We start from the raw sequence: 56585 nt of genomic DNA, 5'->3' as shown, positions 1-56585 counted from the left end.
GATCGACCGGACCTGGCGCTGCGACTGGCCCGCAACGTACCGGTGGGACTGCGGCCGACGTCGGACAACCGAAACCGGCATCTGCTGGACGTCGCGCACGCACATATCGAGCTGCGCCGCTACGACGCGGCGTTCGAAACCCTGTTCCGCTTGTCTCGCGAAGCCCGGCCGTGGTTGATCGAGCAGCGGATGGCCCGGGATCTGGTCGGCAGGATCATCACCCGGCGACGCACTCTCACCGATGAAATGCGCGAGCTGGCTGATCTCGTCTGCCTGGAATGCTAAGCGCACCAATCTCTTTCGGCTGACCGCTACTTTCTGGGCGCATGATTTCGTTGTGGCACTTCCGTGATGTCCCTCGGCAAAGTGCCATTGAATGCCGTAGGTCCCCGGTGTGACGCTCGAGATAGCACGCGCCGCCGAGTCGATGGCCTTCGGCACCTCGGCGGCGGGTGCCCACCAAGTCGAACGAGGGGGGTATATGCGATGCGAGATGAGCCGACCGCGTTGGGATGGGTCGACCTCGATATCAGTTCGGCGCCGGATTGGGATGCGGCGCAGGTGCGTCGGCTCGCGCAGCGGTTGGGGTACGCATTGATCTGGGCGCCGGAGTTTTCGCCGGTTCCGCTGGTTGATCAGGTGCGTTGCGCTGATGTGGATGCGGTGATCGCGCCGTCGCTCGAACACCTGAATGTGCTTGCGGTGAACGCGATTATGAGTGTGGCCGATGTGGAGTTCGTGCTGCCGCGGCTGTCATTTCATCGTTGGGCGGCGGTCGCGCCTGCCGGGCGGATGCGGTGAGCGGGACGGTTGTGTTCGAGTTGGCTGTGGCGGTTGGGTTGCCGCTGGTGGTGCTTATCGGCACGGTGTGCTGGCCGACCCGTGACCGCGATCGCGAGGACGACGAGTAGCCCCGGTTCACGCACGGCCAACGACGGGCCGCTCGGAGCCCGGGTCGTTAACGAGGGCATCGGTCAGGGGAGATACCCTGATGCGGCTCGGGGGCGGTGGGATCTGCGGTCATCCTCGAGGATGATTGAACTCGGCACCATTTGATGACGCGGGTGGCCGCGGAATGAGGAAAGCTGGTCGACATGATCGAGCTGAAAGGCCTGACCAAGCATTACGGGCAGACCGTCGCGGTGCAAGATCTCTCCTTCACCGTTCGACCGGGACAGGTAACGGGGTTTCTCGGGCCGAACGGCGCCGGTAAATCCACCACTATGCGGATGATTCTCGGCCTGGACAGGCCCACTGCGGGCACCGCGCTGATCCAGGGCAAGCCCTACCACGAGTTGGACCATCCGCTGCGCGCCGTCGGTGCGCTGCTGGATGCCAAGTGGGTGCACCCGAACCGTTCGGCTCGCGCGCATCTGCAGTGGATGGCCGCCTCCAACGACATCGCCATGTCCCGCGTGGACGAGGTGCTGCGGCTGGTCGGCCTGTCCGAGGTGGCGGGTAAGAACGCCGGTGGCTTCTCCCTCGGTATGTCGCAGCGGCTGGGGCTGGCCGGGGCACTGCTCGGCGATCCGCCGGTACTGCTGTTCGACGAGCCGGTGAACGGCCTGGATCCGGAGGGCATCCTCTGGATCCGTCGCTTCATGCAGCGCCTCGCGGCCGAGGGGCGGACCGTGCTGGTCTCCAGCCATCTGCTTTCCGAAATGGCGCAGACCGCGGAACATTTGGTCGTCATCGGACGCGGTCAGCTGATTTCCGATTCGACTACACACGAATTCATCGAGCGCGCCTCGGAACAGTCCGTGCGCGTACGTAGTCCGCAGCTCGAGCAGTTGCGCAGCCTGCTCACCGCCAATGGCATGACCGTCCGCGAGGATGGTGCGGGCCAGGACGGCGCCGCATTGATCGTGGCCGGGGTGAGTAGTGACGCGGTCGGCAAGCTGGCCGGTGTGAACGACATCACCCTGTTCGAATTGGCGCCGCAACGGGCCTCGCTGGAGGAGGCTTTTATGCGGATGACCGGCGGTGCGGTGCAGTACCACGGCGAAGGCTTCGACCCGGCGGGAACCACGCAGGGCCCCGCGAACGCCGCGTCCTACACAGCGATGGGAGGTGCGCTCTGATGGGCGTGCTGGCAGCGGAACGTATCAAACTCACCTCGACCAGGTCGCCGTGGTGGTGCTCGGCGATCGTGGTGGTGCTCGCCCTCGGCTTGGCCGCGCTCTTCGCGGTGGTGGCCCGCTCGTCATCGGGCAAGGAGAACGCGCTGGACCTGACCGTCGCCACGGCAGTCGGCGGGATCAGCGGATTCGGCGTAATGGTCCTGATGATCATGGCCACCTTGACCGTGACCAGCGAATATCGCTTCGGCATCATCCGGACCACATTCCAGGCGACGCCGCATCGCGCCAAGGTGATCGCCACCAAGGCGGGCCTGGTCGGCGTGTACGGCGCGGTGCTCACCATTGTGCTGGCCTTCGCCGCCGTCGCGATCGCCAAGGCGGTCGGCGGTGATGCGGGCAAAGACCTGACGCTCTCCGGCGGCAATGCCTGGCGCGAGATCTATGGCATTCCGATCTATGCCCTGCTCAGCGTGATCCTCGCGGTCGGCATCGGGGTGCTGGTCCGGCAGTCGGCCGCGGCGATTTCGCTGATCGTGCTGTGGCCTCTTTTGATCGAGCCGCTGCTCGGCGCGTTCGGCAGCTTTGGACGCAATGTGCAGCCGTTGCTGCCCTTCGCGAATGCGAGCCACTTCTACAGCGCCACGGAATCGCCGGCGAACTGGCACTGGGGCCCGTGGGGGAGCCTGCTCTACTTCGCGGCTTTTGTCGCGATTGTCTTCGGCGCCGCACTGGTAATGGTCAACCAACGCGACGCATGATGGATACTGCCCGAGTTGCCTTCCCTCGCCGCTCGGGTAACGGGTGCCGACCTTGCAGGGAGGTCCGAGCGCCCCGCGCACCGTCTGCCACTGCCCGGCGGACGATGCGACATCGGCCCGGTGTGCGAATCCCCTTCCACACCGGGTCGGTGCATGTGTTCGGGACAATCCGGGCGGCATGTGAACATCCCGGAAACTATGAACGGCTCCGCTTCCATCCCGGATCGACGCTCGCTACGCTCGGTGTCGGCAACCAGTGAGTTACCCATTGGCGGACCCGGTGTAGTGCCCGCTCTATCTGATCGAGGGGGCGCAGGTGGCGACAGTAAGTAACCCGCCGACGGTTGGTCGGCTGAGATACGCCCGGGGCGTGACCGAAACATCTTCCCGTGATGCTGAGCCGGGGACGGAGAACAACGGCGGCTTTGCGCCCGCGGCGGCCAGACCGCTGGCGCCCGCCGACGAGGACGGATCCACTCATCGCGGCTCGGGAATTCGGCGCGGGCAGCTGTGCGCACTGATGAATGCCGCGAATCAGCGGCCCGACATCGTCGGTGCGCTGCGCAAGGCGCGTGAACAGCTGCCCGGTGACCCGTCTTTCGGTGACCCGCTTTCGGTTTCGGGTCCCGGCGGTGCCCGCGCGGTGGCGCGCGCGGCGGATAAGTTGGTCGGCGATACGCCGAGCGCGGCCCGGGAAATCGGGTTCGGCGCACTGCAGCTCTGGCAGGCCGTGTTGGAGCGGGTCGGCCGCGGACGAGGTAGCGAAGAAGTAACTGTGATGTTCACCGATCTGGTGGCGTTCTCCAGTTGGTCGCTCTCAGCGGGCGATGAGGCGACCCTCGAATTGCTGCGCGGGGTAGCCAAGGCCATCGAGCCGCCGATCGCCGATCGTGGCGGCCAGGTGGTCAAGCGGATGGGTGACGGTGTGATGGCCGTGTTCACCTCGGCCGATCGCGCGGTGCGCGCCGCTGTGCAGGCCAAACAGAATCTGGCCGATGTCGATATGCGCGGTTATCGCCCGCAGATGCGGATCGGTCTGCACACCGGCACGCCGCGCGAGATCGGCGGCGACTGGCTCGGTGTGGATGTGACGATCGCCGCGCGGGTGATGGAGGCCGGTGGTAAGGGCAACACCATGCTTTCGCACGCGACCTTGCGGTCCGTCGCGCCGCAGACGCTCGCGGAACTCGGGTTCTCGGTCACGCCGTATCGGCGCAGTTTCTTCGCCGCACCGCTGAGTGGCGTGCCGGAGGATCTGCGGATCTTCCACCTGTCGGAGAGCTCTGTCTGATCTGCCGCGCCTGCGTCGCGGCGTGAGATGCCTACATCAGCCAGGCGACGGCACCCGCGGCGGCGAGTACGGCGAGCACTGCCAGGACGATGGCGAGTGGGCGGGTGGTCTTCCAGGTGGAGAAGGCCCCGCCCAGTAGGAACCCGGCCAGCGCGAACAGGATGACGGACGACATCCAGTCATTCTGCCTCGCGCCCGCCGCCCAATTAACAATCACGCGTGCTTGCTTTATTTGTGGTCCGGTGTGATGCTGGATTCCGGAACGCGGACTCCACCGGCAGCGCAGGGCGGCGGGCCGGGACGGTTCGCCGCACAGGAGGCCGTCCAGCGATGAGTATGCTGGCCGTCGATCCGGAGCTGATCCGAATCGGCAACTGTTCGGGGTTCTACGGTGATCGCCTCAGTGCCATGCGGGAGATGCTCGAGGGCGGGCAGCTCGATGTGCTCACCGGGGACTATCTCGCCGAGCTGACCATGCTGATCCTCGGCCGCGACCGGATGAAGGATCCCGGCCTCGGATACGCCAAGACCTTCGTCCGGCAGATCGAGGACTGCCTCGGGCTGGCGCTGGAACGCAATGTTCGGATCGTCACCAATGCGGGCGGACTCAACCCGGCCGGGCTCGCGGAGAAGCTGCGCACGGTCGCCACGGATCTCGGGCTCGAGGCCGAGGTCGCCCACGTCGAGGGTGACGACTTGCTGAGCCGGGCGGCCGAACTCGGCCTCGGGTCGCCGCTGACCGCCAATGCCTATCTCGGTGCCTGGGGCATCGTGGAATGTTTGCATGCGGGCGCGGATATCGTGGTCACCGGTCGGGTCACCGACGCTTCGGTGATCGTCGGCCCGGCCGCCGCCCATTTCGGTTGGGGGCGAACCGATTACGATGAGCTGGCCGGTGCGGTCGTGGCCGGGCATGTGATCGAGTGCGGTACCCAGGCCACCGGCGGCAACTTCGCGTTCTTCACCGAGCTGGCCGATCTGGGACGGCCCGGGTTCCCCATCGCCGAAGTGCGCAGGGATGGCAGCAGTGTCATTACCAAGCATCAGGGCACCGGTGGTGCGGTCACGGTGGATACCGTTGCGGCACAGCTGATGTACGAGATCCAGGGGGCGCGTTACGCGGGGCCGGATGTCACCACGCGGCTGGACAGCATCGAGCTGAGTCAGCAAGGGCCCGATCGGGTGCTGATCGGCGGCGTGACCGGCGAAGCACCGCCGCCGCGGCTCAAGGTGTCGCTCAATACGCTCGGCGGTTTCCGCAATGAGATGGAGTTCGTGCTCACCGGACTCGATATCGAAGCGAAAGCCGCACTGGCGCAACGACAACTGGAGTCCTGGCTGCCGGTTCTTCCCGCGGAGTTGAGCTGGACCTTGGTACGACTCGACCGGCCGGATGCCGAAACCGAGGAGCAGGCAAGCGCTTTGCTGCGCTGCGTGGTGCGCGATCCGGATCCGAACAAGGTCGGCCGCTCCTTCTCCAATGTCGCGGTCGAGCTGGCCTTGGCGAGCTATCCGGGTACCAATTTCACCAGTCTGCCCGGCAACGGTTCGCCGTACGGTGTGTACACACCGGGATTCGTCGATGCCGCCGAGGTGCCGCACGCGGCGGTGCTGGCGCGGGGCACACGCGTCGATATCGCACCCGCGTCGGACACGCTGGAATTGGCGGAGGTCGCCGAACCGCAACTGCCGGAGCCATTGCCCGCCAAGCAAACTCGCCGAGTGCCGCTGGGCACGATCGCGCTGGCCCGCAGCGGCGACAAGGGCGGCAATGCGAATATCGGCGTGTGGGTCCGCACGGATGAGCAGTGGCGCTGGCTGGCGCACACGCTGACGGTGGATCGGATCAAAGAATTGCTGCCCGAGGCCGCGCCGCTGACCGTCACCCGCCACGTCCTGCCGAATCTGCGTGCCGTGAACTTCATTATCGAGGGTCTGCTCGGACAGGGGGTGGCCTATCAGGCCCGCTTCGATCCGCAGGCCAAGGGGCTCGGCGAATGGCTGCGCTCGCGTCATGTCGATATCCCATCGGAGTTGCTATGAGTCCGTGGAATACGCCGGAACGGCGCGAATTGCGCGCCACTGTAAGAGGTTTCGCGGAACGAGAGGTGCTGCCGTACCTCGATGCCTGGGAGCGTGACGGCGAGATCCCGCGCGAACTGCACAAGAAGGCCGGGGCGCTCGGCCTGCTCGGCATCCAATTCCCGGAATCCGCAGGGGGTTGCGGCGGTAACGGTATCGACGCCATGATCGTCTGTGAGGAGATGCATCGGGCCGGCTGTTCCGGCGGTCTCTTCGCTTCGCTGTTCACCTGCGGTATCGCGGTGCCACACATTATCGCCTCGGGCAATGACGATCTGATCGAGCGCTTCGCACGCCCGACACTGGCCGGAGAGAAGATCGGCTCGCTCGCGATCACCGAGCCAGACGGTGGCTCCGATGTCGGCCACCTCACCACCACCGCGCGCCGCGATGGTGACCATTACATCGTCGATGGCGCCAAAACCTACATCACCTCGGGTGTGCGCGCCGATTTCGTGGTGACCGCCGTGCGCACGGGCGGCCCCGGTTCCGGCGGGATTTCGCTGCTGGTCGTGGAGAAAGGCACGCCGGGCTTCACGGTCAGCCGCAAGCTCGACAAGATGGGCTGGTGGGCCTCCGATACTGCCGAACTGTCCTATGTGGATGCGCGGGTGCCGGTGGAGAATCTGGTGGGCCCGGAGAATTCCGGTTTCTATCAGATCGCCGGTGCGTTCGTCAGCGAACGGATCGGGCTTGCGGTGCAGGCCTATTCGCAGGCCCAGCGCTGCCTTGACCTGTCGCTGGACTGGGTGCGCAACCGAGAGACCTTCGGCCGCCCCCTGATCAGCAGGCAGGCCGTGCAGAATACGGTGACCGAAATGGCCCGCCGCATCGATGTGGCCCGCGTCTACACCCGAAATGCGGTGCAGCACTGGGAGACGGTGGCCGACGCGGTCGGCGGGGTGAGTGGATACCGCGCCGAAGGCGAGACCGATTTGATCGCCGAAGTATGTTTCGCGAAGAACACCGCCGTGGCGGCGAGCGAATGGGTGGTCAATCAAGCCGTGCAGCTATTCGGCGGCCTCGGCTATATGCGCGAATCCGAGGTCGAGCGGCAATACCGCGATATCCGCATTCTCGGCATCGGCGGTGGCACAACGGAAATCCTGACCGGACTGGCGGCGAAACGATTGGGGTACCAGTGATGACAGCATCGCGTAGCGATTCGATGGGGGGTGGCGGTCGGGCGACGGGTGGGCCGACACTACGCACCGCTCTCGATACCGCATCGCCGGAGTACACGGCCGCGGCCGAGGCCATGACCAGCAAACTCGCCGAGGTGGAGGCGGAATTCGTCAAGGCCATCGCGGGCGGTGGCCCGGATAAGCTGGCCCGGCATCGCAAGCGCGGCAAACTGACCGCGCGCGAGCGCATCGAACTACTCATCGACGAGGATTCGCCATTCCTGGAACTGTGCCCACTTGCCGCATGGGGCAGCGAATTCCACGTCGGTGCGAGTGTGGTGTGCGGTATCGGCATTGTCGAAGGCGTCGAATGCATGATCGTCGCACCGGATCCCACCGTGCGCGGCGGCACCTCGAATCCGTGGACGTTGCGCAAGAACCTGCGCATGAACGACATCGTCATGCAGAACCGCCTGCCGGTGATCGGACTCGTCGAATCCGGTGGCGCGGATCTGCCGACGCAGAAGGAAGTCTTCGTACCCGGCGGACGGATGTTCCGCGATCTGACGAGGGCCTCGGCGGCCGGAATTCCGACCATCGCTGTGGTTTTCGGCAATTCCACCGCAGGTGGCGCTTACATCCCGGGTATGTCCGATTACACGGTGATGATCAAGGAACGCTCCAAGGTATTCCTCGGCGGACCGCCGCTGGTCAAGATGGCCACCGGTGAGGAATCCGATGACGAATCGCTCGGCGGTGCGGATATGCACGCGCGGGTCTCGGGTCTGGCCGATTATCTGGCGATCGACGAGCAGGACGCGATCCGCATCGGCCGCTCCATCATCAAGCGACTGAACTGGAAGAAACAGGGGCCGGCGCCGCGCGCCGAGGTGATCGAACCGCTGCACGACCAGCAAGACCTGCTCGGCATCGTCCCAGCAGATCTGAAGATCCCGTTCGATCCGCGTGAGGTGATCGCCCGCATCGTCGACGGTTCCGATTTCGACGAATTCAAACCGCTGTACGGCAGCAGTCTGGTCACCGGGTGGGCGGAACTGCACGGTTATCCGGTCGGCATTCTCGCCAATGCGCGTGGCGTGCTGTTCTCGGCGGAATCGCAGAAGGCGACCCAGTTCATCCAGCTGGCCAACCAGTCGAATACGTCGCTGCTGTTCCTGCACAACACCACCGGCTACATGGTCGGTAAGGAGTTCGAACAGCAGGGCATCATCAAGCACGGCGCGATGATGATCAACGCGGTATCCAATTCGAAGGTGCCGCATATCTCGCTGCTGATGGGCGCGTCCTACGGCGCGGGTCACTACGGCATGTGCGGCAGGGCCTACGACCCGCGCTTCGTCTTCGCCTGGCCGAGTGCGAAATCCGCTGTCATGGGCGGCGCGCAGCTGGCCGGTGTGATCTCGATCGTGGGCCGGGCGGCCGCGCAGGCCAAGGGCGTGCCGTTCGACGAGGAAGCCGATGCCGGAATGCGCGCCATGGTGGAGGCGCAGATCGAGGCCGAATCGCTGCCGATGTTCATGTCGGGGCGGCTGTACGACGACGGCGTGATCGATCCCCGTGATACTCGCACGGTATTGGGAATGGCGTTGTCGGCCATTCACAATGCCCCAGTCAAGGGCACCGATGGTTTCGGCGTCTTCCGGATGTGAGGGCCGAGATGACAGCATCACGTAGCGATTCCGTGCGGGGCGGCGCTCGGGTGACGGGTGGGCCCATCACCAATGTTCTGGTTGCCAATCGCGGTGAGATCGCCCGTCGGGTATTCGCCACTTGTCGTCGCATGGGTATCGGCACGGTCGCGGTCTATTCCGATGCGGATGCCGCGGCACCACACGTCGCGGAAGCCGATGCGGCGGTACGTCTTCCCGGGAATACCCCGGCCGAGACATATCTGCGTGGCGAGCTGATTATCGAGGCGGCCTCGGCCACCGGCGCCGACGCGATTCATCCCGGATACGGATTCCTTTCCGAGAATGCGGAATTCGCACGGGCGGTGCTGGCGGCCGGACTGGTGTGGATCGGCCCGCCCGTCGAGGCCATCGAACAGATGGGTTCGAAGGTCGCGGCCAAGAAGATGATGGATGCGGTCGGAGTCCCGGTGCTCGCCGAACTCGATCCCGGCGAGGTCACCGCGGCGCAGCTACCGGTGCTGATCAAAGCCTCCGCGGGTGGCGGCGGGCGGGGCATGCGCGTGGTTCGCGAACTCGCCGACCTGGAACCCCAGATCGCCGCCGCGCGCCGGGAAGCCGAATCGGCATTCGGCGATCCGACGGTGTTCTGCGAGCGCTACCTGGAGACCGGCAGACATATCGAGGTCCAGGTCATGGCCGATATCCACGGCACCATCTGGGCCGTCGGCGAGCGGGAATGCTCCATTCAGCGCCGCCACCAGAAGGTAGTCGAAGAGGCGCCGTCACCGCTGGTCGAGCGGATCGACGCCACGCGCGGGTCAGGCCCGCGGGCTGGCGGTGGGGGCCGTCGAAGCGGTACTGCGCGAGGTTTACCCGCGCACGCAGGGCCCGCGCGCACGGCCGATCGGCAGAGCATGCGCGCGCGGCTGTTCGAGGCGGCCGCGCTGGCGGCCGGTGCGATCGGCTACACAGGTGCCGGGACGGTGGAATTCCTTGCCGACGAGACGGGCGAGTTCTTCTTCCTGGAGATGAATACCCGGCTGCAGGTGGAACATCCGGTGACCGAATGCACCACCGGATTGGATCTGGTGCGGACTCAACTGGAGGTCGCTGCCGGCGCCGAGTTGGCCGCCGCGCCGCCCCCGCTGCGCGGGCATTCGATCGAGGTGCGGCTGTACGCCGAGGATCCCGCGCACGACTGGCAGCCGCAGAGCGGTGCGGTGCATCGGCTCGATATCCCTGCGGTGGTCAACGAATTCGACGTTCTCGACCGTCCCGGCGTACGCCTGGATTCCGGTGTGGTGGACGGTTCGATCGTCGGCGTGCACTACGACCCGATGCTCGCGAAGGTCATCTCCTACGCGCAGACTCGTGCCGACGCGGCACGGCTGTTGGCAACGGCCTTGCAGCGTGCCAAGATTCACGGTCTGGTGACCAACCGCGATCTGCTCGTGCGTGTGCTGCGCCATCCGGCATTCCTGGCCGGGGACACCAATACCACATTCTTCGATACGCACGGATTGGATTCGCTCTGCGCACCGTTGGTGTCGCAAGCCGATGAGGCACTGTCCATCGCCGCCGCCGCGCTCGCGGATGCCGCGGCGAATCGGAAGGCGGCCAGGGTCGGCGGCGGGCTGCCCGCGGGCTGGCGGAATCTGCCATCGCAGTCGCAGCACAAGACGTACGAAAGTCGCACCAGCGGAATACATGATATTGGTTACCGCCATAACCGCGCCGGTGTCGCGGTGGACGGTCACGATGGCCTGGAATTGGTGGCAGCGAGTCCCGAGCGTGTGGTCCTCGCGGTTCCCGGTGAACACGGTCTGGTGCGTCGGCAATTCGAGATCGCCCGCTACGGCGACCTGGTCTGCGTGGACTCCCCGCTCGGACCGGTGTCGGTGCGCAAGCTCGCGCGTTTCAGCGATCCCGCCGATCAGCTCGCGCAAGGTTCACTGCTCGCCCCCATGCCGGGCAGCGTGATTCGGATCGGCGCCGAGGTCGGCAGTGCCGTCGCACCGGGCCAGCCGATTCTGTGGCTGGAGGCGATGAAGATGGAGCACACCATCGCCGCGCCCGCCGCGGGCACGCTCAGTGCCCTCAATGTCACCGTCGGCCAGCAGGTCGATGTCGGCGCCGTGCTCGCCGTCGTCGATCCCACCGAATCCCAGGAGAGCTCATGAGACAGCGAGGCGAACGAATCAGGCGCCAATGCGCACAGCGGATACCGCGGTCGAGCGTCAGCGAGGCACAGATATGAGCTTTATCGAAACCGAAGAGCAGAAGGCGCTGCGGGCCGCGGTCGCAGCGCTCGCCGCGAAGTACAGCTTCCGCGATTACGTGCTGCCGAAGGCGCGCAAGAACGAACCGCTCACCGAATTATGGGATGCGGCAGGCAAACTCGGCTTCCTCGGCGTGAATCTGCCGCAGGAGTACGGGGGCGGTGGCGCGGGCATGTACGAACTCGCGCTCGTGCTGGAGGAACTGTCCGCCCAGGGCGCGGGCCTGCTGCTGATGGTGGTCTCACCGGCCATCTGCGGCACCATCATCACCAAATACGGCTCCGACGAGCAGAAACAGCAGTGGCTACCCAAACTCTGCGACGGCAGCGCCAAGATGGTATTCGGTATTACCGAACCCGACGCCGGTTCGAACTCGCACCAGATCACCACCACCGCGCGTCGCGACGGTGACGACTGGATCCTCAACGGCCGCAAGATCTTCATCTCCGGCGTGGACCAGGCCGAGGCCGTGCTCATCGTCGCGCGCACCGAAGACCACAAGACCGGCAAACTCGCGCCCGCGCTGTTCATCGTGCCGACCGATGCTCCCGGCTTCGTCAAGACACCGCAGGAAATGGACATCATCGAGCCGGACCACCAGTTCACGCTCTTCCTCGATGACGTGCGCCTGCCGTCGCAGGCTCTGGTGGGTAAGGAAGATGCCGCGCTCATGCAGCTGTTCGCGGGCCTGAACCCGGAGCGCATCATGGGCGCGGCCATGGCCGTGGGCATGGGGCGCTACGCCATCGACCGTGCCGTCGAATACGCCAAGCAACGCACGGTATGGCAGACACCGATCGGTGCGCACCAAGGCATTTCGCATCCGCTCGCCGCGGTGAAGGTCGAAGTGGAGCTCGCCAAGCTGATGATGCAGAAGGCCGCGACCCTCTACGACGCGGGCGATGAGATGGGTGCCGCCGAGGCCGCGAATATGGCCAAATACGCCGCGGCGGAAGCCAGCATCAAGGCACTCGATCAGGCCATCCAGACCCACGGCGGCGCGGGACTCACCAAGGAGTACGGCCTGGCCGCCATGCTCGCCGCGGCCCGCATCGGCCGCATCGCGCCGGTCAGCCGGGAGATGGTGCTCAACTTTGTCGCCCAGTACTCCCTCGGCCTGCCCAAGTCGTACTGATCCCGAGGAGGCTGGAATGAATTCAGCGTCGCATCGCGACACGATGAGCGGTGGTGGCCGGATCACGGGCGGGCACGAAACGTCTACCGCTGCGTATGTGCGGTACGACGTGCGCGACGGGTTCGCCACGCTGACCTTGGATTCGCCACACAACCGCAACGCGCTGTCGTCGCGGTTGGTCGCCGAACTGCTCGAGGGGCTCGACGCGGCCGCGGCGGATCCCGCCGTCCGCGGCATCGTGCTCGCGCACACCGGCGGTACCTTCTGCGCGGGCGCGGACCTCACCGAGGCCAGCAATGCCGACCCGGCGGTGGCCGCCGACGAGCGCACCCGCGTGATGATCGGCGTACTGCGCCGACTCATCGAAATACCCAAGCCGATCATCGCCCGGATCGCCGGCAATGTGCGCGCGGGCGGTATGGGCATCGTCGCGGCGTGTGACATCGTGGTGGCGGGTCCCGGCAGCAGTTTCGCACTGACCGAGGTGCGAATCGGGTTGGCGCCGTTCATGATTTCGCTGACCCTGCTGCCGCGGCTCAGTCCCCGCGCGGCCAGCCGCTACTACCTCACCGGCGAGAAGTTCGGTGCGGATATCGCCGAGCAGATCGGGCTGGTCACGATCACCGCCGACGATCCGGCGGCCGAGGTGGCCCGGCTGTGCGCCGAGGTGCGCAAGGGCTCCCCGCAGGGCCTGGCCGAGGCCAAGCGACTCGTCAATGCGGACATCCTGGCGCAGTTCGACACCTCGGCAGCGGAGCTCGCGAAACGCTCCGCGAGCTTTTTCGGCACTCCGGAGGTACAGGAGGGCATGCTGGCCTTCTTGCAGCGCCGTCCACCGAGCTGGGAAGCATAACGCCGTGACAACGCCGAGGGCCACAACCACCACAGCCGCCAGCCGGTTCGGAGCGAGCTGATGGTGACACCCCACGGACCCAAGCAGGACCGCAGCCGGGCCACTCGGCAGCGCCTGCTCGAGGCGACTATCGACTGCCTGGCCGAAATGGGTTGGGCGGCGGCCACGGTCTCGGTCGTCGCGGAACGGGCCGGGGTATCGCGGGGTGCGGCCCAGCATCACTTCCCGACCAGGGAAGACCTGATCACCGCCGCACTCGAGTACATGTTCGACAGCCGCACCCAGCAGTCCGAGGACGAGGCGTTGGCGGTGGCCGCACCGGCCGGTGGGGTCGAGCGCACCGAGGCGGTGGTAGCCGGTCTGGTCGACTCCTACACCAGCCCGCTGTTCAAGGCGGCGCTGCAGGTGTGGACTCATGCGGCGGCCGATCCGGCGCTGCGGGAGCGAATTGTGCCGCTGGAGGCCAAATTCGGGCGCGTATCGCATCACCGGGCCGTAGCGGCATTGGGCGTGGACGACGCCGACCCGGTCGCCCACCACCTCGTGCAGGCCACACTCGATATGGCGCGCGGTCTCGGGCTGGCCGACGTCCTGACCGACGATTCGGCGCGGCGCAAGCAGATCGTCTCGCAATGGGCGGCCACACTGCACACCGCATTGCACGCCCCACGATCCTGACCCCGGCGAGTCGGCCGCTAGATCCTTGGCCGGTGACACATGCTGCCACGGTGCCGGGCAATGGCTTTCGCGACTAGCACAGGCCCTGCTGCTGGAGGTGACCCTCGTCGACCGCGTAGGAGGTGGAACCGACGAGGACGCCGAGCAGTCCACCGATGACCAATCCCGGGATCGCGCCGACGAAGAAAATGGGCAGGCCCGCGATGCCGCCGATGGCCGCGCCGAGCAGACCGCCGGCCAGCGTCCTGACCTCGATGGTGTCGCCGGGCGCCAGGCACTGCCCGATGAGCGTAGCCTGCGGGGCCGGTTCGGCTGCCGCGGCGATCGGCTCGGTCGCGACCGGGGCGGTCGGCTCCGCAGATTCGCCCGGTGCGGCCGATGCGGTCGAGGCGAAGCCGACGGTGAGCGCGACAGCGACGAGCGCGCCGATGATGGTTAGGACGAATCTCGACATGCTTCTCACGGTTTTCCTGATGGTTCGACGGTTGGCACTTGACCTGATGGCCGACCCCGACCGGAGTCGTCCCGCGCTGGACCATCATTCTCGGAGTTCGCGGCGCGCGAAAGGGTTTCGCATGAATGCCGCATCAAGAGGATTTCGAGCAAGCCGGTAAAGGAAGCTCGAGGTGCGGTCCGAAATGGCATGTCACACTCGTGCGCCCCTGGTGGGGCCGAGGTGCGCGGAGTGGGTCGAAGCCACATGCGCCTGATCCGCGACGCGATTCGCCCGGTGCGTGTGCACCGGGCGAATCGCGTTGTGATCAGTGGGCGGCGGTCAGATCGTAGAGGGTGATGCCGTCTACTTCGGTAGCCGTGAAGTGCTCCTGCACCCACGTGCTGATCTCGCTGCTGGTGCCGGAGCGGCCGAAACCGCCACCGCCATCCTCGCCGCCACGGTTGCCGCTGCCGATGAAGTAGTGGATCTTTCCATCGGCGACATACTGCTTGAACTGATCCAGCGTCGGCGACGGATCACTGCCGTTGAAGCCGCCGATCGGCATGACCGGCAGTTCGGTGGCCAGCTGGAATCCGGCGGCACTATTGGAGCCGGTGGCCGCGGCGACCCAGGTGTAATCGGAGCCATTGCTTTCCAACATCGCGATGACCTGCGCGCTCGGCCTGCTCGCGCCGAGCAGACCACCGGCGGGGCCGCCCATCATCGGATTGCCCGCGGCCTCGCTGGCGCCTTGCATAGTGGTTTGGCCGGGTTGTCTACCCCGCGCGCCATTGAAGCCGGCGCCATTACGACCGTCGGCATTTCGCGCACCGGGCATACCGCCGCGGGGACCGCCGAAGCCGCCCTCGCCGCCGGGGAAAGGTCCGAACATTCCGAATCGCCCGACATTCGGTCCGGCCGACACGATCCCGCCCTCATGACCGGTCGAAATGGTTTGCGCCGAATACGCGACGGGTCCAGCCAATCCGGTGAAGGCGGCCGCGAATGCCGCGACCAGTGCCACCTTGCGCGGCGCGGGCAGCAGCACCACGATGGTCGCGAGCCCGCCGACGACCAGCACCGCCCAGCGCAACCAGGGCACGAAGCTCGCGCTGCGCGACAACAACATCCACCCGGTCGCGGTGGTCAGGCCGAGCGCCAGCCCCGCGAACAGCCGAACCCACAGCCGATGCCGATCCTGCCACAGCGCAATCGCACCGATACCGACCAAAGCGGCGACTGCCGGAGCCAAGGCCACCGTGTAGTACTGGTGGAAGATGCCCGCCATGAAGCTGAAGGTCAGCCCGGTCACCAGCAGCCAGCCACCCCACAGGATCAGCGCGGCGCGCCGCGCGTCAGCGCGAGCGGCCTTGCCGCGCAATACAATTCCGGCCACCAAGGCCACCAATGCGGCCGGGATCAGCCAGGCGATCTGACCGCCCTGTGCCGGTTCGAACATCCGGGTGATTCCGGTGCTGCCCCACATGCCGCCGGCGCCACCGCCGCGCGGCATATCGCCGCCACCGCCGGGGGTGACGCTGCCGCGTTCGTTGCCGTTCAGTCGACCGAGCCCGTTGTAGCCGAAAGTGAGTTCGATGATCGAATTATGTTGCGAACCACCGATCCACGGCCGCGACGATGCGGGCCACAGCTCAACCGTGAGCAGCCACCAACCAGCCGCGACGATCATCGACAAACCGGCCGCGAGCAGTTGCAGGATCCGCTTGCCGAGTTCGGGCGGACCGGCGAACAGATAGGTCAGTGCCAGCGCGGGCACTACCAGCAGCACCTGCAATTGCTTGGTGAGGAAGCCGAATCCGATGATGACACCGGTGAGTACCAGCCATCGGGTGCGTCCGTCCTCGACCGCCCTGGTCATCGCCCAGGTCGCCGCGATCATCAGGAATACCAGCAGCGCATCCGGGTTGTTGTACCGGAACATCAGCGCGGCGACCGGAGTCACCGCCAGTGCCAGTCCGGCGATGAGTCCGGCCGCCGGGCCGAAAGGCCTGCGTACCGTCGCCCATACCAGTGCCACGGACGCGACGCCGAGCAGCACCTCCGGAACCAGGATGCTCCAGGAATTCAGTCCGAACGCCCGCACCGACAGTTCCATCAGCCACAGCGAGGCCGGTGGTTTGTCGACGGTGATCGAATTCGCCGCATCCGAGGAGCCGAAGAAGAAGGCCTTCCACGATTTCGAACCGGCCTGTACCGCGGCGGCATAGAAGGAATTCGCCCACCCGCTGGCGCTGAGGTTGCACAAGTAGGCGATCCCGGTGCCGAGCAGCAGTACGGCCAATGCCGGGTATTCCCAGCCGATCTGGCGCGCGGGGCGCGCCGGTGGCCGCACTGCTGTCGGCGGTAGCGTGAGCGTGACTGTCACTGCCGCCCGCCCTCGGTGACCACCGCGGTGCGGGTGGCCGTCGGATTGCGGAAGACCCAGCGCAGGCCGACGAATCGGATCAGCGTGGCAATGAGATTGGCAACCACGAGTACGAACAATTCCAGATGAACGGCGGCGTCGGGGGCCCATCGGTGCAAGGCGAACAACGAGCCGCTGGTGACCACTAAGCCGAAGCCGAATATCAGCAGACCTTGGAATTGGTGCGACACAACGCCATTCGACCCACGCACCCCGAAGGTGAAGGCACGGTTGGCGGCGGTATTACCGATCGCGGTGATCAGCAGCGCGGCGAAATTCGCGACCTGCGCACCGGTCACGGGCTGCAGCAGCAGGTACAGCAGCATATACGCGAGTGTGGAGAAGGCGCCGACTATCGCGAACCGCACCACCTGCCCGACCATCCCCAATGGCACACCGGGTACCAGTGGTTCCCGCCCGACCGAACGGCGCAGCTCGTCCAAGGGCAGCGCACCGGTCGTCAGTCCGCGCAGCAGCCGCCACACGCCGAGCAGGTCCTTGCGCGCGGTATCGATGATGTCGACGCGGCTGTCCGGATCGTCGATCCAGTCGACCGGCACCTCGTGGATGCGCAACCCGGCCCGCTCGGCGAGCACCAGGAGTTCGGTGTCGAAGAACCATTCGCCGTCCTGCACCAGTGGCAGCAGTCGCCGCGCCACATCGGTGCGCATTGCCTTGAAACCGCACTGCGCATCCGAAAAACGGGCCTGCAGTGAGGCTTTCAGGATCAAGTTGTAGCAGCGCGAGATGATTTCGCGCTTCGGTCCACGCACCACCCGCGATGCCGCGTCGAGTCGGGTGCCGATGGCCAGATCGGAGTGGCCGGAGATCAGCGGCGCGACCAACGGCAGCAGTGCGTTCAGGTCGGTGGACAGATCCACATCCATGTAGGCGACGACCTGGGCGTCGGAGTGCTCCCATACCGCGCGCAGTGCGCGGCCGCGGCCCTTGGCGTCGAGGTGTACCACCCGCACGTCGTCGAGTTCGTCCGCGAGCAGCCGTGCGACCTGCATGGTGTCATCGGTGCTCGCATTGTCGGCGACGGTGATGCGGGCCGGGAACGGGAACCCGTCGCGCAGGTACGCGTGCAGCCGCCGCACGCAGACGCCCAGGTCGGCCTCTTCGTTGTAGACGGGGATCACGACGTCCAGCACGGGCGTGATCACCTTTTCGGTCATTTCCGCCCGGTGCGCGGCGGTCGTCGATTCGGTCATGGTGACTACCCTCGCGAACCGCGCTGGACTCTGGCTGGGCCCTACCTGTGAGGTTCCTGGGGACCGTGCCTACCGCACCCGGCGAATCCGCAAAACGGTATCGGTACGCAGCCCCACCTGTCCCTGCGGCCACGTGACTTCCCGCTCGACCGACTCCTTGGTCTCGACGTCCCAGTCCACCCCGAGTGCCAGGTCGTCGAGTACCTCATCCATGGTCGGAAAGTGCACATCGTGGCGATGTTCGACACCTGATGGCCACCCCGCATGCCCCGCGATCAACAGAACTCCGCCGACCCGCACCGCCTCCGCGGCCCGCCGCAGCACCTTCGTCCGCTCGTGCTCCTGCGCCACCGGCGAATGAAAGAACTGCGCCGAGACCAAGTCGAAGGACCCTTCCGGAAATGATTGCGCCAGATCGTGTTCCGCGAATGTGATGCGCTCCCCGACACCCGCCTCGTCGGCATGCGCCGCGGCCCGCCGCAGCGCGGTCACGGACACATCGACCGCGGTGACCCGCCAGCCCCGCTGAGCGAGCCAAACAGCATCCGCACCCTCACCGCACCCGAGGTCCAATGCGCTCCCCGATTCGAGCTGCGCGGCCTCACGCACCAGCAGTGGATTGGGATTCCCGGTCCAGATCTGATCTCGATCCTGATAGAACTCTTCCCAGAACTCCTGGGTATTGCCGGTTGCGGTGCCCTCGGTCATGCGTCGCTCTCCCATCGAAATCGGGTGTCTCGGTCCATCGAACCTGTTCGCATGATGTACGCGGGGTCCGCGACAACGCCAACTTTCTTGCCGGTTCGGCAACAACCCGCATGTCGATCGAGAAGTCCGTCGCCTACCTGGGCGAGATCATCCCCGCAGTGGCCGATGCCACTGCTCGGTTGAACGGATGCGGACCTACCATTGCACCCCGCGTTCTCCGGCGATTGATCGCCTTACCTTGTCCCACCGGTGGTGCCGACCACGGGCGCGCCATGAGCGGTCGGCTGGCCGCAGCCACTTCGAACCACATTGTTCTCGTCAACCGCATCGTCGAGGCCGACGGTGTCTGCGATGCCTCGAGTATGTACCCGCCCACCGACAAGTTTCGGCGCCCGGACCGTCCCGCCGAGCCCGACCGCTGAGCAGGGCCGAGTCGCTCGCCGGGCCGATCGAGTCGCTCGCCGAGTCGGGCCGAATCGCCTGCCGAGCCCGGTAGCCGCAACTGCCGCCGCTCGGGCTTCGGATCCTCGACCGGCGCGCTCCCAACGCTGCGGCGATCAGGTATGCGAGAGCCGCCAGAGCGGTGAAACAGGCCCGTGACCTGCGCCGAGGTCATACGAAGCGGTCAGACAGCGATACGTCCAATCCTTGGCGAACTCGACCGCATCGGGCACCGAGTAACCATTGGCGAGCGCGCACGCGATGGCTGCGGCCAAGGTGTCACCCCCGCCGTGGTCATTGCCGGTGCTGATCCGCGGCGCGGTGAACTCGAGGAAGCGATCGCCGTCGAAAAGCAGATCGGTGCTGACCTCGCAGGAGCGCAGGTGCCCGCCCTTGACGATCGCCCACCGCGCCCCCAGCTTGTGCAGCGCCTGCGCCGCCTGCCGCGCCGAGGCATCATCGATGACCTCGATACCGGTGATCAGCCGCACCTCGTCGAGATTCGGTGTCACCACCGTGGCCAGCGGAATCAGCGTGTGCCGCACCGCATCCAGCGCCTCCTCGTGCAGTAGCGGATCACCGTGCATGGATGCCGCTACCGGATCGACCACCAGCGGCGTCCGATCCCCACCGATCCCCACCTCCTGACACACCGCCGCGACCGACTCGATGATCGCGGTCGAGGCCAACATCCCGGTCTTGGCCGCCCCGACCCCGATATCCCCGACCACCGCGCGCACCTGATCGGCCACGACCTGCGGCGGAATCTCATGGAACCCGCTCACCCCGACCGTGTTCTGCACCGTCACCGCGGTTACCGCCACACACGCATGCACCCCGCACAGCGCCATGGTCCGCGAGTCGGCCTGAATTCCGGCACCGCCGCCGGAGTCGGTCCCGGCGATAGTGAGGACACGAACCGGGGTCTGCCCGTCGGGCACAAGCGGCAGGAATTTCACAACCCAGACCATACTCAGCGTCGACGTGTCCGAGCGGGTCCGGACAGCAATGGCTGGGCCGTCCAGCAGATTTCGACACGTTCCCTGACGCCGGGATCTCGTGACCGAGGCATCAGGCGCGCGTGTTGCCGGTGGGTATCCAGGGTGGGCCGCGCCGTGCGAGGGGCTGGATCGCGCGGCCGTCGACCCATGCCGTCCAGCCGTTGTTGCAGGCGATATGCGCCCAGTCCCCGGCGCGGCCGAGGATCTGGAGTTCTACGCCGGGATCGATGCTGGTGATGGGGCCGAGGTTCGGATCGGGCGCGGCCCATGCGTCCAATCCGCCCTCGGGAGCCAGATGGGTCGGGTACCAGAGGGCGGCGAGGGGTTCGATGGCGCGGCCGTCGACCCATGCGGTCCAGCCGTTGTTGCAGACGATATGCGCCCAGTCGCCGCAGCGCTCGAGGATCTGGAGTTCGACGCGTGCGTCGATGCGGGCGACGGGCGGCCAGGTCGAATCGGGCGTGGCCCAGGCGGGCATCCCGTTCGCGGGCACCTGGTGGGTCGGCTGAAATGTCGGTGCGCCGCCGCGCTCGACCCGCGGCACGACTTGCGTGGGTGCGGCCGCTTCGTCCAATGCCGGTATGTCACCGGTGAACGGCTCGACCACAGCCGGATCCAGCACATCGCGCACCAGACGGAGCGCGACTTCGGTTGTGGTCTCGAATAATTCGGTACGTGGGTTGCGTGCCGCCAGCTCGCGCCAGCATGCGAACCGGGTCGAGAATGTCGAACGGAACACCGTGAAATAGGCGAGTGCGTCCTGTTTCGTTGCCGCACCGGCCATTACGGCAATGCTCCCGGTCGTCAGCAGCTGACCGAACGACCGCGCCACCGCGGTCCCGGCATCGGTGAATCGGTAGCTACCGAGCGCCTCCAGTCGCACAAGGCCCAGCGACGCCAGCCGCGCCAGTCCCTCCGTCATCCGGCCGGCCGCCGCCGCGAGTGATACCGGGGTGGCGCCCTGGGCGGCGGACAAAGCCCAACGGGTGTCGCCGGCGGCCAGCCCCTTGGCGAGTTGCTCCTCCAGCTCGAGCGCACGCAGCTCGAGCGGTCCGGGCGCGAGGTTTCGATGCAGGACCCCGGCCAGGCGGGCCTCTTGTGCCGCGTCCGCGGCGGCGAGCAGTGCGGCGAATGCGATGAGATCGAGGTCGATCGGGAGCGATGCGAATCCGGGGCCGTAGGAGGTGAGATCGAGCAGATGGTCGACCAGCATGGCGGCCTGGGTCAGGGTTGGCACAACGGTGAAATCGAAACCGTCGTCGCCGGTCCCGGCCTGCATGACGAAGGTGTCGTCTTCGTCCCCGCGCAGCACCAGCGCCGCGGTCCACTTGTCCTGCCCGGCGTGGTTGGCGGTGATGGCGGTGGTGTGGGCTGGATCGGCGGCGATCCGCAGTGCTCCCGTCGCCGGTCTGGTGAGTCGGTCGTCGGCTTCGAGCAGTCCGGTGTCCCGCAGCGCGGCCGCTGGGTCGGGCGGCGGGGTGATCAACGGCAGCGTGGACCGCGGTCCGGGCTCCAGCCCAGCGATGGACAAGGCCGCGGCGAGCTGGTCCGGGTCCAGTCGGAAGCACATCAACATCGTCGACTCCTTCCCGCGCTCGGGCCGCTGCTCGAAAGCGGCTCGGTGGGCATCCATACCGCGCCGTCCTGGATGCGCAGGATGCGGCGGCGGGGCAAGCCCAGGTGCGGGCAGTCGCGCACATTCGTCGGTAGCCGCAACGCCCGGTCGCGCCGGAGCAGCGGTGGCGCGACCATGAACAGGGCGAGCAGGGCACAAAATCCAGCAGGACCCGGACCGCGAACCATTGCGCGAGTGGTATCGACCGCCGGGCCCGGTGTCCGCGGTGCGCGGTGTGCTTCGGGGTGTCCAGTCATCGGAGTTCTCGGGTCGACCGAATCACATGTATGGTTTCACATGCGGCGATTGCTCAGCAACAGGTCGACCCGGGGGTCTCGACCCGCGAAGTTCGGACCGCGCTCGCAGCTTTGATCCGGTCTGCCGCGTAACCCGATCCGGCGCGCACGAGGTGTCCGGGCTGGGCCGCGATTCTCGACCGGGCAGGTCGAAGCCGAACTAGCGCCGCCCCAGGAACAGCGTTTGGGTGCTGCGGCCGAGCGGGCCCTTTTCATCGAAGAGCGCGTACCCGCAACCGCAAGGCCGATGCCATGCGGTTGCGGGTAAGTGGCAGCGTCCAGGCAAACCCATTGGTCGGCCGGCTGTCCACGAGTCAGTTCGGTCGAGACGAACCGATTCGGATTCGCCGGATCTGGAATGTAGAAGGCGCCGGTCACGGCGTTGTCCCGACCCGCTGGGGTGTTCGTCCAGTTAACGATTCTGCTACGACGCTACTTCGCGGCGATCGGCTGCCAGCGCTATACCCGTCCGAACGCGAGGGCGACATTGTGGCCGCCGAAACCGAAGGAATTATTGAGAGCGAAATCGATGTGCTGCTCGCGGGGTGCACCGGCCACGACATCGAGGTCGATCTCCAGGTCGCGATTGTCGAGATTCAAAGTGGGCGGGACGATTTGGTCGCGCAGCGTCAGCATGGTGAGGATGGATTCGAGCGCGCCGACCGCGCCGATCGAATGGCCCAGTGCGGATTTGGGGGCGTAGACCGATGCCTCCGGAGTAACCGCGGTGATGGCATTGGCCTCCGACGCATCTCCGATCGATGTCGAAGTGGCGTGCGCATTGACGTGCTGAATATCCGAAACCTGCAGTCCGGAAGTAGATATCGCCTTGCGCATGGCGCGTGCGGCACCGATGCCCTCCGGCTCCGAGGCGACGATGTGATAGGCGTCGGAGGTGATTCCCGCGCCGAGCACGCGACCGTGAATCCGAGCGCCGCGCGCCCGCGCGTGCCGTTCGGACTCCAGCACCAGCAGTGCTCCCGCCTCGCCGAAGACGAACCCGTCGCGGTCGCGATCGAACGGCCGCGATGCCCGCTCCGGTTCGTCATTGCGAGTACTCATCGCCCGCATCATGGCGAAACTCGCGATCGGTACCGCATCGATATGCCCCTCGACGCCACCGGCCACCACGACATCCGCCTCGCCGGTGGAGATCAGCCGCCAGGCGTGCGCGATCGCCTCCGAACCAGAGGAACAGGCCGAGACCGGCGCGAAAACCCCTGCCTTGGCGCCGATTTCGAGTCCAACCGTCGCGGCCGGACCGTTCGGCATGACCATCGGCACCGACATCGGCGAAACCTTCCGGTAGCCGCCGTCGCGCATCGAATCGACCGCAGTGATGAGGGCGTCGCCGCCGCCGAGTCCGGTGCCGATGACGACCGCGAGCCGCTCACCCTCGACCTCGGGTGCGCCCGCATTGCGCCAGACCTGGTGACCGAGCACCAGGGCCATTTGCTCGACATAGGAGTGACGGCGCTGTTCGACGCGGGTGAGCTGGTCGCCCGGCCGGGACTTCAACTTGCCGCCGATGCGGACCGGCAGGTCGTATTCGGCCACAAAATCGTCGGCGAGCAGGCCGATACCACTGCGCCCGGCAAGCAGTCCGGACCAGGTCGCGTCGATGTCATCGGCGATCGATGTGGTCGCGGCGACCGCGGTGACCACGACGGCCGGGCGTGTTTCTGAAGCGATTGTTACAGTCACGGTGTTATAGATACCTGTACCAATCGCTACAGTCAATCCATGGCTCGCCCACTCGACCACGCGAAACGCGCCGACCTGCTGGCCGGTGTCGTCGAATACATCGCCGCCCACGGTCTCGGCGATTTGTCGCTGCGCCCGCTCGCCGCGGAACTCGGTACCAGTTCGCGCATGCTGATCCACTACTTCAACACCAAGGAAGAACTGCTGGTACAGGCGCTGACCACGCAGCGTCCGGATATTGCCGCGGTATTCGCCGGGGTCTCCGATGCGGCGTCGCTGCGGGCCCGGCTCGGCGAATTCTGTGCGGTGAATATCGCGGGGGAGGCCACGACGAGTGTGCGGGTGCTGCTACAGGTGCTGGGGGCCGCGTGCGTGCCGGGCAGTCCCTACGGCGAATACGCGAATACCGCGATCGCGATCTTCATCGGGACGCTGACCGATGCGCTGCGTCGAATCGAATCCATTGATGACCCGGAAGCTGTTGCCACGCTGTTGGTTTCGGGGCTGCGCGGCATTATTCAGGATCGGCTGATCACCGGTGATGTGGAGCGCACCGATCGGGCTGCGCGTAAGTTGATCGACCAAACCATCCGTTAGGCGCGATATTTCGAGGTAGCCGCTGTTGTGGTAGACCCGTGTCGATGAACCCCCAGGCGCAACGAACGACCCTGTGTCGGCCGCACATGTGGAGTGCGCCGACACAGAGTCCTCGATGAGGTGCGTCAGGCAAGCGCGATGGTGGCGCACAGGGCGGCGACGGCGATGAACTGCAAAGCCACCCGGCCGTTGATGACGCTGTTCCACTTGTCCTGCAGTGCACGGGCATTCGCCGGAATGACGCCGGACTGCGCGGCGGCGGTCTGCTGGGTGTTCACCGGCTTCGCGACCCGAACATAGATGCCGAGCCAGGTCACCAGCGCCAGTGCGGCGATACCCGCCGCGATCGCCGCGGCCGCGTGACCGCCGAGGGCCGCGAGAGCCGTTGCCGCAATGGCGGTTACCACACCGCCGATGCCGACGATCGGCATCCGGCGATCACCGTAGTAGTGACCCCAGCCCGCCGAGATGGTCACGGTCCGGTCGTCCAGCTTGTCGTACACCGACCGTGTGATCAGCGCGAAGCAGGCATCGGTGCCGTAGACGACGGCGTTCGCGAGGACTGAGACGACGGCGACGACCTGGATGAGGGTGGTGGTCATGAGCTTCCTCGTTCGTTGACAGTAGCGTTGTTAGAGAATCTAGCAACGCTAGAAAGCTTAGTCAACGGGTCTCGGTGTGACCGTCCCCTACGACGTGGCACCGACGACCACCCCATGCATCGGGCCCGAACCTGCGCTCAGCCCATCTGCGCGATCCGGCAGGTACGCTGATCGAGCTCCAGTCCTACTGATGGGCGATGAATTCCGTCCGCCAGCACCGTCGGCACTACTACAGGCACACCGATCGGGAGGACCACCATGCAGAAGATCGTCACGAACCTCTGGTACGACACCCAGGCCGAGGAGGCCGCGGAGTTCTACTGTTCGCTGTTCGAGGATTCGAAGATCACCAATGTCGTGCCCTACTCCGAGGCGGGGCCACGCGAAGCCGGGCTCACCATGCTCGTCGATTTCGAACTCAACGGCCAGAAGTTCACCGCCATCAACGGCGGCGGTGACTACCACTACACCCACGCCATGTCGCTGCTGGTCAATTGCGACAGTCAGGAAGAGGTCGACCGACTCTGGACGGCGCTGCTCGCCGACGGCGGTCAGCCGATCGAATGCGGTTGGCTCAACGATAAATACGGCATTCCCTGGCAGATCTGGCCGGTCGAGGCCGAGGCCCTGCTGACCGGTACCGATCGCGCTGCCGCGAATCGCGCCACGCAGGCGATGCTCGGCATGCAGAAGATCGACCTGCAGGGCATGCGGGACGCCTACGAAGGCAAGATCAGCTGATCTGCCAGGAGCCGACCTCGCGGTAGCCGGAGTTGTAGATGGCGGAGCCGTCACCCTCGGTGATCTGGTAGTGCTTCATATTGCCGCCCCAATAGCGCAGGATGCGGCCGAGCTCGTCGGCGAGATCGGCCGGCACCGGCATGCCGTCGGGCAGGACATCCAGATCTACCTCCAGGGTGAATTTCACCCTGAGGAATGTACCGGCGTGTGGTCGGGCGTCGGGCGCTTCGCGGTACGTTCCGCCGATCGGCGGGCGGGGCATGGATGTGGAAAGGTATCGTCGGGCGGAAAAATTCACACACCAACGGGGGCTCGCACCAGCGGGCTGAGAGGACGGCTAGCCCGATTCGGGCGCTCAGGGCCGTCGACCGTATGAACCTGACCGGGTAATGCCGGCGTAGGGAGGATATTCATGGGCACACCTGTCGACTCGGTGACCACCGGTCCGATCGAAGGCAGCGTCAAGCATTACCAAGACGTCGATGACCTGCGCATTCCGGTGCGTCGGATCAATCTGACCAACGGTGAGCACTTCGACGTCTACGACACCTCTGGTCCGTACACCGATGACAGCGCGACCATCGATCTGGAGGCCGGTCTACCGAAGTTGCGCGACGGCTGGGCGAAGCCCGACGTCGACGGTCCGCGGACCCAGCTGGTCTGGGCACGGCAGGGCATCATCACTCCCGAGATGCGCTTCATCGCCGCCCGCGAGGGCGTTTCGCCGGAGCTGGTGCGTGACGAGGTCGCCGCGGGTCGCGCGGTCATCCCGGCCAACCACAAGCATCCGGAGCTGGAGCCGACCATTATCGGCAAGAAGTTCCTGGTCAAGATCAATGCCAATATCGGCAATTCGGCCGTGTCCTCCTCGATCGCGGAGGAGGTGGAGAAGATGGTGTGGGCCACCCGCTGGGGCGCGGACACCATCATGGATCTGTCCACCGGTAAGAACATTCACGAGACGCGCGAATGGATCCTGCGCAATTCGCCCGTCCCGGTCGGTACCGTGCCGATCTATCAGGCACTGGAGAAGGTGAACGGCGATCCCACCGCGCTCACCTGGGAGATCTACCGTGACACCGTAATCGAGCAGTGCGAGCAGGGCGTGGACTATATGACGGTGCACGCCGGTGTGCTGCTGCGCTACGTGCCGCTGACCGCCAAGCGGGTCACCGGCATCGTCTCGCGCGGCGGATCCATCATGGCCGCATGGTGTCTGGCGCATCATCAGGAGTCGTTCCTGTACACCAACTTCGCCGAACTCTGCGAGATCCTCGCGAAATACGATGTGACCTTCTCCCTCGGCGACGGCCTGCGTCCCGGCTCCATCGCCGACGCCAATGACGAGGCCCAGTTCGCCGAGCTGCGCACCCTCGGTGAGCTGACCAAGATCGCGAAATCGCATGGCGTGCAGGTCATGATCGAGGGCCCGGGCCACGTGCCGATGCACAAGATCGTCGAGAACGTGCGGCTGGAAGAGGAGCTGTGCGAGCAGGCGCCGTTCTACACCCTCGGCCCGCTCGCCACCGATATCGCCCCTGCTTACGACCACATCACCTCGGCCATCGGTGCGGCTATCATCGCCCAGGCGGGCACCGCCATGCTCTGCTACGTCACCCCCAAGGAGCATCTGGGTCTGCCGAACCGTGACGACGTCAAGGTCGGTGTGATCACCTATAAGATCGCCGCGCACGCCGCCGACCTCGCCAAGGGGCATCCGCACGCTCAGGACCGCGATAACGAACTGTCCAAGGCGCGGTTCGAATTCCGCTGGCGCGATCAGTTCGCCCTCTCCCTCGATCCGGACACCGCCCGCGAGTACCACGACGAAACCCTGCCCGCCGAGCCCGCCAAAACCGCTCACTTCTGCTCCATGTGCGGTCCGAAGTTCTGCTCCATGCGCATCTCCGCCGACGTGCGGGAATACGCGGCGCGCCAAGGGCTTTCGGAGACCGAGGCGATCGAAGCCGGGATGGCGGAGAAGTCCGCGGAGTTCGCCGACCACGGTGCGCAGGTGTATTTGCCGGTCGTGTCGTAGCTAGCCCGCAGAAATGGCGATAGCCCCGGACCAAGGGGTGGTCCGGGGCTTCTAGCAGCAAGGTACACGAAGAATCCGCCGCTCAGGAGCGGATTCGGAAAAATTTCATGCCGAGCAGTTGCCTGATCAGCGTCGGCGCGGGCCGATCGGGAAACCGAGGCCGCCGAGACAATTCGGCCATAGGGGAGATTGTCCGGACCGAACAGAGTGTTGTCGGGAACCTCGGGTCTTCACGCGGGCCCTCGGCGCTGGTTCGCGTGCGGGCGCCGGTCCGGCTGCCGATGCCCGTCGGACTGTGGTCCGCGGCCGGACCAGGTCCACGCATATCCCGGATCCTCGCAGGCCAGCGCGCCTTCGCCGAGTTCGAGCGGTCGGAAGGTATCGACCATGACCGCGAGTTCGTCGAAGTAATCGATGCCGATACTGCGCTCATACGCGCCCGGCTGCGGTCCGTGCGCATAACCGCCGGGATGTACCGACACCGAACCCTGTCCGATACCGGAACCCCGACGCGCTTCATAATTTCCGCCGCAGTAGAACATGATCTCGTCGCTGTCGACATTGGAGTGGTAGTACGGCACCGGAATCGATAGCGGGTGGTAGTCGACCTTGCGCGGTACGAAATTGCACACCACGAAGTTGATCCCCTCGAATGCCTGATGAGCGGGCGGCGGTTGGTGCACCCGGCCCGTGAGCGGTTCGAAATCGGCGATGTTGAAGGTGAGCGGATACAGACAGCCGTCCCAGCCGACCACATCGAACGGATGCGTCGCGTAGATCATCCGCGTGCCGAGCACCCGACCCCCCGGTCGATGCTTCACCAGCACCTCGATATCGGTTCCGGTGGCGATCAACGGCTCTCCCGGCCCGTGCAGATCGCGCTCGCAGTACGGCGAATGTTCCAGCAGCTGACCGAATTTCGAGAGATAGCGCTTCGGCGCGGCGATGTGGCTGGATGCTTCGATGACATAGGCGCGCAGCGGTTGCGGGCCGCTCGGCAGCCAGCGGTGCGTGGTCGCGCGCGGGATCAGCACCTGGTCGCCCTGCCGGGCCGGGATGGTGCCGAAGACTGTTTCGACCTCGGCCGCACCGGATTCCACGTACACCAGCTCGTCGCCGATCGCATTGCGGTATAGCGGTGACGCGCCTTTGGCCACCACATAGGAGATCCGCACATCCGCATTGCCGAGCAGCAGCCGACGGCCGGTAACGGGATCGGCCCCGGCCGGCGTGTCACCCGGAAAGAGTGTGTGCAGCCGCAGATGCCGATGGCGCAGTGGATGATTCGGAGTGAGGGTCTGGTCCGGCAGCTCCCATACCGTCGAATCGACGATGGCGGGCGGCAGGCCGCGGTGATACAGCAGCGAGGAATCGCCGGCGAAGCCCTCCTCGCCCATCAGCTCTTCGTAATAGAGCTGTCCCCGGTCGTCTCGATGCTGGGTGTGCCGCTTCGGCGGCACCGCTCCCACCTGCCGATAGAACGCCATGACCGCACCTCCGGCTGGACCGCTGGTTTGCTTTCCATCGTAGTTCCGCAGGTGCCGGTAGGGTGAACATCTTGCCGGTCTACTGCTGTCTACTTCGGCATTTCGCCTAGTGATGGCATGAATTGCTGAACAATTGTCAGGCGTGACGCATTGCGCGGTACACCGCCGCCGCGCCCTGAATGAAAACCAGGAGAACCGACGACGCCACTACCTAGTCGGCGAACTCGGCGATTACGGGGGCGTGGTCGCTGGGGCTCTTGCCTTTTCGTTCCTCGCGGTCGACCGTCGCGTCTTTGGTACGTGCCGCGAGGGCGGGGGAGGCGAGGATGAAATCGATGCGCATGCCTTCCTTTCGGGGGAAGCGCAGTTGGGTGTAGTCCCAGTAGGTGTAGACGCCAGGGCCGGGAGCGTAGGGGCGCATTACGTCGGCGAAGCCGGTTTCGACGATGGCGTTGAAGGCGTCGCGTTCGGGTTGGGAGGTGTGGGTTTTGTCGGCGAAAAATTCGACGGACCAGACATCGTCGTCGGTGGGGGCGATATTCCAGTCGCCGACCAGGGCGATCTGCGCCTGCGGATCCGCGGCGAGCCACTGGGCGCCGTTGGCGCGCAGGGCGGCAAGCCATTCCAGTTTGTAGGCGTAGTGCGGGTCGTGCAGCGTGCGGCCATTGGGGACGTACAGGCTCCACACCCGGACTCCGCCGCAGGTCGCACCGAGTGCGCGCGATTCCACGATCGGGGTGCTGATCAGCGATTCGGCCGCATCCTTGTCGAAGCCGGGCTGATTCGGAAAGGCGGCTTCCACCTCTTCCAGTCCGATGCGGGAGGCAATGGCAACACCGTTCCACTGGTTCAATCCGATGTGGGCGACCTCATAGCCGAGTTCGTCGAAGCGCTCGAACGGGAACTGATCATCGCGACATTTGGTTTCCTGCATCGCGAGCACGTCGATGTCCTGGCGGTCGAGGAAGTCCGCGACCCGGTCGAGGCGGGAGCGGATCGAGTTGACGTTCCAGGTCGCGAGACGCACGGATGGCTTCCTTCACACTAGGGCTGTAGGTCTGTGGTACTTCAGGCTGTTGTCCGCAGCACAGTCGGTTCAGCCGGAGCCGTCCGGCGTGGCATACCGGTAGGTGTGGTGGTCGAGGAAGCCCAACTCGTGATACATCGCGATGGCCCCGGCGTTTTCGGCCTCGACCTGGAGATATGCATGGGTGGCGCCGCGATCCGCACCCCAGCGGATCAGCTCCGCGCAGATCAGCGAGCCCAGTCCGTGCCTGCGGTGTTCGGCCGCCACCGCGACGCAGGTCAGCCCGATCCAGCGGCGGCCGTCCGGTGCGGTGGTGAGTGCGCCGCGACCGATCGCGATGGGCTGCGGCAATCCGAGCGAGGCGAAGCCCAGTTCGCCGTCGTGAACGGCTGTCAGCACCTCCACCACCGGTGGCGTCGAAACCGGCTGTGTCGCGGGATCTTCGCCGCTGTAGCGGTGCATCGACAACCATGCCTCATCGGGTGCGGGCACGATGCGCACCATCCGCGGCCCCTGCGGCAGTACGAAATTCTCGATATCGATCGCCAGCAACCGGGTTTCGCGCCGACTCCGCCACCCCGGCGGCAGCGCCGCCAGCCGATCCGGCAGCGCCAGCTGCACCGGCAGGCCGTGCGCGGTGTACCACGCGCCGATCCGCTGCAGCGTATCCGCGCCCAATGCCGCCGGACCGTCCGAGCTACCAAGCGGCACAGCGGAATTGGCGCGGCTGGTGTAGCCGTTTCCGGCCCGCAGCAGCCAGCCGTCGATCCAACCCTGTTCGATACCGGGCCAGCCGAATGCCGCCGCGGCCTCCAGCGCCCGGATCTCCCCGGTGCGAATCGGCCTCGGCCCCAGCGCTTTCATCGCGACCACCCGATCTGGCGCGACCGCGACGACCTGCCCGTCCGCGGCGCGCACGGTGGGCGGATCCAGCGAAACCAGTTCGCCGATCACATCTGTGAGTGGTTGTGGATAACCCGCAGGCAACCGGTACCGCAGGACCACGCGCCGACCCAATGGGATATCGGGCAATGTCCAATCGCCCGGTTGCGCCGCAGGATCAGTCATCGTGTCCGAACGGATCGGGCACCGTACCCGGAATCCAGCTGAGTCCCGGTGTGCCCCAACCGCTTCGCTTGATCGCCTTCTTGGCCGCGCGGGCGTTGCGCCCGACCAGCACATCCACGTAGAGGAATCCGTCGAGATGTCCGACCTCGTGCTGGAGCATGCGGGCGAAGAAACCTTTGCCCTCGATATCGACCGGCGCGCCGTGCTCATCGGTTCCGGTGACGCGGGCCCATTCGGCGCGGCCGGTGGGGAATTGCTCACCCGGTACCGAAAGACAACCCTCGTCATCGTCATCTGGATCCGGCATGGTCTCCGGAATCTCCGAGGTTTCCAGCACCGGATTGATCACCGCGCCTTTGCGTCGCACGGCCGTACCCTTGTCGTCGATATCCGGGCAGTCGTAGACGAACAGCCGCAGCGGCACGCCGACCTGGTTCGCGGCCAGTCCGACGCCGTTGGCGGCATCGAGCGTCTCGTACATATCCGCGATCAGCTCGGCCAGTTCCTCCGGCGTCTGGGTGACCTGCTCGGTCGGATTGTGCAGAACCGGGTCACCGACGATCACGATGGGGAGGATTGCCATAGGGCAATTATTGCCGATGGGCTCGCACGGGTCGCAGCCGCCGCGATGCGCCACCGATCGTGGGTGGTTGCGACTCGCCACCGACCGGTAGCGAACACGCCGCGACGGTGCGGGGGCAATCCCGCAGCCCATGGTTCAATGATCCGCGACGTACAAGCGTCATTTTCGTCTGGTGATTACTCGGCGAGGGAGCAAGATGGACGGCGCAGCGGCTCGGAATATTTCCGCGATCCAAGACGGCCCTTCCGCGAGCGGAGATGTCACGGCAGCCGAGCAGGTCGATGGTGACGGTGACGGTCTCAGCCGTCGCGAACACGACATCCTGGCCTTCGAACGGCAATGGTGGAAATACGCCGGGGCGAAAGAAGAGGCCATTCGTGAACTGTTCGGCATGTCGCCGACCAGGTACTACCAGGTGCTCAACGCGGTGGTGGATCGGCCGGAGGCACTGGCCGCCGATCCCATGCTGGTGAAGCGGTTGCGTCGACTGCGGGCGAGTAGGCAGAAGGCGCGAGCCGCGCGGAGGTTCGGCTTCCAGGTATGACGCGCCGCCGTGATAGCGGAGCCCGCGCAACGACCAAAGGGCTCGGTTTGCGGCTAGGGTTTCCAACGTGAGCTACCCGAATCCCACCTCCGGCGGGCCGCCGTTGCGCGCGCTGGCGATGGTGTTGATCGCGCTGGCCATCGTTTTCGCCGGGCTCGGCGCGATGTCGTTATCGAGTTCGGATTCCGATACCTCGGGATCGGGTGAGTCCTCGAGCGCAACGAGTCGGGCCGCCGCCACAACGGCGGTCGCGACGACCAACTCGCCGGTGCAGACCACGAGTGCGGCATCGGCTACCGCGAAGCCGTCGAGCACGACGACGGGTGGCGCAACGCCGAATCGCGGTGTGCCGGTACATGTTCTGAATAACAGTACGGTCGCCGGGCTGGCCGCGCGCACTGCGAGCGCGCTCACCGCCAACGGCTGGACGGTTGCCGAGGTCGGCAACTATCCCGGCCCGAATCTCTCGAATACGACTGTGTTCTACGGCAACAACCCCGGCGAGAAAGAAGCCGCACTGGCCATAGCCGATGAACTGGGCGCGACCGCGCAGCCGCGCTCCGGTGGGTCGGGTCCAGGTGTGACGGTGGTTGTCACCGGTAGCTGACCAGTGCGGGGCCTCGCGACACGGCCCGGTCACGGGTGCGACGCGGCGGGCGTGGCATCATCTTGTCCGGTAACGAACGTGTCCACCCAGCTTTACTCGTAAACTCGGTACTCGTAAAGGAGTTCCCCCGATGGCCCCGTACACAACTCGTCGCCCGTCCTGGCGTTCTGTGACCCCGGTGCTCGCTGTCGCGGTCTTCGGGCTGGCCGCCTGTTCGAACAGTCAGCAGTCCAGCGATGTCCAGGGAACTACGCCGCCCGTGTGGACCGGCGCGTCCGCCCCGTCGGCCGGTGCATCCGGCACCGAAACGGGCGCCCCGAATGCCAACGCCGGGGTGAAGGTCGACCTCAAGGACCCGTCCGGTGCCTCGGTGGCCGTCGCGAACATCACCAAGGACGGCAACCACCTGCAGGTCAGCATCGAGGCGCACGGCCTGCGACCCGGCTTCCACGGCCTGCACATCCACCAGTTCGGCAAGTGTGAGCCGAACTCGGTCGCGCCCGCGGGTGGACCCGCGGGTGACTTCCTGTCGGCCGGTGGCCACCTGCAGGTCGGCAGCGCGAACGCCCATCCGGCCAGCGGCGATCTGACCTCGCTCGAGGTCCGCGCCGACGGTTCGGCCAAGCTGGTCACCACCACCGATGCGGTAACGTTGGACGACATCAAGGGCAAGGCCCTGATGATCCACGCCGACGCCGATAACTTCGGCAATATCCCTAACCGTTATGTCCGCGCCGACGGCGTTGCCGGCCCGGACGACACCACTCTGGCGACGGGCGACGCTGGCGGCCGCATCGCCTGCGGTGTAATTCAGTAGCAAGGTCACCGATATGGCCGGGACAGCAATCGCGCGGGTTCCCTTCCCCGGGTCGCCCCGGCCTACTATCGGGATCGAATGGGAGATCGCGCTCGTCGACAAGGTCACCCGCGATCTGTCGAATACCGCTGCGGCTGTGTTCGATTCGCTCGGTGACCTGCACGCCTACGACGGAACCCCGCAGGTCACCAAGGAATTACTGCGCAATACGGTCGAACTCGTCACCGGTGTGCACGACAGTGTCGGCGAGGCCGTCGACGATCTGAGTGGCACCATGCATACCGTGCGCCGGGCCGCCGATCCGCTTGGCGTCGATCTGTTCTGCGCGGGCACCCATCCATTCGCCCAGTGGTCGGCCCAACAGCTCACGCGCTCAGCGCATTACGACGAGCTGATCGATCGCACCCAGTGGTGGGGCCGCCAGATGATGATCTGGGGCGTCCATGTGCATGTCGGAGTTTCGCACGCCGAGAAGGTTTTCCCGATCCTCAACTCGCTGCTGCTGTCGTATCCGCATCTGCTGTCGCTGTCCGCGTCCTCGCCGATGTGGGCGGGTGCCGATACCGGTTATGCGAGCAACCGGACGTTGATGTTTCAGCAGCTGCCCACCGCCGGTCTGCCGTTCCAATTCGAAAACTGGTCCCAGTTCGAGCATTTCGTGCACGACCAGATGAAGACCGGTGTTTTCGAACAGCTCGGTGGTATGCACTGGGATATCCGGCCCGCGCCGAAATGGGGCACCATCGAGGTGCGGGTCTGCGATGGGATCTCGACCCGAGCGGAGCTGGCGGCCATGGCCGCGCTCATCCACTGCCTGATCGTGGATCTCGATCAGCGCCTCGACGATGGCGAGACACTGCCGACCATCCCGCCGTGGCATGTGCAGGAGAACAAATGGCGCGCGGCCCGCTACGGTCTCGACGCCATCGTCATCGTGGACGACGACAGCAATGAGCGGTTGGTCACCGATGACCTGATGGATCTGCTGCAGCGGCTGGAGCCGACCGCCAAGCGGCTCGGCTGTGCGGACGAACTCGCGCTGGTGGCGGAGATCCCGCAGCGCGGCGCGTCCTATCAGCGGCAGCGCAAAGTGGCCGCGAGCACTCAGGGCGATCTGGTCGCGGTGGTCGATGCCCTGGTCAAGGAGTTGGACCAGTAGATCTTCCTGGCCGAACGGTCGGCTGACGTTCAGCTGGTCAGGGGGATGGCGTTCATCCGCCGTTTACTATTGTCAGCGTGCTTGTCGAAGATCCGGGGCAAAAGGGTGGCAGCGTCGCGGAGCGGGTGCGCGTGCCGCGTTCGCGGATCCGGACGGGGGTCGCGATCGCGGCGGTGCCGGTCCTGCTCATCGCGCTACAGCTGGGTTCGATCGGGCACGATTTCGACGGTCCGCTCGAGAGTCTGTGGCACGACTACATAGGCACCCCCAAGTCCATGTCGGTGCCGTGGGCCGGGCTCGTGCTCGCGCTGGTCGGAATCTCCAAGCGCCGCAGGATAATCGCGGTCGGCATCGCGGCGGGTATCGACGTGGTGTGGGCGGGTGTTCGAGTGCTGAGCGGAGAGTCGTCAGCCATCGGCAATGGGCCGACTATCGTACTCACCGGACTTGTGCTGGTCGCCGGATTCCGCTGGAGCGGGGCGCAGCGCCGCCATGCGCTGCATGCCGCGGCGTTGGGTGCGTTGCTGGTGCTGGCCACCAAGGTCGGTGATGTGTGGCTGCACATTACGGTCGTCAGTCGGCCACAGGTCTACGACCGCTACGTGGCCCTGGCTGATCACGCGCTCGGCGATCCGTCCTGGGTGATGGGCCGCGTGGTGGATGCGCTCGGACCGGCCGTCTCCGCGGTGCTGCACTGGGTCTATATCGAGTTGCCGGTGGCGGCGATCGTCGTCGCGGTATGGCAACTGCGCCGGGTGATTTCGACCGGAGTGTGGCCGACGCACTTTCTGGTGCGCACCTTCCTGGTGCTCGGACTGATCGGTCCGGTCGTCTATGTGGTCTTCCCGGTGGTCGGCCCGATGTTCGCCTTCGGCGCGGACGGCCACGGCCTGCAGGTGGGCAACTTCTGGCCCGGTGTCGTCCCGCCGATCGATCGCAATCCGGTACCGCTGCCGTTCGATTCCTTCACGCCGCGTAACTGCATGCCCTCCATGCATACGGCCTGGGCGCTGTCGGTCTTTCTGCATACTCGCCGGGATACCGATGGCTCGCGCGCTCCGCTGTGGCTGCGCTGCCTCGGCGCGTTCTGGTTGGTCGCCACGCTGACGGCGACGCTGGGTTTCGGATACCACTACGGCGTCGATCTGGTCGCCGGTGCGGTGCTGTGTTTGACCGTCGAGTCCGCGCTGCGCGATCCCGAGCGCGGATGGGGCTGGGTCCGGGTGCGCCTGGTGCTGTTCGGTGCGGTGATCCTCGGTATCCTGCTGCTCTCGTTTCGCTATCTCGCGGTTTCGATGGCCGAGTATCCGGTGCCGGCCGGGACGGTCGTGCTCGCGTTGCTGGCCGCGATGGCGGCCGCATTCCATGCGACCTGGTTTGCCGCGACGCCCGAAATGGCGAGGGACTGGTCGGGCTGGGAACTCCGGATGCCGCGCTGGCCGGGGTGAGCTTGATCGGCCGGATAAATTCGCGAGCACCCAGCCGAGACAGCCGAGCAGTAACAGCGCTATATGTCCGCTAATGACTCGTCGTCGACGGACTGCCCCGGCTTGCGCCGGCTGCGCGGCCGCAATCGGCGCAGCACCGCCAATCCGAGGGCCGCACCGCACGCGATCGCGAGTGCGGTCCGGCCCGCCAGCACCTGATGATCGGCGGCCCCGTTCAGCGGCCATTCGGCGGTGTCGTGCGGCAATGCGGTGATGATCGACGGCAGATACAGCGCGGAAACAGCCAGCACCCCGCTCGGTGCATAGCGGGGTCGCGCGGTGCCACAGCAGTAACCGACCGTCAGTGCCAGGGTCACGCTGCCCGCAGCGGTCACATAGCGATGGTCGTGGGGCGATTTCACCAGGGCGAATACCGCGAGTCCCACGATCAGCAGGATGGCGATGAACGTCGAGGGCAGGCGGATCCCGATCAGCAGCCCGACCGCTGTGACCGCGAGCAGCACGACGATGCTCCACCCGGGCCGCGGTTCGCCGCCGATCGCCTCGGTAACAGCGACCAGACCCACCGCCAGATACACCCCGGTGCCGTCGCGCCCGGGTAGCAGCATGGCCGCGGCGGTGGCGGCGATGACCGTCGCGGTGACCGCCATCCCGATTTCGACCGCATGACTGACCTCCGGCGCATGCTGATACTGTCGCGACAGCCATTCGGTAATGGCCAGGATGACCAGTGCCAGCACCATCGCGGCCAGGATCGGCGTGACCGGCAGCTCGACGGCGATCCGCGGCGGTCGCGATTGCTTTGGCTCGGACCGATTGCGCAGCGCACTGACGATCAGCAAGCCCACCGCGACGCTGACCAGCCAGCGCGGCGGTGTCTCGAGCACCGCGTATGGATTGTCGTCGGCGATCTGCAGCAGTTGCGCGAAATCACCGAAGACGAAAAAGCCCGCGGCGCCGATCGCGAAGCCCGCCGCCGGACCCGGTCGGCGCACCACCGCCGCGCCCAGTGCGCCGAGCAGCACACCGGCCAGAATCGAATCCAGATAGTTCTGGGTGGTCAGCATGTCGGCTGAGGAGACATGGCGTCCGGCAAAGTGATTGATGTCCATGGCGACCGCGCCGAACAATGCCGCCGACCAGGCCAGCAGCGGCGTGCGGAAGGTAATCACCAGTACCGAGACGGCCACCGCGACGATCACCCCGATCGCCGCACCACGCGGGATGCTGTTGTTCAGGCCGGCCAACCGATACGGCGAACTGACGGCGGTCCAACTGAAGGTGAGCGGCAGGAACAGTGCGACGCCCGCGACCACGGCCCCGAAGAAGGCCGCGATCGTATCGATCGCATCACCGATCTTGCGCACCTCGTCGAACTTACCCGCGCCCGGCGCTGGAATCGGTGATTGCGCCCATATCGCCCTAACATGTCGGACCTGCGAAAATACCAGCAAGACTGTGATTACCAGGTGGTTGCGCGGAATCGGCAACGGCTATCGGCGCGTATCGGCGTACCGGCGCAGCGACTCGACCTGTTCGGCATCGAGCGAGGGACGTACCGCTGTCCTGGCCGCAGCGACGTCCCCCACGGTGACATCGGCGGCGTCCACATCGCGGCGCATCGCGGCCAATGCGGCCTCGCGTAGCAGGGCACTGCAATCGGCGGCGGAATAGCCGTCGAGGTCGGCGGCGAGTGCGGCCAGGTCGACATCGGCGGCGAGCGGCACCGATTTCCCGGCGGCCCGCAGGATCGCCAGGCGAGCGTCGCCATCCGGCGGCGGTATGAAGATCAGCCGTTCCAATCGACCGGGCCGCAGCAGGGCGGGATCGATCAGTTCCGGACGGTTCGTCGCGCCGAGCACCACCACATCGCGTAGCGGTTCCACGCCGTCGAGTTCGGTCAGCAGCGCAGCGACCACGCGGTCACCGACACCGGAGTCGCTGTTCTGACCGCGGCGTGGTGCGAGCGCGTCCACCTCGTCCAGGAAGATCAGCGAGGGCGCGGAATCGCGTGCGCGCTGGAACAATTCGCGCACCGCGCGCTCGGAGGCGCCGACCCATTTGTCCATCAATTCCGCGCCCTTGACCGCGTGCACGCTGAGCTGACCGGTCCCGGCCAGAGCACGCACCAGGAACGTTTTACCGCAGCCCGGTGGACCGTAGAGCAGGACACCGCGTGGCGGACGAATTCCGAGGCGGGCGAACGAATCCGGGTGCCGCAGCGGCCAGAGCACGGTTTCGGTGAGCGCTTCCTTGGTCTCGATCATATCGCCGACGTCATCGAGGCCGAGGCTGCCGATCGCGAGTTCCTCGGTCCCGGAGCGCGATAGCGGCCGGATCACCTCGGTGGCGCCGAGCAGGTCCGATTGGGCCAGCTCCGGTTCCGACTGTTGTTTACTGGCCCGCGAGGCCGCGCGCAGCGCCGCCTCGCGGCACAGTGCGGCCAGATCCGATACCACGAAACCGGGTGTGCGCGAGGCGATTTCCTCCAGTTGCAGATCCTTGGTCGGCACCTTGCGCAACAACTGCTCCAGCAGCGCCTTGCGGACGGCGGCGGTCGGCAGCGCGAGTGCGAGCTCGCGATCGCAGAGATCCGGCGCGCGCAGCCGCGAATCTATACCGGCCGGATGCGCCGTGGTCGCCAGCAGTGCCACGCAGGGTTCGGCGATAGCCGCGCGCAACTGGTCCAGGATCAGCGTGGCGACCGGTTCGGCTGGTGCGGGCAGCAGTGCGTCGATATCGGTGACGAGCAGGATGCCGCCCCGTCCGGAACCGATTTCGGCCACCGCGGCCGCGACCTCGCGCAACCGCGCGCCGCTTTCGGCCGCGCCGACCGTCGGACCATCCAGTTCGACAATGCGCCGCGGTGCGGCTACCGCTCGCGCCAGCGTGGCCTTGCCGACCCCGGCCGGGCCGGTGATCAAGACCCCGAGATGCGGTGTGGCACCGAGGGCCTTCAGCAGTTCTGGCTCGTCGAGCGCGAGGCTGAGCCACTCCTGGAGTTTCGCCGCCTGCCCGTGCGCACCCGCGAGATCCTCGATCGCAATGGTCGATGTGCCGACGGTCGCGGTCCAACCCGCGCCCGTCCCGTTGGTGGCGGCCAGCGCCGCGGCCTCGGTGGCCCCATGCGCGGCTTCACCCGCTCCCGGCAGTCCCGCCGCCGCCCGATCGGCGGACTCCCGGGCCGCCACCGCGCTCGCGCCCCACACCACCGCGGTATTCGGCTGCACACTCACCGGAGCGCGGCCGGGATCGGTCGCGGTGACGGTCAGCAATTCGGTGGTCCACGCGATGCCGAAGGTGCGCGAAAGTGCCTGGGTGGCAGCCGAAGAACTGATATCCGGGCCGAGGTCGCGGGGCAGCAGCGAGACCGCGTCGCCGACGGTGACCACCTTGCCGAGCAGCGCCTGCCGCAGCGTCGCCGCCGGAATGGTTCTGGTGGCATGCACCGAACCGCTCACCGAAATCTGCTTCGCGCCGTACACCGTCGCGGGGGAAACGACCACATTGGCGTCCTCGCGCAGTCCCGCGTTGGACAATGTGACGTCATCGAGCAGCGCCACACCCGCCGGTGTGCCAGCCGGGGCGACCCCGACCACCGCAGCGGTGCGCCGCGCCCCGATCAGCGCGATACCGTCCCATTCCCGCAGGCCGAGCGCGGTCAGCGCTTCCGGATGCAGCCGGACCACCCCGCGCCTGGCATCCGCGGCGGAGGAATTCAGTCGAGCGGTGAGCGCCAGTTCTGCCACTGTGCCATTCTGCCCGCGTCCGGCCCCCGTTGGTCGGCGGACCGTCGGATAGATACGAGATTATGCGGAAAATCGTCGATGGCGAGCGCCCCGATCCGCTATTGCGCCCTGCAATCCGAAATTGTGAATGTACTCACGGAACCGAAAAGGGCTACGGATCGTCGTCGATATCGTCGATCGCACGTGCGGTTGCGGCAGCGCGCGCTGACCAGTAATTTCGCGCCGGAGACTGGTACGTCTGTCCGAGTTGATCTCATTGGCCTCGGCTAATCACGCCGCCTCATCGCCGACCGGGACCTACGGCTTAATCGCGATATGACGGGCGACCGTTGCGGAGTTAGAAGCTCGGCTCGAGCAAATATGAGGCATCCCCCGATGTTGCCTGAATGCATCGCAAATCGATCCGCGGAACTGCGTATAGCTAAAATTCGGCAATTATCAATGATTTCGTGACCGACGAACCCCGATGTGCGACAACGAATTCCGCGCGCTAACGTTCTGGTCCCGCCCCTTGTCGGGGTGGGACAACAAAGTGGAGGGAATTCAAGAAATGAAGTTCGGAAAGATCACTACTGCTGTCTTCATGGCTGTCACCGCGGTGGGGATTACCGCGGCTACCGCCAATGGGCAGCCCGCCGTGGCGACCGACCAGCCGGCGGCAGTGACCCCGGGGGACCTAACTTCTGGTGTTGCACACGGAATCAGCTACCACACGACGGTTTCCCCAACCGATAAGACCATCACCTGGGCCGTTGACAGCGGCCGGTTCGAGCTCGCCTCGGACGGTGCCGCGGTGCTGCTGAAGTCCGACGACGGCACGACGGTGGACCAGGTGCCGCTGCACTCCGAGGTCGCGGGACTCCCGATCGCGGTGAGTCAGCAGATCAGCGCGGACGGTCGCAGCGTCGCGCTGGCTTCGACGATGACCCCGGCGGACACCGCGAAGCTGACCAGCATTGCGGGGCTGAAGGACATCAGCTCCTACGACCGGCTCATGGAGCAGGTCAACAAGAACCTGCCGGGCATCGTCATCGGTGCCGTCATCGGGGCTTTCATCCCCTTCCTGTGGATCATCAGCATTCCGGCCGGTGCGCTGATCGGCGGATACGTCATGGGCGGCCAGGAGTTCCTCGACGCCGTGATCGCGTTCGCCACCGGTCAGCCCTGATCGTCGCGCCATAAGTAGAACGCGCGTACACAGCGCCTGTCCGCTGTGTACGCGCGTTCTATGTATGCGCCATTCGCCAGCTGCGACCGGCAGCGCGCACCCTATTTGTCCTTTTTGACGATCCCGGCGGCCACCGCGACCGGGGTATCGGCGTAGGTGGGGGCCAGGCAGACGAGTTTGGCGGTGCCGAGGGCGACATTCGGGCTGCCCTCGAACTCGCTGCCCGGATTCTCCGCGAGCACCTTCTCGACCAGTTCCTTCTCCTCGGTGCTGTCCAACTTCTTGAATTCACCGCAGGTGGTGCTCGACGCGGGGCCGAGCGAAGGGTAGTTCGCCGGGGTCTTGATGGTGGTCGATGCGTCCGCGCCGGTGGTCGGCGCGGCACCGCTCGGGCGCACGGATGTGGTGTTCGCGGGCGCGCTGGTGCCCGAGGTGCCCTTGCGCAGGCCGTTCGCATCGGTGCTGGAATCGTCCGAACTGCCACATCCGGCCAGTGTGACGATCACCGCTCCGGTGGCGAGGGCGATGGCGGTAACTCGCTTGATCACGTGCGTTCCCCGGTAACTCGCGGCGCCGGAGTCTCCGGCGCGTCCGGAGCAGGGTACCGGGTGAGATCGTTCGGTTGTCATGGAGCCCACAGTGCGGTGCGGCCCTTACGTTTTTCCGAACGAGCCCTGATGGTCAGTGGATGTGGCTCTGCCAATCGGCGGGCACCCGGCCGCGCGGTCCGGGCACCGGCTGCTCCACCGGATGATGGGTGGGCGGCGCGAGTTCCGGCCCGCCGCGGTACATCTCGTCGGAGCGGAAGTCGAAGAACCAATCCTCGCCCGGCTCATAGCTCTGGATGAACGGATGCCCAGTGTCCTTGGCGTGTTTGGAGGCGTGCTGCTGCGGCGAGGTGTCACAGCAACCGATATGGCCGCACTGCGCACAGCGCCGCAGGTGCACCCACCAGCCTTGGGCGGCTTCACATTCCATACAGCCGGGGCCACTGGGCGCGACCGTGGGATCGATACCCTCCAACTCCTGCGTCATCACTGACCTCCTGCTTCGGCTTCGGATCGGTCGGCGGACTCCGGCATGTCCTCGGGACGATGCAGCGGGAGCCAGACCGCGAATCTGGTATTGCCGGGCTCGGAATCGAGCCGGATATCGCCATGGTGTTTGTTCACCACGATCCGGAACGAAATGTCGAGGCCGAGACCGGTTCCCTCGCCCACCGGCTTGGTGGTGAAGAACGGTTCGAAGATACGGCTGCGCACCTCCGCGGGCACGCCGGGTCCGGTATCGCCGATTTCGACGACGGCGCAGTCGTTTTCGTGCCTGGTGCGGATAGTCAGCGTGCCCTGGCCATTCATCGCGTACACCGCGTTATCGATCAGATTGGTCCATACCTGGTTCAATTCCGCTGCGTAGCACGGCACTTCGGGCAGCGTCCGGTCGTAGTCCTTGACCACCTCGACACCGTCGGAGATCTTGCGGCTCAGCATCACCAGCGTGCTGTCGAGCAATTCGTGGATGTCGACCACCTGGAACGGTGCCCGGTCCATCTGCGAATACTGTTTGGCCGCACCGACCAGGGTGGAGATGCGCGTGGTCGAATCGGCGATCTCGTTCATCAGCAGCTCGGTCTCGATGGTGTAGTTCAGCCATCGGATCGCACCCTGGAACACCTGCTCGGGACAGCCCTCCAGGGTGGCCGAAACCCGTTCCAGCCAGTCCACATCGAAACCGGCCTGCACGAAATTCGGGGCCAGATCCCAGCCGTCATCGATGCCGTGGTCTTCCAGCCATTCGCTGAGGATGTCTTCGCGTTCGGAAGCCTCCAATGTCGTCAGCTCCGGGGCCTTGGCGACCTGGGCCGCGGCCTCCTCCTGCAGGCGTACCAGCGTCTCCAGGGATTCGGTGTCGAATTTGCCCTGTGCCATCATGCCCAACTTGTGCCGCATGCCCGCGATCCGCTCGCGCAATCCGGCGGTGGCGCGCACGGCCGCGGCCGCCGGATTGTTCAGCTCATGGGTCAGTCCCGCCGAGAGCGAGCCCAACGCGAGCAGGCGCTCACGCTGGGCGATTCGCTCGGCGGAGCTGCGGTTACCGAAAAATGCGCCCTCGAGCAGATGCACGGCCATCGGGAACCAGTCGTGCATCATCTGTGCGAAGCTGCCCGCATCCAGTACGAAAAACCGCGACCGACGGGCCACATACATCGAACCGGTGTAGCTCTGGTCGACCTTGTCGCCGAGATAGGCGGTCCACGCGCCCGCGTACGCGCCGCGATAGTCGGTGCGCGTCGTCTCGATCTCGGCGCCGCCGGAGAGCTTGGTGAGCTGCAACTCGCCCTCGATCATCACATAGAAGCAAGTGGCCGGATCGCCCTCACGGAAGACCAGCCCCGGTTCGATGATCTCGATTCGGCCGTGGGCGCACAGCAACTCCAGCTGTTCGTCGTCGAGCTTTTCGAAGAGAAAGAGGCCGCGCAACTCGGCCGGATCGCAGACCAGATGACTGCTGCGATCCGCTGTCTGCTTCGAATTCATGGTCCAGCCTCCTATCACGCCAGATACCGGTGCACGAGCATGACCGCCATCGCACCCTCGCCGACCGCCGAGGCCACCCGTTTCGCCGAGTCGGCGTGCACGTCACCCGCGACGAAAACGCCGGGGACGCTGGTCTCCAGGTGATGCGGCGGTCGGGGTAGCTCCCAGCCCGCGGGTCGGGTTCCGTCGACGAGCAGATCGGGGCCGGCCAGCACATAGCCCGCCTCGTCCCGCTTGACCACGCCATCGAGCCAGTCGGTCTGTGGTGCGGCACCGATGAACAGGAACAACCGTTCGGCGTCGGCCTTTTCTTCCGTGCCGGTCCGGTTGTTGCGCAGCACGATCTGTTGCAGGTGATCGACACCGTCGGCGGCGACCACTTCGGTATCGGTGTGGACACGGATATGCGGTATCTGTCCGATCTGCTGGATCAGATAGTGCGACATGGACTTCTCCAGCGAATCCGCGCGGACCACCAGATGCACCGTGCGCGCGTTGCGAGACAGGAATACCGCCGCCTGCCCCGCTGAATTCGCGCCGCCGACAATGTAGACATCGTGGTCGGCGCATTCGGAGGCCTCGGTCATGGCCGAGCCGTAATACACACCGCGCCCGGTGAAATCGTCCACGCCGGGTGCGGGATGACGCCGGTAGTCCACACCTGTCGCGATGATCACCGTGTGCGCGCAGAGCTGTCCGCCGTCGGCGAACCGCACGGTCCGTGCGGACCCGTTCACCTCGAGTCCGACCACCTCGCGCGTGGTGATCACTTCGGCGCCGAACTTCGCGGTCTGCCGCCGCGCGCGGTCGGCCAGCTGAGCGCCGGAAAGCCCGTCCGGGAAGCCCAGATAATTCTCGATGCGCGAACTCTGCCCGGCCTGACCGCCGGTCGCGGTGCGCTCGACGAGCACCGTGCGCAGCCCCTCGGAGGCGCCGTACACCGCCGCGCCGAGTCCGGCGGGGCCGCCGCCGACCACGATCAGGTCGTAGAAGTCACCGGTCGGATTGGTATTCAGCCCGACGCTTTCGGCGAGTTCGCCGTCGCTCGGCTGCACCAGCGCCTGACCGCCCGAGGTGATCACCACCGGACAGGTATTGGGATCGGCACCCGCCGCCTCCAGCAGCCGTGCGCCTTCCGCTTCCTCGGCCAGATACCAGCGGTAGGGCAGCTGATTGCGGGCCAGGAATTCGCGCACCTCCGACGACCGCGGCGACCAGCGGTTACCGACCACCTTGGTCTCGGTGACGGGTTTGTGGTCGTTGCTGCGCCAGGCCTCGAGCAGTCCGTCGATGACGGGATACAGCTTCTCCTCCGGTGGATCCCACGGCTTGAGCAGGTAGTGGTCGAGGTCGATGACATTGATCGCGTCGATCGCGGCGCTGGTATCGGCGTAGGCGGTCAACAGCACGCGGCGCGCGTACGGGTGCAGGTCCATGGCCTGTTCGAGGAATTCGATGCCGTCCATGCCCGGCATCCGATAATCGGCGATCAGTACCGCGACCGGTTGGCCGCGCAGTTTCATCTCACGCAGTGCTTCGAGCGCGTCTGGGCCCGATTCCGCGCGCAGAATTCGGTACTCGGCTCCATAACGTCGGCGCAAGTCGCGTACGACCGCGCGCGACACCCCCGGATCGTCGTCGACACTGAGGATGGCCGGTTTCGTAGCAGCGGGTGCAGTCACCTTTCGAGTATGGAACGCTCGTCAAACGCGATGCTCGCGCACCAAGTCCAGTTCGGTGGGTGTGAGCAGGCGTTCCAGTTGCTCGTCCGGAACCATCCGGTGTGCGGTGCGCGGTGCGAAGGTATCGCGAGTGGCCGGGGTCGCGGGTTCGATGGCGGGAAGCAGCGGAACTTGATCCATGTGTCGACGATGTAAGAGCGAGCGCAGTTTCACGGCCGATCACCTCACGCTTGACGGAAAAGCCTGTGGCAGTGTCTGATGCTTCGTCTATCCGCCATTGTGCGCTCGCCATTACAAGACCGGGTAAACAAATCGCGAAAAAGTAACACATTTGTCTTCCAAGCGCCGCCGACTAGGCTGTTTGCCGAATCGTCACATCGTGCTAGGCGGGCGTCCGTCGCACAGTTCTCCGGAGGCAAGGTTGCCGAGAAATATCGAAGCCGCGATCGAGATCGCGGCACCGCCGGAACAGGTCTGGGCCGTTGTCGCTGACCTCAGGCGGATGGCGGAGTTCAGCCCGCAGTGCGTACGGATGCTCGCGCTAGGCGCCCCGAAGGCAGGCACCTGGACGATCAATCTCAATACCGACGGCAAGAAGTACTGGCCGACCACCGCGCGCATCGTGCGCTATGAGCCCAACCAGGCCTTCGCATTTCGGATCAACGAGAACCGCAGCATCTGGAGCTACACGCTGGAGCCGACCGCGACCGGCACCCGGCTGATCGAACGCCGTGATGTGCCCAATGGCACCAGCTGGCTCTCCCGCAAGGCCATCGATGCCGCGCTCGGCGGTGAGGCGCCGTTCGAGGAGCTGCTCGAGCGCGGGATGAAGGAAACGCTCGACAAGATCAAGTCGGCGGTCGAGGCGACTGCCTGAACGTGTCTTTCGGTGACCGATGCCGTGAGACGTCGCGAGCACCGTCGGAGCACGACCCGACGGTGCCGACCTCGAGTGATCACGGTGGGTGGATTTTTTGCACGAGTTAAGCGACTCGATCCTCGGGCAGGGTGCCGTCCCGGTGCATCTCGCGGCAGCGTCGCAGCCACCCACCCAGCCAGGTTCCATCGGGTGCGCGATGATGGGCGGGCATGTCGAGGTGGCCGTGCTCAGCGCGATAGACCCGCGCGGCGGGCGATGTGATGAGCCCACCGCCGGTCGCGGCCAGCGGGTTGCCTACGGGTTTCGGCCGGGGTGATGGCGAGTGTGCACAGTTGGGCGATCTGGTCATCGGTGAGCTGCCCATTGCGGCGCCTGGCCCGTTGATCGGCGAGCCATTCACCGAGTCGCGGCCGGTCGGTGGTGCTGTGCGAATACGGAACCTGAGCGGAGCCGTTTTCGTGATGATATGTCTCGAGCTGGGCGAAACGGTGGTTTCACCCACGTCGCCGGGTGTCCAGTCGTACACCGAGGTCCGACAGTGCCGCCGAGTGCTGATGACGCCGAGCGCGTGAGTTCGCCGAAGGCGTCCGCGAGATGAGCGACGCGGCCCGCAAGGCGCACCCGCGGTACAGCACAGCCGCCGATGTCACCAAGCAGATGCTGCAATCACCCTGGCGGCCAGGCAATTTCAAGGATACGAAAGATCATCGTCACCTTGACAAACCGAACGACGCCCGAGAGGGTGACAGGCAAGTCGTCGCCGTAGGGTGCGGCCAACCGCAGGAGGGGGTTCGATGTCGATTCAAGCCACAAAAGGCTACTGTCCCGCGCAGTGGTCAGCAGGCTATGAGGTGGTGTGATGGCGGCGGGGGGGATACTTCAATCACTACGACGACCCCGATGAGTACTGGGACGAAGAGCCGCTTGTACCGAAGAGGTCCAACGTCGCCCAGCCTGTTTCGGTGCCATCTGCTGTCGAGCCGAGACCATCATCGGCCGTCACCAAGTCGATGCCGCCACCGGCTGAGGCCCCCTTTGCGGTGGCTGAATCATCCGCGAATCCAACTCGTATCGGGTCATCCTTCGCCTCAATGGAACTCGACCGCGGATGCCTACCGATCCGCATTCTGATTCGTCCGCAGTGGAGCCGCTATGTTGCTCCCCATGAGGTAGGCGCCGAACTTATGGCGGCCTACAGAGCCGCTGTGGAGCAGCGTCTAGACCAGTTGTACGCGTCTGGTCGTCGGCCGACTCCGCAAGAAATTTCGGAGGCAGCGATCCCGGATCACCGGACAATTCTGATGGTGTTGCTCGAGACTCGGACCTGGGAGGAATACAGCATCGCGTCCAGCAGCATGATCAACAGCGGCCACTTCCAAGCATCGGGTCAATTCATATTTCACGGACAACATCCCGTCAGGCTGACCGCTGACGTATCCCGACTGCTGTCGATCGAGGTGCGAAATGATTGGGCAGCGACCGCGCAGCCCGATCGGATCGTAGACGAAATCCTGTGGTGCGCCGATCAGATCCGTTCCATGCGCCCGAAGCGCATCGTACGAGGAGACTATTCACGTTATGCGGACGACGATCTGGAATATCAGTTGGACCACCATCGGCTACGGCTCCTAGAAGAACGGATGCGTGATGGCAGATAAGCTGACACTTAACCTGCGAGTGATGAGATTGGCTGCCACCAGCTGGGGTGAAGCTGCCAGCCACCTCAAAGCGGGAGTTGAGACAACCAGAAAACTTGAAATCACTGCTTCAGAAGCAGGCACCTTCGCGGAAGCCCTGTCGAAGTATCAACCAGCCCCTGGCTACTTCCGAGACAGGTTGAATGAAGGTGTCACCGTTTTCGAGGATATCGGCAAAGTCCTCAAATCCGCAGCCGATACGTATGAAGCGGAGGATCTCGCTAGCAAAGGAAAGCTGGCAAAGCTCGAGGGGGAGATATGACAGCCGCAGATAACAGGCAAAGCTTGCTCGAAAAGTCATCGTATCTTCGTGCGAAGGTAATCGAAGTGGGAGACCTGCCGGAAAAGGTGGACTCGGCCTGCGGGCACCTCGTCGAGCTTGTCCGAGCAAACGGGTATGCCGGCGTCGTCACCAACCCCGTGATGGTATTGACCGGGTCGGTTGAAGATGCCGTCGACGAGATTTGGGCCGAACGTGACAAGGCGAATAATGCCATTCGTGATACCTGGGAGCAGCTCAAGAAAATCGAACCCGATCTGGATGTTCCAGTCAAGTTTATCGACGTCGCGAACGAGTGGCGCAACCTCAGGAATAACCTGATCGCCGCAGGCGGCGACTTCGTTGACACCAAACTCTCCGAGTGGTCGGGCGATGCGGCTACCAGGTACGAAGAAATGCGCACAACTAGGCAACAGCCCGCATTGGACAACTTGCCGATAGAATTTAATAATATCGCACTCAGCTTGGAAGCCATTGCTGCGGCAGAGTTGACTCTCTACGGCGAGATTGCCACGAAAGTGCAGGAATTGATCTCGAAAGTTGAGGATGGATTTTTCAACAGCATCAAGAGCATGTTATCCATAACGTTCTCGGGCGCGCTCTCTGTTGCGCAGGAGTTGGTAAAGGTGGTTGAGGCTGCAAGGACCTTCATCATCGGTATTGTGAAGAGCATGGGGGATGCCGCCAAGACCAATATGATTGAAGGTAACAAGATATCGCAGATCGTGGAGATTCAAAAGGGTTTGCCTGACAATAAGTGGCCCAGTGGTGTCAAATCTTCCTACGGGACTGGAATCGAAGGAATCCGGGAAGCGATCGGCGACGCGTCGACGAAAGACGGGGACAAGTCGGATTGGACGGTGCCTCAGTGAGGATTGGCTTGCTAACCGTAGTCGCCACTGCTGTGCTGGCCTTGACGGCAGGATGCTCCTCGTCGCAGCCCACCGCAACACCCGTGTCGTCTCAGGCTCGACCGGCGATGACGCAGGGAGAGCTGTGCGATGTTGTGAAGAACTTCTTCACAACCGAGTTGCATGCCGTCGAAGTGCGAGCCGTCGATTTAATCCTCCAGACGAGCACGGTCCTTGTGCACGGTGGAGTGTGCACACTCGCCCAGGGGCAGAACCCGATTGGGAACTACCAGGTGCGAAACGTGCCGGACGATGCGGACCCAACAGAGGGTCGCCGTGGATTCGTGAAGCAGCCAGAGTTGGGCGAGGCGGTATGGGTGTACGACCTGCGAAAGGATAAAGGAGACCATACGGTACGGTTTGCTACCCGCATCAATACGTGGAACGCAATTCTCGAGATCCGGGAGACCGAAACCCAGACGGCTACGGGCGACTTCCACCTGACAGACGACGACAAGCGCAAAGCCGTTCAATTCCTAACCGAGCTGACGACAAAATTTGCAGTCGATCGATAGCCGGTCCGGTGAGCAAGCGACGGTACGGGGAACTGTCGGGTGGTGGTTGATTTCCGGAGACTTCGCGATGAGCGCACAGGGGAGCTGTGAATGCCCCATCCGTACTGCGGCTGCTTGGGGCGTCGATGACCTTGCTGGGAGCGAAATCGTGCGCCGCTTGCACGCTTGTCTGGGGGTCGGTACGGTCGATCCAGCTGAATAGGGGCGGGGAGCCGGGCCGACCCCGATCGATACCATCGACGCAGTCGGCGACCGAGAGGGACTACATGAGCAGCAGGGGGAATGCGCTGTGCGGCACGGCATTCGCGATCGGCGCGGTTTTGCTGCTGTCCGGGTGTGGGTCGTCGGCTGACGGGGACGCCAAGCCTGCTACGTCGACCACGACCGCAGGACCGTCGCTGGCCGCTGATTTGCCGAGCGGCTACGACCCGTGCAAGGACGTCCCGCAAAGCGTGCTGGATTCGGAGAAGCTGCACGGAAAGCAAATTGCCAATAATGATTCAAGTGGTGGCGTCAAGTGGCGCGGCTGTCAATGGGTACGATCCAACGGATATGGGGTGAGCATCCAGACCACGAATCTCACCGTGGATACCATCCGTAGCCGCAACTTCCCGGATGCCACCGAGTTGACGATCGGTGGTCGGCGTGCTATTACGACACGCCAGTTCGACGGCCCGTTTGTTGAATACGTGTGCACGTTGAACTTGGAGATGAAGGGCGGCAGCCTCGACATCAACTTGAACAATCCGCCGTCGAGGCACGATACCGGCACTATGGATGCGTGTTTGCTCGCGCAGGGCTTGGCGGAAAAGATTGTGCCCAGCCTGCCCGCCACTTGATCACTGCTCCACGCACCGAACTGGGAGGGACCTCAATGGCGAACGACGACAAGACCTCAGCGAGCCCATTGGCTAACCTAATCACCGAAGCTCGCGACGGTCGACTCACGATTCGAATGGATCTCGAAAAATTCGTCTATATCGACCGCGACTGCGAATATTTCAAGGAGCAGATCCAGCAGATCCAGACGACAATGACTCGGATCTCCAAGCAGGACAAGTGGGGTCTCGGCGAGAAATTCGAGAAGCAGGGTGACCGGGATCTGGTTTCGGCCAAGACGATGGTCCAGCGCTGGCGAGAGAAATCTGATGGCGCAGCGAACAGCGTCTTCGCCGTGATGGAGTCGCACTACAAGGTCATCGACGATTTCCAGACCCTGTTCCGCACCGTCCGCGAACGCATCACCGGTGTCGACACCGACCAGGCCGCCCGCTACACGGATTTGGAGGCGAACCTGCCGCAGCAGGCTCCGGCCACGCCCAAGATCTTTTCCTGGCCGGGCTTGTAGAAAGGCGAATCGCTGTGAGCGGCAATGAGTCGACCAAGATCCCCCCGCATGGGGAGAACGTATTCCATTGGGAACGTACGGAAATCGAGGATGCCTTCTCGCCACTGGATCCCAAGGACGCTCACCAAGCGGCGCTGGACTACTCCAATGTGGCCACTCAATGGGACCAAGGCCTCGAAACTTTCGCTCGTTCGGTGCAGAGTTCGATCGCCGAGGCATGGGAGGGCTCGGCCGCCGACAGCGCCAAGAACGCGATCACCCGCTACGTCACCGACGCACACAACCTGACTCCGCTGATCACGCAGATGTCCAACGACATGCAGTCCGCCGCCGAAGGTGTCCGCGCCGTCGCCAACGGAATCCCCGAGGCCAACCACCACTCGTGGACCGCGAACGTCTGGCCACCGCGCGCCCATGAGGAAGAGAACACCAAGAATGAGGCGACTGCCGGTGCCCGCAGCGCCATGCTCACCAACTATGTGAACAAGTTCGCCGAATTCGACGGCCGTGTTCCCGTGTTGCCGACCGCGCTCGACCCCACTAATCCGCTGGATATCTCGGGACCGACCAAGTCCGGCGACGGCTCGGGACCGAACGGGCCCGGCGGAACAGCAGGCCCTGGCACGACCGGCGGTCCTGGAAACTCGGGCGGTGCGAATCCCGAGCAAAAGCCCGAGGACAAGACCACCGAAGAGCCCACGTCCACGGATGCCAACACATCCGGGACCACGCCGACCACGACCAACTCGAGCACAACACCTAGTACCACCACATCGGACACCCCCACTACGACCACGCCGAGCACCGCTACGGCGCCGAGTTCCACAACGACCGGCACCGGTTCGCCAGGCACTGCGGGGAGCTCCGGTTCGACGACACCCAGCCCCGGTCGCACGGTCTCCGGTACCCCCACCACGACCAGTACGACCACGCCCGCGGCGGCCACGTCGACCACCGGCAGATCCGGAATGTCGGGCATGGGTGGGATGGGTGCCGGCGCGGGCAAGGGCAAGTCCGATGAGGACAGCACCCACAAGATCCCGGACTATCTCATCAACGCCGAAAACACCGAAGAACTCATCGGCGAAATCGCCAAGACCGTCGAGGGCGGTGTGATCGGCGCGAACCCCGACCCGCCTGCGCGCAACTGACAACTCGCTCCGGCGGTAGTCGCCGGAAACCTGCGCGCAGCCGGGCGGTGTCGGCGCGGTCTATGAGATGCGACCTCGTCTCGTTGACAGCTGCCGAACCTATTGGCACGACCGTAATACCACTCCAGCTCGACGTACTCGCCGGGTGTGCGCAGCGCACGCATCCACCCGTATCACCGATTGGAATCTTCAGATGGCTGAATGGACCTGGGAGCCCGACGATTTCGCCGCGCTGTGGTTCGGTCCCGCGAACGACCGCTTTCCCAATCCACTCCGCTTTACCAGCCGCTTCGCCTACCGCGACGACTTCGAGGCCCACCGGGTCACCATGCGCGAGCGCTACTCCCAGGATGAACTCGAAGAGATCCAACTCGCCCTGCATACGTTGACCGCATCCACAATGCGAATCCAGATCTTCGGCGGCACAACCCAACACAAGAATCCCAAAGGCGGCGTGCGGGTGTACCGCATCGTCGGTGCCCGCACCGATCACCACGCGATGTCGTTGGCGCAAGCCACTTTCAACGACGCCCCGGGCCCTATCCGATGCCGCTTATTTCCCGTCGATCACCTTCCAGCACAGTTGGTCAGCTCGCTACCGCCGTGCAACCCCGGCACCCAACCGTCGGCCACCTTCCAGCCTGATGACCTGTCCGGCCGCCGTGACGGCCACCTCGAAAGTGTCACCCGCCGCAGCCCGCGCGAGCGTTACCAACACCTGCTGCACCGCCCGGCCAATGGTGGCGGCTCGGCCCTGCTGCATGTCGGTCCCGCCAATAGACTCACCTCCCCATTGACCACCGTCCAGTGGCACGACATCACAGGCGACGGCCGCTACACCGAAGTGCACAGACAACACATCACCGTCCGCCCCACCACCCCGGCTGATCTGACGTCTCACTTCACGTCCTGGGTCGACCAGGTAACCCAACGTCGGCGCGAAGTCGAAGACCACTGGTAGCCCTGCGGATACGGAAAGACGCAAGGATCCCGAAGTGCCGATCCGGATACCTGGCACACAAAATGTTCGATCGATGGAACCGTTTCGAAAGACGGTGCGTCCATTACTGATACAAGTGGCTTGGTCCGACGGAACCTCACTCCCACCCTGTGAACCGTCCACACAGGCTGCACGGGGATCTCGGCGGTCGGGATGTAGATGACCTCGCGTGAAGGAGAGAGCTGAGTTGGCCGGATTTCTGCAGGTGGACATCGATGTGTTGAGCAAGACGGTGCAGTCTCTGCGCGGCGCCGAGCAGGTGCTCAACGATGCCATGAATGCGATGAAAGAGGGCGGCCACGGCGACATCGGGACCGAGACTCTCAATGTTGCCGCCGACAGCTTCCAACGACGATGGAAGTTCGGCATCGAGCGGATCGGGGAGTCCGCCAAGGCAACCGCGGACGGTGTCGCGCAGTGCCTGGATGCCTATCGACAGACCGATGAAGCATTCGCCAAGGTGGTCGAGCAAGCCACGAATGCTGTTGACGGAGAGTCGGCCACAGCATGAGCCAGAACCCGTATCCCTACCTGGGGTTCAACCCCGTCCCCGGCGCTCCTGACGATGTGGCGGGGCTGCGCGGGCAGATCAACACAGCCGCCGAGGCGGTCAAGGAAACCAACCAGCTGTTGAACAGCCTGCGCAACAGCAACGACAACGTCTGGCAGGGCGAGGGCGGTGACGCTTTTCGTGCCCATTTCGACGCCACCCTCGCCCAGGACCTCGGCTACGCCCAGAACTCGCTTGAAAAGGCCGTCGGGCTCCTGGCCGAATGGCATACGAACCTGGTGAGCTTCAAGGACACCGCCAACAGGCTGGAGACCGAAGCCGCCGAGGCCAAAGGGCAGTACAACAGCGCACTGCAAACACTGGCGCAAGCTCGGTCGAACACAGACCTGGGGCTGGGCAGCATGACCTTCACCGATCCGGTCGAGTTGCAGGCCGCGCAGACCCGCCTCAACGCCGCCACTGCCCAGGTAAATGCTGCCCTCGCTGCAGTCAACACCTGGGAAGGGAACATCGATTCGATCATCCGCCGCGCGCGCGATCTCGAAAGCACACACGACAGCTTGGCCCGGCGGATCGCCAGCGAACTGGACGCGGCCGCAAAGGATTTCGCGCCCAGCCCACCGGACAAGAGCATCTGGGACCGCATCACCGACGCGATCAAGTCCGTCGGCAAGTGGATCGATGAGCACCGCGAGGGTCTGCACAAACTACTTGCGACGACAGCGGCGATCGCCGGACTCCTGGCGGTCGTCACGCCACCACCGATTGATGCGATAGCGCTGGGAGTTTCCCTCGTCGCGGGCGCGGGGGCGCTGGCACTCGACGTGACCGATGCCGATATGCGGGAGGATCTGCTTCATGGCAGTTGGTCGGACAAGTTGGACGCGGCGAAAACGATCAGTTCTGATGCATTGGGGTTGATTCCCGGAGTGGGAGCGCTGAGCAAGGTCGGCAAGGTCGCCATGCTCGGAGATGCAGCAGGTGATGCGGGCAGGCTTGAAGGAATGGCCCGCGCTTGGGGGGAGGCGGCCCACAATCCTGGACTTCTCAACAGGTACCTTACGAAGAATGATGCCGGCAGCATTACGACTGCTCTGAACAGCAGCGGGCTGACAAAAGGAACACATCGGCTTCTTCAGATCACCAACGTCGAGGGTAATCATGGGATTCCAGATCCGGCGATGGCTCTGAAAGTATTCAAGAGCGCGAAGAAGGCGGTCACCGAGGTCGGTGGATGGGGCTATGAGCAGGTGAGCGGAGACTGACATGAGGCCGAATTCGACCGTACCGCCCAGTGGCCTCTCTCTTGCCGTAACAATTCCACCTGGATATTACGAGTTGCCGCTCAGCGACGTTGAAGAAATATTGAGCATTTCTGCGACGTTGATTACGGATTCGGTTGGCGATTCATTGAAGGAGATCGTGCCGATCGTACTAGGCACATTGGGATTTTTCCTCCGATCCCTGGCGGCGAAGAATGCCGTGTACTGCGGAATCGGAAGACATGCCTCGGAGGAAGGCGAGCCGATCACCTCATGGCTGACTATATCGGTCATGGACTATGGCGAAAAAAATAACCCTCGCCTGGTTGTGCAGGACCTCGCTCAATATAAGACTTCTCAGGATAACGCTGGCGAGCTAGTGTCGGTCGATATCCATGGCAGGCCAATTTTGTTCACCGAACGCGTACAACGGTATCCCGCGCCAGATCTCCCAACTGTGAATACCGACGGCGATGATGTTCCAGTTTTCCAGGCCGAGGTCCTCGTGCCATCCGGTGACGGTACGAGTATCGCCGTTGTCGAGTTCTCCACCGTTTCGGTTGCCCAGGGTACCCGGTACCGGGCAATGCTACTTGCGATCGCCGATTCGGTGGAGTTCGTCGAATCGGTATTCAAACCGTCGAGTCTGGACCTGTGAGCAGGAATCTTAGGATAATGGACAACCCTGAAAATATAGCCGGTGATCGATTGTTGTCAACGCACCCTGCCATTAGCTGGCCCGCAACCCGATCAGCATTACGCAAGAATGCGTGGGCGCGATGGCCGCTGCTGCTTCTCGGGCTATTGTGCGGGCCGCTTACAGTGGTATTGATGAGTGTGTTCGACCAACCCGAGGTCCACGGCATCAAGAGAATTGGCGCCGTCGCCGCCCAGATGACTGGGCTCATCTTCGTCTTCGGAACGATGTTCGGCGCCATCCTGGTGTGGATCAACCACCGCCGGAGAAAGGCTGTTCGACGCTACCCTTGGACCTCCTGGCAAATCAACTATATCGCCACTGGTCGCTACGAGTGGGTCGGACTATTGGATGGTAATCGCCAACCGGTGTCGACCCTCATTCTGAGCACTTGGCCGAAGGACTTGGGTAAGCTTGTCAATCACAACACCGACGAGATCTGGTTTGCGGGTGTGCCGACCAAGTACGGAGTAATTTCCAAGCCAGGCGGCGGCGATCTCCGATATGCATACTTTTCACGGTCGAGACAGCCGCCGAGATTCTCTTTCAGGGAGAATCGTTCTGGCCCGCGATTCGATCCAGAAGATTCGTCGCCGCAGTCCGTTCGCGAATTTCAATTGACTCCAGATCGCGGTCGCGTGATGATGAAGCCGGTTGGCGAACCAGTGGAGGTGCGGCACGGTGGCTCACAAGACACTCGTTATCC

57 protein-coding genes, 1 pseudogene and 1 riboswitch (2 of these 59 only partly in view) are annotated in these 56585 nt (G+C 64.9%); of the genes and pseudogenes, 35 read left to right on the top strand and 23 right to left on the bottom strand.

Annotated elements, in window-relative coordinates:
• The 5 genes from ACW2Q0_RS11605 to ACW2Q0_RS11585 form a co-directional block, all read left to right on the top strand.
• Positions 1 to 285, top strand: partial view of a helix-turn-helix domain-containing protein gene (locus ACW2Q0_RS11605; protein ID WP_457189104.1) — the end only. 873 nt of this gene lie to the left of the window's left edge; only the last 285 of its 1158 coding nucleotides appear in the window; the start codon falls outside the window, past its left edge; the stop codon is at positions 283 to 285.
• 201 nt (positions 286 to 486) lie between these two features.
• Entirely contained in the window at positions 487 to 801 is a 315-nt protein-coding gene (locus ACW2Q0_RS11600; RefSeq protein WP_457189102.1) for a hypothetical protein, read from the top strand.
• Positions 802 to 1094: 293 nt separating this feature from the next.
• On the top strand, positions 1095 to 2081 hold the full coding sequence (locus tag ACW2Q0_RS11595; protein ID WP_457189100.1) for an ABC transporter ATP-binding protein: 987 nt from the start codon (positions 1095 to 1097) through the stop codon (positions 2079 to 2081).
• Positions 2081 to 2839, top strand: coding sequence for an ABC transporter permease (locus ACW2Q0_RS11590; RefSeq protein ID WP_457189098.1), 759 nt, complete (start codon positions 2081 to 2083; stop codon positions 2837 to 2839). Before ACW2Q0_RS11595 ends, ACW2Q0_RS11590 begins: the two co-directional genes overlap by 1 nt.
• A gap of 520 nt (positions 2840 to 3359) precedes the next feature.
• Positions 3360 to 4130 (top strand): adenylate/guanylate cyclase domain-containing protein, encoded by a 771-nt coding sequence (locus ACW2Q0_RS11585; RefSeq protein ID WP_457189484.1) that lies wholly within the window; start codon positions 3360 to 3362, stop codon positions 4128 to 4130.
• 31 nt (positions 4131 to 4161) lie between these two features.
• Here ACW2Q0_RS11585 and ACW2Q0_RS11580 read toward each other — a convergent pair whose 3' ends face one another.
• A complete protein-coding gene (locus ACW2Q0_RS11580) occupies positions 4162 to 4305 on the bottom strand; it encodes a hypothetical protein (RefSeq protein ID WP_457189096.1) in 144 nt (47 codons plus the stop codon).
• A 155-nt stretch (positions 4306 to 4460) separates the two neighbouring features.
• On the opposite strand from ACW2Q0_RS11580, the gene ACW2Q0_RS11575 reads away from it, so the two are divergent.
• The 7 genes from ACW2Q0_RS11575 (at position 4461) to ACW2Q0_RS11545 (ending at position 13933) form a co-directional block, all read left to right on the top strand.
• Entirely contained in the window at positions 4461 to 6173 is a 1713-nt protein-coding gene (locus tag ACW2Q0_RS11575) for an acyclic terpene utilization AtuA family protein (protein ID WP_457189094.1), read from the top strand.
• Complete coding sequence (locus ACW2Q0_RS11570; RefSeq protein WP_457189092.1) at positions 6170 to 7357, top strand: acyl-CoA dehydrogenase family protein; 1188 nt, start codon at positions 6170 to 6172, stop codon at positions 7355 to 7357. The genes ACW2Q0_RS11575 and ACW2Q0_RS11570 overlap by 4 nt, the downstream gene beginning before the upstream one ends.
• Positions 7358 to 7380: 23 nt before the next feature.
• Positions 7381 to 9006, top strand: coding sequence for an acyl-CoA carboxylase subunit beta (locus ACW2Q0_RS11565; protein ID WP_457189482.1), 1626 nt, complete (start codon positions 7381 to 7383; stop codon positions 9004 to 9006).
• A gap of 8 nt (positions 9007 to 9014) precedes the next feature.
• Complete coding sequence (locus tag ACW2Q0_RS11560; RefSeq protein WP_457189089.1) at positions 9015 to 11168, top strand: acetyl/propionyl/methylcrotonyl-CoA carboxylase subunit alpha; 2154 nt, start codon at positions 9015 to 9017, stop codon at positions 11166 to 11168.
• A 73-nt stretch (positions 11169 to 11241) separates the two neighbouring features.
• Positions 11242 to 12402 carry an acyl-CoA dehydrogenase family protein gene (locus tag ACW2Q0_RS11555; RefSeq protein ID WP_457189087.1) on the top strand — a complete coding sequence of 387 codons (1161 nt, stop codon included), beginning with the start codon at positions 11242 to 11244 and terminating at the stop codon, positions 12400 to 12402.
• 43 nt (positions 12403 to 12445) lie between these two features.
• The gene (locus tag ACW2Q0_RS11550) at positions 12446 to 13255 is read left to right on the top strand and encodes an enoyl-CoA hydratase family protein (protein WP_457189480.1); all 810 of its coding nucleotides are present in this window, start codon (positions 12446 to 12448) and stop codon (positions 13253 to 13255) included.
• A gap of 60 nt (positions 13256 to 13315) precedes the next feature.
• Positions 13316 to 13933 (top strand): TetR/AcrR family transcriptional regulator, encoded by a 618-nt coding sequence (locus ACW2Q0_RS11545; RefSeq protein WP_457189085.1) that lies wholly within the window; start codon positions 13316 to 13318, stop codon positions 13931 to 13933.
• Between the two features lie 73 nt (positions 13934 to 14006).
• On the opposite strand, the gene ACW2Q0_RS11540 is transcribed toward ACW2Q0_RS11545, so the two are convergent.
• The 4 genes from ACW2Q0_RS11540 to ACW2Q0_RS11525 all read right to left on the bottom strand — a co-directional run bounded on the left by ACW2Q0_RS11540 (position 14007) and on the right by ACW2Q0_RS11525 (position 18716).
• Positions 14007 to 14387: a hypothetical protein gene (locus ACW2Q0_RS11540; protein WP_457189083.1), complete on the bottom strand. Its 381-nt coding sequence runs from the start codon at positions 14385 to 14387 to the stop codon at positions 14007 to 14009.
• Positions 14388 to 14694: 307 nt separating this feature from the next.
• Positions 14695 to 16755, bottom strand: coding sequence for a glycosyltransferase family 39 protein (locus tag ACW2Q0_RS11535; protein ID WP_457189081.1), 2061 nt, complete (start codon positions 16753 to 16755; stop codon positions 14695 to 14697).
• Entirely contained in the window at positions 16752 to 18008 is a 1257-nt protein-coding gene (locus tag ACW2Q0_RS11530) for a glycosyltransferase (protein ID WP_457189079.1), read from the bottom strand. The genes ACW2Q0_RS11535 and ACW2Q0_RS11530 overlap by 4 nt, the downstream gene beginning before the upstream one ends.
• 69 nt (positions 18009 to 18077) lie before the next feature.
• Positions 18078 to 18716 carry a class I SAM-dependent methyltransferase gene (locus tag ACW2Q0_RS11525; protein WP_457189077.1) on the bottom strand — a complete coding sequence of 213 codons (639 nt, stop codon included), beginning with the start codon at positions 18714 to 18716 and terminating at the stop codon, positions 18078 to 18080.
• A 272-nt stretch (positions 18717 to 18988) separates the two neighbouring features.
• Here ACW2Q0_RS11525 and ACW2Q0_RS11520 point away from each other — a divergent pair, with 272 nt between their 5' ends.
• Positions 18989 to 19138: a hypothetical protein gene (locus ACW2Q0_RS11520; protein ID WP_457189075.1), complete on the top strand. Its 150-nt coding sequence runs from the start codon at positions 18989 to 18991 to the stop codon at positions 19136 to 19138.
• Positions 19139 to 19273: 135 nt separating this feature from the next.
• Here the strand turns inward: ACW2Q0_RS11520 and thiD are convergent, their stop codons facing one another.
• The 3 genes from thiD to ACW2Q0_RS11505 form a co-directional block, all read right to left on the bottom strand.
• Positions 19274 to 20116: a bifunctional hydroxymethylpyrimidine kinase/phosphomethylpyrimidine kinase gene (gene thiD, locus ACW2Q0_RS11515; protein ID WP_457189073.1), complete on the bottom strand. Its 843-nt coding sequence runs from the start codon at positions 20114 to 20116 to the stop codon at positions 19274 to 19276.
• A 112-nt stretch (positions 20117 to 20228) separates the two neighbouring features.
• On the bottom strand, positions 20229 to 21791 hold the full coding sequence (locus tag ACW2Q0_RS11510) for an SH3 domain-containing protein (protein ID WP_457189071.1): 1563 nt from the start codon (positions 21789 to 21791) through the stop codon (positions 20229 to 20231).
• A 737-nt stretch (positions 21792 to 22528) separates the two neighbouring features.
• Positions 22529 to 23773: a KasA/KasB family beta-ketoacyl-ACP synthase gene (locus tag ACW2Q0_RS11505; protein ID WP_457189069.1), complete on the bottom strand. Its 1245-nt coding sequence runs from the start codon at positions 23771 to 23773 to the stop codon at positions 22529 to 22531.
• A gap of 39 nt (positions 23774 to 23812) precedes the next feature.
• Between ACW2Q0_RS11505 and ACW2Q0_RS11500 the strand changes: the two genes are divergently transcribed.
• Positions 23813 to 24370, top strand: a complete 558-nt coding sequence (locus ACW2Q0_RS11500) for a TetR family transcriptional regulator (protein ID WP_457189067.1) — start codon at positions 23813 to 23815, stop codon at positions 24368 to 24370.
• Between the two features lie 125 nt (positions 24371 to 24495).
• On the opposite strand, the gene ACW2Q0_RS11495 is transcribed toward ACW2Q0_RS11500, so the two are convergent.
• A complete protein-coding gene (locus ACW2Q0_RS11495) occupies positions 24496 to 24972 on the bottom strand; it encodes a DUF1772 domain-containing protein (RefSeq protein WP_457189065.1) in 477 nt (158 codons plus the stop codon).
• A gap of 258 nt (positions 24973 to 25230) precedes the next feature.
• On the opposite strand from ACW2Q0_RS11495, the gene ACW2Q0_RS11490 reads away from it, so the two are divergent.
• Positions 25231 to 25713, top strand: coding sequence for a VOC family protein (locus ACW2Q0_RS11490; RefSeq protein WP_457189063.1), 483 nt, complete (start codon positions 25231 to 25233; stop codon positions 25711 to 25713).
• Here the strand turns inward: ACW2Q0_RS11490 and ACW2Q0_RS11485 are convergent.
• Complete coding sequence (locus tag ACW2Q0_RS11485) at positions 25706 to 25900, bottom strand: hypothetical protein (RefSeq protein WP_457189061.1); 195 nt, start codon at positions 25898 to 25900, stop codon at positions 25706 to 25708. The genes ACW2Q0_RS11490 and ACW2Q0_RS11485 overlap by 8 nt on opposite strands.
• Positions 25901 to 26007: 107 nt before the next feature.
• Positions 26008 to 26134, top strand: a riboswitch (TPP riboswitch).
• Here ACW2Q0_RS11485 and thiC point away from each other — a divergent pair.
• Positions 26126 to 27751, top strand: coding sequence for a phosphomethylpyrimidine synthase ThiC (gene thiC / locus ACW2Q0_RS11480; protein WP_457189060.1), 1626 nt, complete (start codon positions 26126 to 26128; stop codon positions 27749 to 27751). Its footprint overlaps the riboswitch before it by 9 nt.
• A 230-nt stretch (positions 27752 to 27981) precedes the next feature.
• On the opposite strand, the gene ACW2Q0_RS11475 is transcribed toward thiC, so the two are convergent.
• The 4 genes from ACW2Q0_RS11475 to ACW2Q0_RS11460 all read right to left on the bottom strand — a co-directional run bounded on the left by ACW2Q0_RS11475 (position 27982) and on the right by ACW2Q0_RS11460 (position 31916).
• On the bottom strand, positions 27982 to 29238 hold the full coding sequence (locus ACW2Q0_RS11475; protein ID WP_457189058.1) for a homogentisate 1,2-dioxygenase domain-containing protein: 1257 nt from the start codon (positions 29236 to 29238) through the stop codon (positions 27982 to 27984).
• Between the two features lie 211 nt (positions 29239 to 29449).
• Positions 29450 to 30265 (bottom strand): exodeoxyribonuclease III, encoded by an 816-nt coding sequence (locus ACW2Q0_RS11470; RefSeq protein ID WP_457189056.1) that lies wholly within the window; start codon positions 30263 to 30265, stop codon positions 29450 to 29452.
• Between the two features lie 69 nt (positions 30266 to 30334).
• Positions 30335 to 31333 (bottom strand): N-acetylglutamate synthase, CG3035 family, encoded by a 999-nt coding sequence (locus ACW2Q0_RS11465; protein WP_457189054.1) that lies wholly within the window; start codon positions 31331 to 31333, stop codon positions 30335 to 30337.
• On the bottom strand, positions 31326 to 31916 hold the full coding sequence (locus ACW2Q0_RS11460) for a peptide deformylase (RefSeq protein ID WP_457189051.1): 591 nt from the start codon (positions 31914 to 31916) through the stop codon (positions 31326 to 31328). Before ACW2Q0_RS11460 ends, ACW2Q0_RS11465 begins: the two co-directional genes overlap by 8 nt.
• Positions 31917 to 32112: 196 nt before the next feature.
• Here ACW2Q0_RS11460 and ACW2Q0_RS11455 point away from each other — a divergent pair, with 196 nt between their 5' ends.
• From ACW2Q0_RS11455 to ACW2Q0_RS11435, 5 genes are all read left to right on the top strand, one after another.
• Positions 32113 to 32460 carry a DUF3263 domain-containing protein gene (locus ACW2Q0_RS11455; protein ID WP_457189049.1) on the top strand — a complete coding sequence of 116 codons (348 nt, stop codon included), beginning with the start codon at positions 32113 to 32115 and terminating at the stop codon, positions 32458 to 32460.
• 67 nt (positions 32461 to 32527) lie between these two features.
• Complete coding sequence (locus tag ACW2Q0_RS11450) at positions 32528 to 33067, top strand: LytR C-terminal domain-containing protein (RefSeq protein ID WP_457189047.1); 540 nt, start codon at positions 32528 to 32530, stop codon at positions 33065 to 33067.
• A 130-nt stretch (positions 33068 to 33197) separates the two neighbouring features.
• A complete protein-coding gene (sodC, locus tag ACW2Q0_RS11445; RefSeq protein ID WP_457189045.1) occupies positions 33198 to 33884 on the top strand; it encodes a superoxide dismutase[Cu-Zn] in 687 nt (228 codons plus the stop codon).
• Positions 33885 to 33897: 13 nt separating this feature from the next.
• On the top strand, positions 33898 to 35043 hold the full coding sequence (locus ACW2Q0_RS11440) for a glutamate--cysteine ligase (protein WP_457189043.1): 1146 nt from the start codon (positions 33898 to 33900) through the stop codon (positions 35041 to 35043).
• A 125-nt stretch (positions 35044 to 35168) separates the two neighbouring features.
• Positions 35169 to 36491: a DUF5933 domain-containing protein gene (locus ACW2Q0_RS11435; protein WP_457189478.1), complete on the top strand. Its 1323-nt coding sequence runs from the start codon at positions 35169 to 35171 to the stop codon at positions 36489 to 36491.
• 59 nt (positions 36492 to 36550) lie between these two features.
• Here the strand turns inward: ACW2Q0_RS11435 and ACW2Q0_RS11430 are convergent, their stop codons facing one another.
• Both ACW2Q0_RS11430 and ACW2Q0_RS11425 read right to left on the bottom strand, forming a co-directional pair.
• Positions 36551 to 37858, bottom strand: a complete 1308-nt coding sequence (locus ACW2Q0_RS11430; protein WP_457189041.1) for a hypothetical protein — start codon at positions 37856 to 37858, stop codon at positions 36551 to 36553.
• 126 nt (positions 37859 to 37984) lie between these two features.
• The gene (locus tag ACW2Q0_RS11425; RefSeq protein ID WP_457189039.1) at positions 37985 to 40240 is read right to left on the bottom strand and encodes an AAA family ATPase; all 2256 of its coding nucleotides are present in this window, start codon (positions 40238 to 40240) and stop codon (positions 37985 to 37987) included.
• 550 nt (positions 40241 to 40790) lie between these two features.
• Here ACW2Q0_RS11425 and ACW2Q0_RS11420 point away from each other — a divergent pair.
• On the top strand, positions 40791 to 41408 hold the full coding sequence (locus ACW2Q0_RS11420; RefSeq protein WP_457189038.1) for a hypothetical protein: 618 nt from the start codon (positions 40791 to 40793) through the stop codon (positions 41406 to 41408).
• A gap of 101 nt (positions 41409 to 41509) precedes the next feature.
• On the opposite strand, the gene ACW2Q0_RS11415 is transcribed toward ACW2Q0_RS11420, so the two are convergent.
• The 5 genes from ACW2Q0_RS11415 to ACW2Q0_RS11395 form a co-directional block, all read right to left on the bottom strand.
• Positions 41510 to 41956: a hypothetical protein gene (locus tag ACW2Q0_RS11415; RefSeq protein ID WP_457189036.1), complete on the bottom strand. Its 447-nt coding sequence runs from the start codon at positions 41954 to 41956 to the stop codon at positions 41510 to 41512.
• Between the two features lie 133 nt (positions 41957 to 42089).
• Complete coding sequence (locus ACW2Q0_RS11410; RefSeq protein WP_457189034.1) at positions 42090 to 42443, bottom strand: UBP-type zinc finger domain-containing protein; 354 nt, start codon at positions 42441 to 42443, stop codon at positions 42090 to 42092.
• On the bottom strand, positions 42443 to 43945 hold the full coding sequence (locus ACW2Q0_RS11405) for an ATP-binding protein (protein WP_457189032.1): 1503 nt from the start codon (positions 43943 to 43945) through the stop codon (positions 42443 to 42445). The genes ACW2Q0_RS11410 and ACW2Q0_RS11405 overlap by 1 nt, the downstream gene beginning before the upstream one ends.
• A gap of 14 nt (positions 43946 to 43959) precedes the next feature.
• Positions 43960 to 45627 carry an FAD-dependent oxidoreductase gene (locus ACW2Q0_RS11400; protein WP_457189030.1) on the bottom strand — a complete coding sequence of 556 codons (1668 nt, stop codon included), beginning with the start codon at positions 45625 to 45627 and terminating at the stop codon, positions 43960 to 43962.
• Positions 45628 to 45648: 21 nt separating this feature from the next.
• Positions 45649 to 45807, bottom strand: a complete 159-nt coding sequence (locus ACW2Q0_RS11395) for a hypothetical protein (RefSeq protein ID WP_457189028.1) — start codon at positions 45805 to 45807, stop codon at positions 45649 to 45651.
• A 241-nt stretch (positions 45808 to 46048) separates the two neighbouring features.
• Between ACW2Q0_RS11395 and ACW2Q0_RS11390 the strand changes: the two genes are divergently transcribed.
• Complete coding sequence (locus tag ACW2Q0_RS11390) at positions 46049 to 46504, top strand: SRPBCC family protein (protein WP_457189026.1); 456 nt, start codon at positions 46049 to 46051, stop codon at positions 46502 to 46504.
• A 106-nt stretch (positions 46505 to 46610) separates the two neighbouring features.
• Here ACW2Q0_RS11390 and ACW2Q0_RS11385 read toward each other — a convergent pair whose 3' ends face one another.
• Complete coding sequence (locus ACW2Q0_RS11385; RefSeq protein WP_457189476.1) at positions 46611 to 46769, bottom strand: helicase associated domain-containing protein; 159 nt, start codon at positions 46767 to 46769, stop codon at positions 46611 to 46613.
• Positions 46735 to 46989 (bottom strand): annotated as a pseudogene (locus ACW2Q0_RS11380) (helicase associated domain-containing protein); the annotation flags it as partial. The gene ACW2Q0_RS11385 and the pseudogene ACW2Q0_RS11380, both read right to left, overlap by 35 nt.
• A gap of 480 nt (positions 46990 to 47469) precedes the next feature.
• Between ACW2Q0_RS11380 and ACW2Q0_RS11375 the strand changes: the two are divergent.
• The 12 genes from ACW2Q0_RS11375 to ACW2Q0_RS11320 form a co-directional block, all read left to right on the top strand.
• Positions 47470 to 48165, top strand: a complete 696-nt coding sequence (locus ACW2Q0_RS11375) for a hypothetical protein (protein WP_457189024.1) — start codon at positions 47470 to 47472, stop codon at positions 48163 to 48165.
• Positions 48155 to 48466, top strand: a complete 312-nt coding sequence (locus ACW2Q0_RS11370) for a type VII secretion target (protein WP_457189022.1) — start codon at positions 48155 to 48157, stop codon at positions 48464 to 48466. The genes ACW2Q0_RS11375 and ACW2Q0_RS11370 overlap by 11 nt, the downstream gene beginning before the upstream one ends.
• Positions 48463 to 49356, top strand: coding sequence for a hypothetical protein (locus tag ACW2Q0_RS11365; RefSeq protein WP_457189020.1), 894 nt, complete (start codon positions 48463 to 48465; stop codon positions 49354 to 49356). The genes ACW2Q0_RS11370 and ACW2Q0_RS11365 overlap by 4 nt, the downstream gene beginning before the upstream one ends.
• Positions 49357 to 49463: 107 nt before the next feature.
• A complete protein-coding gene (locus ACW2Q0_RS11360; RefSeq protein WP_457189018.1) occupies positions 49464 to 49910 on the top strand; it encodes a hypothetical protein in 447 nt (148 codons plus the stop codon).
• Between the two features lie 266 nt (positions 49911 to 50176).
• Complete coding sequence (locus ACW2Q0_RS11355) at positions 50177 to 50749, top strand: DUF3558 domain-containing protein (RefSeq protein WP_457189016.1); 573 nt, start codon at positions 50177 to 50179, stop codon at positions 50747 to 50749.
• 35 nt (positions 50750 to 50784) lie between these two features.
• Positions 50785 to 51258, top strand: coding sequence for a hypothetical protein (locus ACW2Q0_RS11350; protein ID WP_457189014.1), 474 nt, complete (start codon positions 50785 to 50787; stop codon positions 51256 to 51258).
• Positions 51259 to 51272: 14 nt separating this feature from the next.
• Entirely contained in the window at positions 51273 to 52409 is a 1137-nt protein-coding gene (locus ACW2Q0_RS11345) for a WXG100 family type VII secretion target (protein ID WP_457189012.1), read from the top strand.
• Positions 52410 to 52602: 193 nt separating this feature from the next.
• The gene (locus ACW2Q0_RS11340) at positions 52603 to 53370 is read left to right on the top strand and encodes an ESX secretion-associated protein EspG (protein WP_457189010.1); all 768 of its coding nucleotides are present in this window, start codon (positions 52603 to 52605) and stop codon (positions 53368 to 53370) included.
• 208 nt (positions 53371 to 53578) lie between these two features.
• Positions 53579 to 53920 (top strand): hypothetical protein, encoded by a 342-nt coding sequence (locus ACW2Q0_RS11335; protein ID WP_457189008.1) that lies wholly within the window; start codon positions 53579 to 53581, stop codon positions 53918 to 53920.
• Positions 53917 to 55185 (top strand): hypothetical protein, encoded by a 1269-nt coding sequence (locus ACW2Q0_RS11330; RefSeq protein WP_457189006.1) that lies wholly within the window; start codon positions 53917 to 53919, stop codon positions 55183 to 55185. Before ACW2Q0_RS11335 ends, ACW2Q0_RS11330 begins: the two co-directional genes overlap by 4 nt.
• Position 55186: 1 nt before the next feature.
• A complete protein-coding gene (locus ACW2Q0_RS11325; protein ID WP_457189004.1) occupies positions 55187 to 55840 on the top strand; it encodes a hypothetical protein in 654 nt (217 codons plus the stop codon).
• A 173-nt stretch (positions 55841 to 56013) separates the two neighbouring features.
• Positions 56014 to 56585 carry the 5' portion of an RDD family protein gene (locus ACW2Q0_RS11320; protein ID WP_457189002.1) on the top strand. The gene runs 439 nt beyond the window's last position, so only the first 572 of its 1011 coding nucleotides appear in the window; it begins with the start codon at positions 56014 to 56016; its stop codon lies beyond the right edge, outside the window.

Source organism: Nocardia citri, from assembly GCF_054065835.1.
This window is presented reverse-complemented; position numbering and strand designations above follow the sequence as displayed.

Excerpts from the sequence above, each read along its gene's own strand:
- ACW2Q0_RS11580 (WP_457189096.1), bottom strand. The coding sequence starts at position 4,305 with ATGTCGTCCGTCATCCTGTTCGCGCTGGCCGGGTTCCTACTGGGCGGG.
- ACW2Q0_RS11530 (WP_457189079.1), bottom strand. The coding sequence starts at position 18,008 with ATGACCGAATCGACGACCGCCGCGCACCGGGCGGAAATGACCGAAAAG.
- ACW2Q0_RS11440 (WP_457189043.1), top strand. The coding sequence starts at position 33,898 with ATGGCCGGGACAGCAATCGCGCGGGTTCCCTTCCCCGGGTCGCCCCGG.
- ACW2Q0_RS11465 (WP_457189054.1), bottom strand. The coding sequence starts at position 31,333 with ATGACTGATCCTGCGGCGCAACCGGGCGATTGGACATTGCCCGATATC.
- ACW2Q0_RS11325 (WP_457189004.1), top strand. The coding sequence starts at position 55,187 with ATGAGGCCGAATTCGACCGTACCGCCCAGTGGCCTCTCTCTTGCCGTA.
- ACW2Q0_RS11550 (WP_457189480.1), top strand. The coding sequence starts at position 12,446 with ATGAGCGGTGGTGGCCGGATCACGGGCGGGCACGAAACGTCTACCGCT.
- ACW2Q0_RS11565 (WP_457189482.1), top strand. The coding sequence starts at position 7,381 with ATGGGGGGTGGCGGTCGGGCGACGGGTGGGCCGACACTACGCACCGCT.
- ACW2Q0_RS11340 (WP_457189010.1), top strand. The coding sequence starts at position 52,603 with ATGGCTGAATGGACCTGGGAGCCCGACGATTTCGCCGCGCTGTGGTTC.
- ACW2Q0_RS11420 (WP_457189038.1), top strand. The coding sequence starts at position 40,791 with ATGAAGTTCGGAAAGATCACTACTGCTGTCTTCATGGCTGTCACCGCG.
- ACW2Q0_RS11560 (WP_457189089.1), top strand. The coding sequence starts at position 9,015 with ATGACAGCATCACGTAGCGATTCCGTGCGGGGCGGCGCTCGGGTGACG.
- thiC (WP_457189060.1), top strand. The coding sequence starts at position 26,126 with ATGGGCACACCTGTCGACTCGGTGACCACCGGTCCGATCGAAGGCAGC.
- ACW2Q0_RS11500 (WP_457189067.1), top strand. The coding sequence starts at position 23,813 with ATGGCTCGCCCACTCGACCACGCGAAACGCGCCGACCTGCTGGCCGGT.
- ACW2Q0_RS11490 (WP_457189063.1), top strand. The coding sequence starts at position 25,231 with ATGCAGAAGATCGTCACGAACCTCTGGTACGACACCCAGGCCGAGGAG.
- ACW2Q0_RS11545 (WP_457189085.1), top strand. The coding sequence starts at position 13,316 with ATGGTGACACCCCACGGACCCAAGCAGGACCGCAGCCGGGCCACTCGG.
- ACW2Q0_RS11585 (WP_457189484.1), top strand. The coding sequence starts at position 3,360 with ATGAATGCCGCGAATCAGCGGCCCGACATCGTCGGTGCGCTGCGCAAG.
- ACW2Q0_RS11330 (WP_457189006.1), top strand. The coding sequence starts at position 53,917 with ATGAGCCAGAACCCGTATCCCTACCTGGGGTTCAACCCCGTCCCCGGC.
- ACW2Q0_RS11510 (WP_457189071.1), bottom strand. The coding sequence starts at position 21,791 with ATGGATGCCCACCGAGCCGCTTTCGAGCAGCGGCCCGAGCGCGGGAAG.
- ACW2Q0_RS11600 (WP_457189102.1), top strand. The coding sequence starts at position 487 with ATGCGAGATGAGCCGACCGCGTTGGGATGGGTCGACCTCGATATCAGT.
- ACW2Q0_RS11595 (WP_457189100.1), top strand. The coding sequence starts at position 1,095 with ATGATCGAGCTGAAAGGCCTGACCAAGCATTACGGGCAGACCGTCGCG.
- ACW2Q0_RS11540 (WP_457189083.1), bottom strand. The coding sequence starts at position 14,387 with ATGTCGAGATTCGTCCTAACCATCATCGGCGCGCTCGTCGCTGTCGCG.
- ACW2Q0_RS11570 (WP_457189092.1), top strand. The coding sequence starts at position 6,170 with ATGAGTCCGTGGAATACGCCGGAACGGCGCGAATTGCGCGCCACTGTA.
- ACW2Q0_RS11370 (WP_457189022.1), top strand. The coding sequence starts at position 48,155 with ATGGCAGATAAGCTGACACTTAACCTGCGAGTGATGAGATTGGCTGCC.
- ACW2Q0_RS11475 (WP_457189058.1), bottom strand. The coding sequence starts at position 29,238 with ATGGCGTTCTATCGGCAGGTGGGAGCGGTGCCGCCGAAGCGGCACACC.
- ACW2Q0_RS11365 (WP_457189020.1), top strand. The coding sequence starts at position 48,463 with ATGACAGCCGCAGATAACAGGCAAAGCTTGCTCGAAAAGTCATCGTAT.
- ACW2Q0_RS11575 (WP_457189094.1), top strand. The coding sequence starts at position 4,461 with ATGAGTATGCTGGCCGTCGATCCGGAGCTGATCCGAATCGGCAACTGT.
- ACW2Q0_RS11460 (WP_457189051.1), bottom strand. The coding sequence starts at position 31,916 with ATGGCAATCCTCCCCATCGTGATCGTCGGTGACCCGGTTCTGCACAAT.
- ACW2Q0_RS11520 (WP_457189075.1), top strand. The coding sequence starts at position 18,989 with ATGAGCGGTCGGCTGGCCGCAGCCACTTCGAACCACATTGTTCTCGTC.
- ACW2Q0_RS11525 (WP_457189077.1), bottom strand. The coding sequence starts at position 18,716 with ATGACCGAGGGCACCGCAACCGGCAATACCCAGGAGTTCTGGGAAGAG.
- ACW2Q0_RS11350 (WP_457189014.1), top strand. The coding sequence starts at position 50,785 with ATGGCGAACGACGACAAGACCTCAGCGAGCCCATTGGCTAACCTAATC.
- ACW2Q0_RS11455 (WP_457189049.1), top strand. The coding sequence starts at position 32,113 with ATGGACGGCGCAGCGGCTCGGAATATTTCCGCGATCCAAGACGGCCCT.
- ACW2Q0_RS11355 (WP_457189016.1), top strand. The coding sequence starts at position 50,177 with ATGAGCAGCAGGGGGAATGCGCTGTGCGGCACGGCATTCGCGATCGGC.
- ACW2Q0_RS11555 (WP_457189087.1), top strand. The coding sequence starts at position 11,242 with ATGAGCTTTATCGAAACCGAAGAGCAGAAGGCGCTGCGGGCCGCGGTC.
- ACW2Q0_RS11590 (WP_457189098.1), top strand. The coding sequence starts at position 2,081 with ATGGGCGTGCTGGCAGCGGAACGTATCAAACTCACCTCGACCAGGTCG.
- ACW2Q0_RS11405 (WP_457189032.1), bottom strand. The coding sequence starts at position 43,945 with ATGAATTCGAAGCAGACAGCGGATCGCAGCAGTCATCTGGTCTGCGAT.
- sodC (WP_457189045.1), top strand. The coding sequence starts at position 33,198 with ATGGCCCCGTACACAACTCGTCGCCCGTCCTGGCGTTCTGTGACCCCG.
- ACW2Q0_RS11360 (WP_457189018.1), top strand. The coding sequence starts at position 49,464 with ATGACGCAGGGAGAGCTGTGCGATGTTGTGAAGAACTTCTTCACAACC.
- ACW2Q0_RS11395 (WP_457189028.1), bottom strand. The coding sequence starts at position 45,807 with ATGGATCAAGTTCCGCTGCTTCCCGCCATCGAACCCGCGACCCCGGCC.
- ACW2Q0_RS11410 (WP_457189034.1), bottom strand. The coding sequence starts at position 42,443 with ATGACGCAGGAGTTGGAGGGTATCGATCCCACGGTCGCGCCCAGTGGC.
- ACW2Q0_RS11495 (WP_457189065.1), bottom strand. The coding sequence starts at position 24,972 with ATGACCACCACCCTCATCCAGGTCGTCGCCGTCGTCTCAGTCCTCGCG.